The organism is Streptomyces himalayensis subsp. himalayensis (genome assembly GCF_013778455.1).
GTDB lineage: Bacteria > Actinomycetota > Actinomycetes > Streptomycetales > Streptomycetaceae > Streptomyces > Streptomyces himalayensis.
The window spans coordinates 1-57,671 of the sequence record NZ_JACEHE010000025.1 but is presented as its reverse complement, the minus strand read 5'-3'; the positions used below and the strand labels follow the sequence as shown (position 1 = coordinate 57,671).

The window sequence follows — 57,671 nt, the reverse complement described above, 5'->3', positions numbered from 1 at the left end:
GTCCGAGGCGAGCAGGGTGAACTCGCGGGTCTCGGCGGCCGGGTCGAAGTCCGCCTGGCTGGAGAAGACCCGTTCCAGCAGGTCGCACGCGGTGGCGCTGCGGTCGCGCAGGGCCACGCCGAGCGGGGTCAGCTCGTAGCTGTTGCCGGTGCGGGCGAGCAATTCGTCGTCGAAATGGCGGCGCAGGCGTGACAGCGCCGCACTCATCGCGGGCTGGCTCAGTCCGACGCGCTCGCCGGCCCGGGTGACGTTGCGCTCCTCCAGCAGCGCACGCAGGGCGACGACCAGATTGAGGTCGAGTCGGGACAGGTTCACCGGGCACCACCTAGTAAGCGAAAGCCATCCACACCATGGATTCATTACATCCACAGGATTGATTTCCGTGATTGGCCGATCGGAGCCAGAGTAGACCGCAACCCAGCAGGAGGAAATCTGATGGCAACGCTCGCGCAACCTGCCGGCCCGTTCGCGCTCGGCACGTTCTCCGCTCCGGACGGGGAGCCGTTCCCCGGTCTCCTGGCCAAGGACCGGGTGGCCGACCTTCGTACGGCTCTCGGCGAACCCGACCTGACGGCCCGCGGGATCTTCGAACGCTGGGCGGAGCTACTGCCCCTCCTGCACGCCCTCGCCACGGACACGACCGGCGACTGGCGGACACTCGACGGCCTGCGGGTCCACGCCCCCGTCGAGCCCCGCCAGATCTTCCAGTCCGGCGCCAACTACCGGCAGCACGTGATCGACCTCGAGGTCGCCCACCGCTCCCCCGACGACCCGCGCACCGTCGAGGAGGCGCGCGCGGAGATCGCCGCGATCATGGACCGGCGGGCCGCCGAGGACCTGCCGTACGTCTTCATCGGCCTGCCCAGCACCATCGCCGGCCCGTACGACGACGTCGTACTCCCTTCCTGGGCGGAGAAGCCGGACTGGGAGCTGGAGTTGGCGGCCGTGATGGCCAAGCCCGCCTACCGGATATCCGTAGAGGAGGCCCTGGAGTACGTCGCCGGCTACACGATCGCCAACGACCTCACCGACCGTGCCACCGTCTTCCGGCGGGACATGCCGGCCATCGGCACCGACTGGCTGCGCTGCAAGAACGCCCCCGGCTTCACTCCGCTCGGGCCCTGGATCGTCCCCGCCGAGTCCATCGCCGACCCGGCTGATCTGCGGGTCACCCTGAAGCTGAACGGTGAGACCATGCAGGACGAGTCCACCAAGGACATGCTCTTCGGCATCGCGCGCCTGGTGTCGTACATCTCCCAGACCTCCCGGCTCCTGCCCGGCGATCTGGTGCTGACCGGCAGCCCAGCCGGCAACGGGATCCACTGGGGGCGGCTTCTGCGGGACGGCGACGTCATGGAGGGTTCCATCACCGGTCTGGGCGTGCAGCGCACCCGCTGTGTGGCGGAGGGGGCCGCATGAGCCTGGACCGCCACGACCCGGAGGGCGCGATCGCCGAGGCCGCCAAGGCGTACTCGAACTGGGGGCGCTGGGGCGAGGACGACGTGCTCGGCACCCTGAACTTCCTCGACGAGGCCAAGCGGCGCGAAGGCGCGGCCCTCGTGCGACGGGGCGTCAGTTTCTCGCTCTCGCAGTCCTTCGACATGAACGGCCCGCAGAAGGGCTGGCGCCGACGCACCAACCCGGTGCACACCATGCTCGACACCGGCACCGACGCGGCCCTCGGCAACCAGGGCTTCCCGCACGGCATCGGCGGCGCGGACGACGTGATCGCGATGCCGTTGCAGTGCTCCACCCAGTGGGACGGCCTCGGGCACATCTTCGACCACGGCAAGGCCTGGAACGGACGCGACGCGGAGAAGGTCGTCACCTCCGACGGCGACCTGGTCACCGGCATCGAGCACATGGCTCCGTACGTGGCCGGGCGCGGCGTACTGCTGGACGTGGCCCGGGTCATCGGTGACGACGACGGTGAACCGGAGCTGCCCGACGGATTCGCGATCACCGCGGGGCACCTGACCGCGACCGCGGAGGCCCACGGCGTGACCGTCGGCCGCGGCGACATCGTCCTCGTCCGCACCGGACACCTCGCCCGCGCCCGGCGCGACGGCTGGGGCGACTACGCGGGCGGACCCGCACCCGGAATGTCGTTCACCACCGCCGGCTGGCTGCACGGTACCGAGATCGCCGCGATCGCCACCGACACCTGGGGTTTCGAGGTCCGGCCGAACGAGTTCGAGAACGCCTTCCAGCCGCTGCACCAGGTCGTCATCCCCAACATGGGCCTGTTGATCGGCGAGATGTGGGACCTCGACGCCCTCGCCGCGGACTGCGCCGACGACGGCGTCTACGAGTTCTGGCTCACCGCCGCTCCCCTCCCCATCACCGGAGCCGTCGGCTCCCCGGTCAATCCCATCGCGGTGAAGTAGCCCGCGCAGTCGCCGGGCCCCGCACCAAGCGGACCCGCCGAAGTCCGGCGCGGTACCCGGCGCCCCGAAGGGGCGCGGGGAACTGCGCGACCAGCCACAGACAGCCCGCAGCTTTCGTACCGCACTCTCAGCGGAGCGCTCGGCGGGCGAGCGCCGCACCCCCGCCGCCCGAAGCCGCGCGGCCCAACCCCGGAGGTATCCCCGACATGGCTGACAGCCTCACCCTCCCCCAGCCTCCGGCCGGGGGGACCCCCATCGTCCTGGTCATCGGCGGGGGCGCCTCAGGCAACGCCGTCACCATCCTGCTGCGCCGCGCCGGCATCGCCGTCGACCTGATCGAGGCCAAGCCCGACTGGAACGCCACCACCGGCTCCGGCATCACCCTCCAGGGCAACGCCCTGCGGGTCCTGCGCGAACTGGGCGTGTGGGAACAGGTGGAAGCCTCCGGATACCCCTTCGGCTCGCTGGGCGTAACCACCCCCGACGGCACCGTTCTGTTCGTCGCCGAGGACATCCAGACCGGCGGCGATGACCTGCCCGCCACCCTCGGCATGCAGCGCCCCCAACTGCAGCAGATCCTCATCGACGCGGTCCGCGCCTCCGGCGCCGGCGTTCGCCTGGGCACCACCGCCGAGGCGCTGGAACAGGACGCCGACGGCGTCTCGGTGCGCTTCAGCGACGGCAACGAAGGCCGCTACGACCTCGTGATCGCCGCCGACGGTCTCAACTCAGCCACCCGCGCCGCGATCGGCATCACCGACAAGCCCGAGCCCACCGGCATGGCCATCTGGCGCATCGCCGCCCCACGGCCCGAGAGCGTGACGCGCACCGACCTCGCCTACGGCGGCCCCGCCTACATCGCCGGCTACTGCCCCACCAGCGAGAACACCATCTACGCGTACGTCGTCGAAGGCTGCCGCGACCGCGCCTCCATCGACCCGGCCACCTACGCCGACGAGATGCGCCGCCTGGCGGGGGCCTACGGCGGGGTCTGGCCGGAGATCACCGAGCACATCACCGACCCGAAGAAGGTCAACTACACCTGGTTCGACCGCCTGCTGGTCGAGGGCTCCTGGCACCGGGGCCGGGTCGTGCTCATAGGCGACGCCGCCCACTGCTGCCCGCCCACCATGGCCCAGGGCGCGGCCATGTCCCTGGAGGACGCCTCCGTGCTCGCCGAGCTGCTCACCAGCGGACGGGACTGGGACGACGAGCTGCTCCAGGCCTACCACGGCCGCCGCATCCCCCGGGTGCGCACCGTCGTCGAGGCGTCCGTGCAGATCGGCCAGTGGCAGCTGGACGGCGTGCGCGACGCCGACATGGCCGGGCTGATCGGCCGCACCATGAACCTCCTCAAGGAGCGCCCGTGACCGCCGCCGCGGCCTCCGCGCCGACGATCGACGTCCACGCCCACCTCCTCCTGCCTGAGATCGAGGAGACCGTCGCCGGTCAGCCCGGCCTCGCCGAGGCCCGCAATCTCGACGCCCGCCGCAACGGCCCGGCGGCCCTCGCCGTGAACGGTCCCATGGTGGGCGCGCGGGTGCCGAAGCTGACGGACGTCGCCGTGCGCCTGGCGGCCATGGACGCGGCCGGTGTGGACGTGCAACTGGTGAGCCCCTCGCCGGGCCACTACCACTACTGGGCCGCACCCCAACTGGCCGAGCGGGTATGCCGGTTGGCTAACCAAGGGACCGCGGCGCACTGCGCGAAGGCCCCCGACCGGCTGCACGGCCTCGGCCTGGTCCCGCTCCAGCACCCCGACCTCGCGGTCGGGCTGCTCGACCACGCACTGGATCAGGGCTTGAGGGGCGTGGAGATCTCCTCGCACGCGCAGGGGCCGGGCGGGACACGGGACGTGGAGCTCTCCGACCCGCGGCTCGCGCCCTTCTGGGCGCGCGCGGAGGAGACCGGCGCCCTGGTCTTCCTGCACCCGTTCGGCTGCACGCTCGACGAGCGCCTGGACCAGTGGTACTTGTCCAACACGGTCGGCCAGCCCACCGAGAACGCCGTCGCCCTCTCCCACCTGATCTTCTCCGGCGTCTTGGACCGCCATCCGGGTCTGAAGCTGATCGCGGCGCACGGCGGCGGCTATCTGCCCACTCACATCGGCCGCTCCGACCACGCCTGGCGGGCCCGCCCCGACGCCCGGGACTGCGCCCGTGAGCCGAGCACCTACCTGAAGCAGCTGTACTTCGACTCCCTCGTCCACGACCCCCACGTACTGCGGGAGCTGCTCAGGGCCGCTGGTCCGCAACGGGTCCTGCTCGGCTCCGACTTCCCCTTCGACATGAGCACCGACGACCCGCTGGGCGCGCTGCGCGCCGCGGGCCTGCCCGACGCCGACTTCCACGCCGTGCGCGGCGCCAACGCCGCCGCCCTGCTCGACCTCGTCTGAGGAGGAATCCCCATGAGCAACCGCCTGCTCACCCACCTGCGGCACGTCGACCTCGCCGTGCCCGACTACGACAAGCAGCTCGACTTCTACGCCGGCGTCTGGGGCCTGACCAAGGTCGCCGAGGACTCCGGCATCTCCTTCCTCGCCGCCGAAGGCAGCCCAGAACAGTACGTCGTACGACTGCGCAAGGCCGACGAGAAGCGCCTCGACCTGGTCTCCTACGGGGCCGGGAGCGCGGCCGACGTGGACACCCTCGCCGAGCAACTCCTCGCCGGAGGCGTCCAGTTGATCTCCCAGCCCGGCAAGATCGACACCCCTGGCGGCGGCTACGGCTTCCGCTTCTTCGACGTCGACGGCCGCACCATCGAGGTCTCCGCCGACGTGGAGGCACGGCAGCACCGCCGCATCGAAGAGAAGGAGTCGATCCCGGTCCGCCTGTCGCACGTGGTCCTCAACTCCCCGGACCTGAACAAGACCCGCCAGTGGTACGAGCGCCACCTCGGCTTCCGCCTCTCCGACACCCTCAGCTCGCCGCACATGGGCGAGGTCATGCACTTCATGCGGATCAGCAACCAGCACCACTCCATGGCCATCGCGCAGTGCCCGCACACCTCACTGCACCACATCTCCTTCGAAATGCGCGGCCTGGACGAGTACATGCGCGGCTCCGGCCGCGTGATGCGGTCCGGGGCCCGCAAGATCTGGGGCCCGGGCCGGCACATGGCGGGCGACAACACCTTCACGTACTTCCTGGACCCGCACGGCAACACGGTCGAGTACACCACCGAGCTGGAGGAGCTGGACGAGGACACCTGGCACCCCCACGTCTACGACTTCTCCCAGCCCGAGGTCACCGACCAGTGGGGCACCGCGAACCCGATGAACGAACTGGTCGCCAAGGAGTCGTTCAACGACGTCGACCACGGCGTGTTCGTCGCCCCGCCGGTCTGATCCCGCTCAGCTCCGGGGGCGCGGCGACTCCCTGTCACTGCCCTGACTGCCCGCCGCGTCCCCGGGCGTCCGTGCCCGCCCGCCCCACGTCGACAGGACCTCTCCCATGCGTTTCGCCACGTACGAACACCGCAGCCGACACCATGTGGCCGTCGTCGAAGAGGATGGCACGCTCCGCCCCCTGCCCGGTGTCAGCTCCCTGACCGGACTGCTCGCCGAGGGAGGCGGCCTGCCCGAACTGCTCGACGCGGGCTCCGCGATGCTCGACGTCCCGGCCGGTCCCCATGTCTCCGAGGTACGGCTCCTGCCCCCGCTCCAGCCGCCCACCGTGCGGGACTTCGTCACCTTCGAGGAACACGTGGAGGGCGTACGGCGGTCGGTGGACGGGGCAGCCGGTGTGCCGGAGCGGTGGTACGCGGCCCCGACGTTCTACTTCACCAACCCCTACGCCGTGTACGGCCCGCACGACGACATCCCCATGCCCCCGGGGTCGATCGTGCTCGACTTCGAGCTCGAAGTCGCCGCCGTGATCGGCAAGGAGGGCCGCGACCTCACCCCGGAGCAGGCCCGCGACCACATCATCGGCTACACCGTCTTCAACGACTGGTCGGCCCGCGACCTGCAGTCCGCCGAGATGAAGGTCGGCCTCGGCCCCTGCAAGGGCAAGGACACCGCCACCACGCTGGGCCCGTACCTGGTCACCGCCGACGAGCTGGAGAAGTACCGCGACGCGGACGGCTTCCTGCGCCTGGCGCTGACGGCGGAGATCAACGGCGAGGTGGTCGGCAAGGACCTGCTGTCCAACATGAGCTGGACCTTCGAAGAGATGGTGGCCTACGCCTCGCGCGGAACGTGGGTGCGTCCAGGTGACGTGCTCGGTTCCGGGACGTGCGGCAACGGTGGCTGTCTCGCCGAACTGTGGGGCGTACGCGGCAGGCAGGACCCGGCGCCCCTGAAGCCCGGCGACACGGTCACGCTCACCGTGGAGGGCCTCGGCACGGTCTCCAACACAGTGGTCACCGGCGCCGATCCCGTCCCGCTCCCGGCCGCCCGCCGCCGTACCAGGGAGCGGCCGTGAGCGACGTGCATCCCAGGCGACTACTCGGCAAGGTCGTGGTCGTCACCGGCGCGGCCGGCGGCCAGGGCGCCGCGGAGGCCAAGGCACTGACCCGCGAGGGCGCCCGGGTGATCGCCACCGACGTGACGGAGACACCCGGCTGCCGCCGCCTCGACGTCACGAGCGAGAAGGACTGGGCGGAACTCGCCGCCGAACTGCGCGAGGCGTACGGGCAGGTGCACGGCCTGGTCAACAACGCGGGCGTCACCTGGCGCGCCCGTATCGACGACGTACGCCCCGAGGACATGGCCCGGGTCCACGCGGTCAACGTCACGGGTCCGCTCCTGGGCATCCAGAACCTGGTGCCGCTGATGCGCCCAGGAGCGTCGATCGTGAACGTCGGTTCGTCAGCGGCTCTGACCGCCCACTACCCAGTCGCGTACACAGCGAGCAAGTGGGCACTGCGCGGCCTGTCGAAGACCGCCGCCATGGAACTGGGTCCCCGCGGCATCCGCGTGAACACCATCCACCCCGGCTTCATCGAGACGGACATGACCGCCTCCGCCGCGCCCGCGTTCCGCGAGGCGAACCTCCGCGGGACACCGCTCGGCCGCACCGGGACCGTCGACGACATCACCCCGCTCGTGGTGTTCCTGTTGTCCGACGACGCGTCCTTCATCACCGGCGCCGAGATCCCGGTCGACGGCGGCCTCACCGCGCACGGCGGCGCCAAGCCGATCTCGGACGCCCTGCGCCCGAACGCCTGAACGCCTGAACCAGCAACAACGCACGACAGAAAGGCCCTCCCTCCATGGACAAGGTCTGCGCGAGCGCCGCGGAGGCGGTCGCGGACATCCCCGCCGGCGCGTCGCTGGCCGTCGGCGGCTTCGGCCTCAGCGGCATCCCGGACGTGCTCATCCAGGCCCTCCACGCCTGGGCACCGGCACAAGCCGGTACGGGCGGAAGTGACCGGATCGGGCGATCGGCGGTCAACATCAATTAACGCCGACTGTCCCGAAAGTCGCCGTTCACGGTTTGCTGCTTGCTTGAAGACCTCTGGTCAGGCGCGCGAGCGTCTCAGGCACCCTGCGCACGGTCATGCTCTGTTTCAGGAGTTCGAGGTCGGCGCCATGAGCGCCGAGGTGTGCCAGAAGCGGCTGGTACCGGTCGGGGCGATCACGGAGGAACTCGGTGGTCAGCCGGAGCTCCAGCCCCACGCAGTCGAGGCGGTGCCCGCCGGAGTCCACGGTAACGTAGTGCCGCCAAGGGCCGGGCCCCTGACACTCCCATCCATCCTCGTCGCACGGTACTTCCACCGTGCTGACTTCGAATCCAACGCCGTCCAGGCTGTAGCGGGCAAAGTACTGGCGGGCCGATGCGAGCCATTGCGGAGCGGTCACACACGGCAAGTCCGCCAGCGCTTCGGCAACGGCGTCGACGTCGCGGCGCCGGTCGACGAGGATGTCGACATCGCCCACCGGCAAGTCGACGCCCTGCAGGCAAGCCGCTGCCGTGCCGACGAGCCGGTACCGGAGCCCCGGAGCAACAGCCCGTATCAGGTCAAAGCAGGTGCGCAGCACCGCGTCCAGTTCGTGGCGGTCGCCCAGCGGCCGAGTTTCGATTCCATCCATGGTCGACAGGATGCCCGCCGGGTCTGACATTGCTCGATCTTGTCGTGGATCGCCGCCTACTGGCGCACCAACCTCACCCTGCGACAACTCACGCCGCTGTTCGGGGTGTCGAAGGCGGCTGCCGACCGCATCGTCGGCCACTCGGGCCCTCGCTCGCGTTCCAGCAACGCAAGCCGTTCCGCAAGGACACCGTGCTCATCGTGGACGGCATCTGGTCCCCACCGAACGACGGCTTTCCAACCCGCCAGGAGTGATGGGACACGGGAAGCCTGGCGCCCCGCGACCGATCCCCGGCCCGTGCTCGTGCACTGGGCCGGGGTGCAGTCGGGCCGCTTACCCGGTGGCGTTCAGGCGTGCCGTCGCGCGTAGGAGGGCCGGTGAGATGCGGCCGATGAGGCGTGCGGCCTTGGCCTCGAAGGTGACGGGCACGACCGGACGGCGGTGGAGTACGGCGTGGACGATCTGCTCGGCGACCTTTTCGGGCGGGTAGTTGCGCTTGGCGTACAGGCCGGAGAACTTGGCCTGTTTGGCGGCCTGTTGTTCGGGAGTCAGTCCGGAGAAGGTGGCGGTCCGGGTGATGTTGGTGTTGACGATGCCGGGGCAGATGGTGCTCACGCCGATGCCGGCGTCCACGAGTTCGGCGCGCAGGCAGTCCGACAGCATGGACACCGCCGCCTTGCTGGTGGCGTAGGCAGCCAGCACTTTGGAGGGCAGGTACGCGGCGGCGGAGGCGAGGTTGACGATGTGGCCGCCCTCGCCCCGCTCGGCCATGCGGGTACCGAAGGCGCGGCAACCGTGGATGACGCCCCAGAGGTTGACGTCGAGGACTCGCTGCCATTCCTTCTCGGTGGTCTCCAGGAAGGTTCCGGAGTGGCCGACCCCGGCGTTGTTCACGAGGATGTCGGGGACTCCGTGCCCGGCGGCGACCTCGGCTGCGAAGGCCTCCATGGCCGGCCCGTCGGAGACGTCGAGCCGGTAGGCGTGGGCGGCGGGGCCCAGCAGGCGGACGAGTTCGGCGGTGCGCTCGGCGGCATCCAGGTCGATGTCGCACACGACCACGTCCGCGCCACGTTCGGCGAAGGCGAGCGCGGTGGCTCGTCCGATGCCGCTGCCCGCTCCGGTGACGACGGCCAGCCGCCCGGCGAAGGGTCGGCCGCCGGCCTTGCCCGCGCGACGGGCGGTCTGCCGGATGCGGTGGGACCGGTCGAGGCCAGGAGGCGCGGCGGCACCCTCTGTGTGGGCGGCGAATTCACGGACCATGCGTGCCACGGTCGTTCCTTTCTCCAGCAGTGCCGACCAGTGGGTGGCGGGCAGGGTACGCAGCCACAGGTTCGGAGCCCACTGCTCCAGGCCCTCGGCCAGTGCGGGGCTGACGTAGTGGTCCTTGGTCAGGGTGACGAGTTGCACCGGAACCTCGGTCGGACGCTGCCGCGGGCGCAGCACTCTGGGCAGCATGTTGGCGCGGTACAGGCCGATGCCGCGCACCGCGTCGTCGCGGAGGGTCGGCTGCGGGTGGCCGGGCCGGGGCGTGACGTCCTCGATCCGGTGGAGTACCTGGTCCCAGCAGCGGGCGAGGCCGTGGCGCCAGACCGCGGGTGCGAGGAGTGGCAGGTGGAAGGCGGCGATGTACCAGGAGTGCGTACCCTGGGCGAGGAGTTGCCCGAGGTGCCTGGGGGTCGGGCGGGTGAGCCGGCGCCTGATCCAGTGCCCGACGTGGTCCAGGCAGGGGCCCGACATGGTGGTGTACGAGGCGATGCGGTCGGCCGCCCGGGGGTCGGTGACCGCTTCCCAGGACTGGATGGAGCCCCAGTCATGGGCGACGAGGTGAACGGGCCGATCCGGGCTGACCGCGTCGGCCACGGCGAACAGGTCGTCGGCGAGCTGCGGCAGTCGGTATCCGGCGCGCCGCGCGGGCGCTCCGGAGCGGCCGGCGCCGCGCACGTCGTAGCGGACGACGTGGTGGTCCTCGGCGAGTGCCGCACTGACGTCGTCCCACACACGGTGGGTGTCGGGATAACCGTGCACCAGCATCACGGTGGGCTTCGCGGGGTCGCCCTGCTCGTAGACGGCCAGGGCGACGCCACCGCAGATCACGGTGCGCCGGCGGGGCTCGGCTTCGGCGGGCGCCCTGGGGGTGGGGCCGCCGGCGGGTTCGGGAGTGGTGGTCATCGGGCCTGTTCCTTCGTCCAGCGGTGTACGTGGGGCAGGTCGTCGTCGAGCCAGTAGGCGTCGTCCTCGGTGACCACGAGGAGTTCCTCGAACTTCAGCCCCACGTCGTGGAATCCGACGTGCGGTTCGACGGCCCATAGTCCGGGGGTGGGGGCGTGCCGGGAGGAGCGGCCGTCGGCCCACAGGGGGGAGCGGCCGTGGAGGCGTTCGCTGATCAGCTCGCGGCCGAGGGTCTGCAGGGTGCGTACTCCGAAGCCGAAGACGGTGACCCCGGCCGGGCCCCGCGCCTTCATCCGGGTGACCTGGTGTCCGATGACCCTGCCCGGGTACACCTTGTGCCGGTTGTCGTAGCCGTGGTGGGCGATCAGGGCGTCGACCGCCTGGTAGATCTCGTTGAGCGGCTTGCGCGCCCGGACCTCCCGCAGGATCAGCTCCCGGTATTCACACAGGTCGAGGGCGATGCGGTCCCACACCGGGTTCTCTCCGACCTTGCCCGCGTAGCCGATGTCGGCGGTGTATCCGTCGACCACCGGGGCGCAGTCGAGGATGAAGGGCATGCCCTCCTCCAGGCGCCGGCGGCCGGCGAAGAACTGGATCGGGGTCTTGAAGTGCCGGAACGCGGTACGGTCGCCGAACCAGGCGAAAGGGACGTGGAAGAAGTCCTCCACGCCTTCCCGCGTCAGCTCGCGGCGCAGTCGGGCGGCGGCCTGTCTTTCGGTCACGCCCGGCTCCAGCCAGTCGGCGACCCGTCCGGCGCACCGGTAGGCCAGTTGCTGGAGCTCGCGGAAGCGGTCGAGGTCGGCGTCGTCGAACGGGAAGGCACGGGCGGCTCGGCGCCTCCCGCTCGAGGGCTGGATCGGTGTGGTGGTCATGGGAGGCTCATTTCCAGGTCGTCGGAGCTGCCGTGGAACGGGCGGGTTCCGTTGGCCGGACGGGTTGCTGTGACGAGACGGGTTCCGTGGTGCGGCCGAATCTCACAGGTCGAGGACGAGGCGCTCGCCCTCGGGTCCGCGGGAGACACAGACAAGCATCTCGCCGGCGGCCCGCTCCTCATCGGTGAGCCTGCGATCGCGGTGCTCGACGCTGCCGCTGACCACACGCTGGCGGCACACACCGCAGAAGCCCTGCCGGCACGAGTACGGCAGCGCCGGGAGGTTCTCGCGCAGCACGTCGAGCGCTGAGCGGTCTGCCGGTACGGGCAGCACCCGCTGGCTGCGTTTCAGCTCGACATCGAACGGCTTGCCGTCGGTGATCGGTGGCGGCGCGAACCGTTCGAAGTGCAGGCCGGAGAGCCTGCCGGGGCCCAGCCGGTCGAACGCCGCGCGGATGCCGTCGAGCATCGGGGCCGGGCCGCAGCAGTACACGGCGGCGCCGGCCGGCGCCCGGCGCAGCAGCTCGCCGCAGTCCGGCACGCCGTGCTCGTCGTCAGTGAGGATCTCCACCCGGGACGAGTCGAGGCGTGCCAGCTCCGTGGCGAGGGGCAGGGACGTCCTGGTGCGGCCGGTGTGGATGAGCCGCCAGTCCAGGCGTCGTTGGGCGGCCTCGCGGGCCATGGGCAGGATCGGGGTGATGCCGATGCCGCCCGCGATGAGCAGAACGGCCGGGTCGCCGGCGAAGGGGAAGGCGTTGCGCGGTCCGGTGACGGTGACGCTGCTGCCCGGGATGAGGGAGTCGTGGACCTCGACGGATCCGCCCCCACCGCCGTCGAGGCGGCGTACGGCGATGCGGTAGCCGTACCGGTCGGCGGGGTCCCCGCACAGCGAGTACTGCCGTCTGCGCCCCGACGGCAGGTGGAGGTCTATGTGGCTGCCGGCCTGCCACCGTGGCAGCCGCCCTCCGTCCCCGGCGGTGAGCCGCAGTGAGACGACGTCGCCGCTGTCCGTCGTCCGTTCGGCCACGACGAGGCGGAGGGTGCCGCCCGCCGGGCCGGTGGGACGGCGATCGCCGGAGCGTCGCTCGGCCGTCCTCGCGACGAGGGGTATGTAGGTGTCGCTGAAGGCGGTGAGGGCCCGCATCAGGCGGTCGCCGCGGTCACGGCCGTACAAGTCCGGCGGTGGTGCGGGGTACGTGGCGCTCGCATCCATGGATGGTCGTTGGTCCTTTGCGGCTCGGTTCGCTGTCCTTCGGGATCAGCGGATCAGTGGGCGGCGGCGCGAGCGGCCGGAGAAGAGCCGAGATAGGCGATCGCCTGCCGGGTCGATCCCTCCTGACTGGGGTGATAACCGCGGCGCAGGTAGCGCACCGCGGAGCAGGCCGTCTTCCCCAGCTCAGGCAGCAGTCCGCGGCGCGACGCCGCCATGTATGCGCGCCAGCCGGCCTTGACCGCGCCGCTCAACTCAGGGTCGGCGGCCATCAGAAAACGGGCGCCGCGGATCCACAGCCAGTACAGCACCGGCCCGGCGACGGCCATGGCCCGGATTCGCCGTGCGTAGCCGGGGTCGAGGTGGGTGAGCAGGTCGTAGGCGACACTGCGGTGTTCGACCTCCTCCGCGCCGTGCCAGCGCAGCAGGTCGAGCATCACGGGGTCGACGCCCGCCCGGTCCAGGCCGTCGGCGTTGAGTACCCAGTCCCCGAGGAATGCGGTGAAGTGCTCGATCGCCGCGATCAGCGCGACCCGCTCGATGACGTGTTCCCGCTGCTGAGACGGCGTCAGGCACTCGCGATCGCCCAGCACCCGGTGGAAGAGCCACTCCATGTGCCGGACGTACGGGGTGGGGTCGAGCCCCTTGGACAGGAAGTGGTCGAGCACACCCTGGTGCGCTTCGGCGTGGACGGCCTCCTGTCCGACGAAGCCGATTACGTCCTCCCGTAGCCGCTCGTCGGTGATCATCGGCAGGGCCTGCTTGAACGTGCGCACGAACCACCGCTCGCCCTCAGGCAGCAGCATGTGCAGCACATTGATCACATGACTGGCCAGCGGCTCGCCCGGAATCCAGTGCAAAGGGAGCCGCGCCCAGTCGAACTCCACGTCCCGCGGTTGCAGGACCAGATGGTCGTGCTCGTCCTCACGCGGGGTCGGAGGAGTGGGGATTCGTGCTGACTTCTTGAGCATGGTAGGCCTCTCGGTCGCACACGGGGGCGGTGGCGGGCAGCGCTTCAGCAGCCGGGCGCGGGACGGGAGTTGCGGCGCACCTGTGACCCCTATGACGCCTGCCGCACCCCGGACCGCAGGGCCGCTATTGAGTGTTACTCAACAGTAGAGCTTGTTGACTTGAAGTCAATAGGATGTGCACATGGCACGCTCCGACTCGTCCGCACGACGGCTTCCCCCCGATGACCGCCGGCAGCAGATCCTCGCCACGGCCCGACGTCTGCTGGACACCCGGACCATCGACGACATCTCGGTCGAAGCCGTGGCCGAAGAGGCCGGGGTCTCCCCCGGGCTGCTCTTCCACTACTTCGGCTCGCAGCGCAAGTTCCGCCATGCGATCGTCCAGATGGCGGCGGAGGAGCTTCTCGGCAAGCTCGCACCGGACCCCGTGCTCAGCCCCGCGGAGCAACTGCGCTCCGGCATCGAGACCTTCGTCTCCTACGTCGCCCGCCACCCGGTCATGTACCTCGCCGTGGTCCGCTTCTCCAAGAGCGGCAACGACCTGGGCACCCTGCACCGCACCGTGCGCGCCACCCTCGCGGAATGGATCCTCACCGGGCTCGCAGGGGCAGGGATGCCCACGACACCGGCCGTGACCCTTTCCGTCAGCGGCTGGCTGGCCTTCATGGAAGAGGCCGTACTCAGCTGGCTCGACCAGCCCCGAATGACCCGTACGGAACTGGTCGGCCTGTGCGAACGCGCCGTCTACCAGCTCCTGGCCGGCGCCGTGAACGACCCACAGCACTGGGACGAGATCAGGACCGCCATCGAGCAGCGTCAATGACCAGTCACCTTCTGGGCGTGAAAACGGCCGGGCTTGTGTACGTCGCCGGTCACGCCTCGTCGCGCTCCCGACCCCCTACGGCAGGACGGTCACGGGTCGCACCCAGCCCTACCCCTCAGCTCAGGGGGAGGCGCCGGCACCCTCGCCGCGGCACAGGCCGCCTGCCACAGGTTCACCGCCTCCACCCCGGTGCCCGGCAAGCTCGCGAGCCTTGCTGAAGGCGGGAAGGATGGACGTAACCACTGACCCCCAGACGCCCAGCACGCTCAGCACGCTCAGCGAGCGGCCGGGCCGGAAGGACCGGCATGAGACAGCGCAGACTGGTCACCTTGAGCGCGGCGCTGTGCACAGCCGCATCACTGGGTGCGGCTGTGCCACAGGTCGCCGCAGCCATCCCCAGCGAGTGTTCCTACGTCTCGTCGACGTATCGGCCGACCCTTACGCAGGGTCACATCAGCACAGCGGTCAAGCAGGCACAATGCCTGAGCAACATGTGGGGAGGCCAGCCGCCCAAGCTCACCCTCGACGGGGTCTTCGACTCCGTGATGCTGAAGAAGGTCAAGTGGATCCAGGGCTGCCACGGCCTGCCCGAGAGCGGCGTCATCGATCCGAACACCTGGCGGGTGCTCTATCACCCGGCCCTGGACTGCTACCTTCCCTACCCGCCCTGAGCAGCGGGTCCGTTCCCAAGCAGGAACATCGCGGATCCGGTGGACGCACTGCGGCCGGTCCAGTCAGGCTTCAACCTGCGAGATCTGCGCCTGCCGCCAGGCGATATACGTCGGCCTGTCCACGCCGGTCCAGCGCCCACTGGTCATGGGTGGCCTTGGTGATACTGCCCGCCCAGCGCGATGACGACCGACCGGTCAACTCCCGCTTGCGCACCGCCCACGCGGCGGCATCGCGTTCCAGGCCCTGCCGACAGCGGTCGGCGAGATCGCCGGCGGCCAGCGAGCCGAGAAATCCGCCGACCTCACGCAGCACGTACACGGGCAGCAGTCCCAACCCCTCGTAGCGTTTCGCCAAGCAACGCACCAAAGGTCCGGACGCGGGCGAAGACCCGAATCTTCGCGGCGACTTGGAAGACATGGCCACTCCTTGGCTGCCGCCGCGACCTACAAGATCCCCGCATCGCTCCCGTCCCGTCATCCGCCGGACGCTGCACCACTCTTGACGGGGCGCCGAGCAGGTCCATAGGTTCGGCAGACCCGCCCACTGAACCTGGTTCACGAACATGAACCGGACCGACTTCCCTTCTGAAACGTTACAAACCCCCTGCTCGCACAGCCCTGTGTCCCCCCATGCACCCGCCCCAGGGAGACCCCCACCGTATGAGCCTCGCCGAACTGCAACATCTGACTGCCGACAGGCGCGGGAAACCACGCCTCCGCAGCGAAGAACGCAAGGAGCAACGCAAGCTCCGACGGGTTTCCGAGCGCGACAACAAGGCCGCCGCGATCTTCCTCCTGCCCTGGCTCATCGGGCTGGCCGGGCTGACCGTCGGACCGATGCTGGTCTCGCTCTACCTGGCCTTCACCGACTACAACCTGCTCCAGGACGCCAACTTCACGGGCTTCGACAACATCGTGAAGATGATCAACGACGAGCGGCTGCACCAGTCCCTCGGGGTCACCTTCGCCTACGTCCTGATCGGCGTACCGCTCCAGCTCGTGGTCGCCCTGGTGCTCGCGATGCTCCTCGACCGCGGGATGCGCGGCCTGTCGTTCTACCGCTCGGCCCTCTATCTGCCGTCCCTGCTCGGCGGCAGCGTCGCCATCGCCGTCCTGTGGCGCGTCATCTTCGGCGACGACGGTCTGTTCAACGGGCTGCTCGCGTTCTTCGGCGTCACCGGCCAGAACTGGATCTCCAATCCGGACACCGCGCTCAGCACCATCATCCTGCTGCACATCTGGCAGTTCGGGTCTCCGATGGTGATCTTCCTGGCCGGCCTGCGGCAGATACCCCGCCAGTACTACGAGGCCGCGTCCATCGACGGGGCGAGCGCCTGGCGGCAGTTCCGCTCGGTGACGCTGCCGCTCCTGAGCCCGATCGTCTTCTTCAACCTGGTGCTCGGGATCATCAACGCCTTCCAGTCGTTCACGCAGGCGTTCATCGTCTCCGGCGGCACCGGCGGGCCCGCCGACTCGACGCTCTTCTACACGCTCTACCTCTACCAGGAAGGCTTCGGTTCCTTCCTGATGGGTTACGCCTCCTCGCTGGCCTGGCTGCTCCTGGTCATCATCGGGGCCTTCACCGCCGTCAACTTCTGGGCCGCAAAGTACTGGGTGTTCTATGACGACTGAAACGGCCGACCAGCCGTCCCTGTCCCCCGCACCGGCCCCGGCATCGTCCCGCACGGCGCCCCCGGTGACCGGGAAGCCCGCCCGCACCTCCCTCGCCCGGGCCGGGAAACACGTCCTCATGGTCGCGATGGTGGTGATCGCGCTCTATCCCGTGGTGTGGATGGCCGTCAGCTCGCTGCGGCCCGAAGGCCGGATATTCACGGACACCGGCATCTTGCTCGACACTTTCAACCCGGAGAACTACACCAACGGCTGGAACGCGCTCTCCCACCCCTTCGGCACCTATCTGCTCAACTCCGCGATCGTCACGCTCGGCTCGATCATCGGCAATCTGGTGAGCTGCTCGATGGCGGCGTACGCCTTCGCGCGCCTCTCGTTCCGCTTCCGCCGTACGACCTTCGCGATCATGCTGATGTCGATCATGCTGCCGATCCATGTCGTGATCGTCCCGCAGTACGTGATCTTCGCTCAGCTCGGCTGGATCAACACCTTCCTGCCGCTGATCGTGCCGAAGTTCCTCGCCGTGGACGGGTTCTTCGTCTTCCTGATGGTGCAGTTCATCCGGGGTCTGCCGCGTGAGCTGGACGAGGCCGCGCGAATCGACGGCGCGGGCCACGCGCGAATCTTCCTGCAGATCATCCTGCCGCTGATGAAGCCCGCCCTGGCCACCGCCGCGATCTTCACGTTCATCTGGACCTGGGGCGACTTCTTCACCCAGCTGGTGTTCGTGACCGACCCGGCGCTGTACACCGTCCCGGTCGCGCTGCGTTCCTTCGTCGACGCCCAGTCCCAGTCCTCGTACGGCGCGATGTTCGCGATGAACGTGGTGTCGCTGCTGCCGGTGCTGCTCGCCTTCGCCGTCGGCCAGCGCTACCTGATCCGCGGTATCGCCACCACCGGCATGAAGTGAGGCCCGAAGACATGCCACAGCACACCTCACCGTCCCGTCCGTCCGAGCCGTCCAAGGCGTCCGGTCCGTCCAAGGTGTCCGGCCCGTCCCGCCGTACGACGGTCCGGGCGCTGGCCGCACTGGCCGGCGGGACCGCGCTCACCGCCGCCACGACGAGCTGCGCCGTCGGCGGGCCGACCGGTCCCGACCGGCTCTCCGACGGGCCGGTCACCCTGCGCATGACCTGGTGGGGCGGAGACGCCCGGCACCAGGCCACCCACAAGGCGATCGCGCTGTTCGAGAAGAAGTACCCGAGGATCACGGTCGAGGCGGAGTTCGCCGACTGGAACGGCTACTGGGACCGGCTCGCCACCTCCGCCGCGGGCGGCAACGCCCCCGACGTCATCCAGAACGACATCGCCTACCTCGCCTCGTACGCGGAGCGCGGCGGCCTGTTCGACCTCGGCCGGTCGAAGCACTTCGACGCCTCCCTGTTCACCGAGGAGACCCTGGACACCGGACGGCACAACGGCGGTCTGTACGGTGTCCCCGCCTCGGTCACCTCCATGGCCATGCTCGTCAACCGCACCCTCGTCGACGAGCTCGGCCTGCGGCTGCCCGACACCCGCTCCTGGACCTGGGACGACCTGGAGAAGTTCAGCCGCGAGGTGACCCGCGCCTCCGGCGGCAAGGTGCACGGTTCGATCCCGCTCGGCGGCCCCGGCATCCCGATCCTGTGGGCACGCCAGCACCGGCAGGAACTCTTCGGCCGGGACGCGAGCGTCGCGGTGGACCCGGACGTCCTCGGCGGCCTGTGGGAGATGACCCGGGACTGGTCGGACAACGGGGCGGCGCCCGGTGCCGGCGTCATCGTCGACAGCCAGGTGCTGCCCCTGGACCAGTCGCCGATCGCCACCGGCAAGGTCGTGATCTCGCCGGCCTGGTGCAACCAGCTCATCGCGTACAAGGCCGCGGCCGGTGGTGACGAGCTCGAGCTCGTGGACCTGCCCAGGCAGCCCGGCAGTCCACGCCGCCACCAGTTCGTGAAGCCCGGCATGTACTGGTCGATCTCATCCCAGACCCAGCACCCGGCCGAGGCCGCGCTCCTGGTCAACTTCCTGGTCGGCGACGAACAGTGCACCAAGGTGCTCGGCGCGGAGCGCGGCATCCCGGCCGCCACCCGCACCCGCGAGAACATCGCGCCTTCCCTCGCCCCCGACGACACCGCCGCCCTGCGCTACGTCGAACGCATGGAGAAGAATCTGGCCGGTGCCCCGCTGCCCCTCTTCCCCAACGGCGCGAGCGCGGTCGAGGACATCCTGCAGCGCTACGTGGAGGAGGTGCTCTTCGGCCGGAGCAGCGGACCGGAGGCCGGCGCGGGCTTCGTGGACGAGCTCAGCGGACTGATCGAGTCGGCCTCGTAGAGACCACACGACGCCGCACCACGTACAGACGCCGCACCACATACCTACGGAAACATCGATCCGGAGGAATTTTGCCCACCCTCACCACCCCCCGCCGGTACGCCGTGTACGGCACCGGCCACCGCGCACGGATGTACGTCCACGCGCTGCTCGACACCTACGCGTCCGACGCCGTCCCGGTCGCCTGGTGCGACACCAACGAGGCCCGGATGCGCCACTACGACACCCTGGTCGCTGACGCCGGGCACCGGCCCCGCCACTACCACCCGGACGACCTGGAGCGGATGCTCGCCGAGGAGAGGGTGGACGTCCTGGTCGTCTGCTCCCCCGACCGTACGCACGCCGACGCCGTGTCCACGGCGCTGCGGGCGGGCGTCGACGTCGTCTGTGAGAAGCCGCTGACGGTGGACGAGGACGGGCTGCGGGCGATCCAGGCCGCGGTCGACGCGTCCACCGCACGTCTCACCGTGACGTTCAACTACCGCTACTCGCCGAGGAATTCGGCCCTGCGGCAGGTGATCGCGGACGGCACGGTCGGCAAGGTGCTCTCCGTACATTTCGAGTGGCTGCTCGACACCGTGCACGGCGCGGACTACTTCCGCCGCTGGCACCGCGACAAGACCGTCTCGGGCGGACTCGCCGTACACAAGGCGACCCACCACTTCGACCTGGTCAACTGGTGGCTGGACGACATACCCGAGACGGTCTTCGCTCTCGGCGGCCTCCGCTTCTACGGCGACACGGGCGCGGGGCGGCCGCCGGGCGAGCGGCCCTCGCTCGGCCGTGACTCCGCGGCCGAGGACCCGTTCGGCTTCGACATGGCCACGGACCCGCATCTGCGCGCCCTCTACCTCGACGCCGAGCACGTGGACGGATATCTGCGCGACCGCGACGTCTTCGACCCGGGCATCACCACCGAGGACACCCTGAACGTCCTGGTCGGCTACCGGGGCGGCGCGTCCATGTCGTACGCGCTGACCGCGCACAGCCCATGGGAGGGCTACCGGGTGTGCGTCAACGGCTCGGAGGGCCGGGCCGAACTGGAGGTCGTCGAGCGGGCCCATGTCACGGCGGGCGACACGGCCCGCACTCTGCACTCCAAGCACGCACCCGTACGCCCGGCGGTCGACCCGAGCGCCACGCCCGAAGCCGCCGGGCCAGGCGCCGGCGAGGGCGGCGCGGTCCGGGTCAACGGCACCCGGCTGGTGGTGCAGCGGCACTGGGAGGAGGCCCAGGAGGTCGAGGTCAAGGAGGGCGAGGGCGGCCACGGCGGCGGCGACGCACTCCTTCTCCACGACGTCTTCGTCGGCTCCGGAGACGACCCTCTGCGCCGCCGCGCGGGCTACCCGGACGGACTCCGCAGCGTCGCGGTCGGCATCGGCATCAACCGCAGCCTGGCCACGGGCGCTCCGGTGCACCTGACGGACCTGGGACTGCGGCTGTCCTGAGCTCCGTGGAGGCCGGGGCGCGCGGACGTGCCCCGGCCTCGCCGCGACGACCGCACGGAGCGACTGCGGAGCTACGGAGATCCTCAGGGATCCTCAGGAGTAGAAGGCGGGCCGGTCCTTCATTCCGACCGTGACGATCCGGCCGCACTCGAGGGCTTCGACCGTCGCATCTTTGACGCCCCGTGGCGGTGGACCCTGTGAACGACAGGGGCACCCACCAGTAGTCCCGGGCGAGGGCACTGCCGGCGACCGGACCGTGGCCGGGCAACACCGTCAGCACCCCATCCGGCAGACCCGCTCCAGCGGCGAGACCTGCCATGTCCGAGCGCGGGGTCGCCTCGGTCGGCTTGAGCAGCAGGAAGTTGCCCGCAGCGAGCGGGTCCGACCGTCTAGGCGGCCAATCGCCAGCGGGTAGTTCCACGGCAGGATGCCCGCGCCCGGAGGGTGCCGTGGCGCTCATGACCGCTCACACGTAGGTCGGGGGCGCTGCGGTCGAATCTCTGACGATGAGCTTTGTGGCGAGCTCGGTCCGTTTGGCGTCGAAGGGTTCGCCGTCGATCTGCCGGAGCAGGGAGTCCAGCGCGGTTCGGGCTATCGCGTTCAGGGGCTGGTTGACGGTCGTCAGCCGGGGGACGGACTCCTCGGCCGGGTAGGACCCGTCGAACCCGACGACGCTGAGGTCCCAGGGGATGGTGAGGCCGCGACGGCGTGCCTCGGCGAGGATGCCGGAGGCGATGAGGTCGTTGGCCGCGAAGACCGCTGTGGGGGGAGCGCTGAGGGAGAGCAGGGCGGTGAGGCCACGGACTCCGTGTTCGGCCAGGAATTGGCCGTGGATGATGTACGGCTCGTCGGCAGGGATGCCGGCGGCCATGAGGGCCGCCATATAGCCGTGCAGGCGGGCGAGGTTGCAGTCGAGGGTCACGGCACCGCCGACGAACGCGATGCGGCGGTGGCCGAGTTCGATGAGGTGTTCGGTCGCCGACTTGCCGCCGGCCCAGTCGGTCGCCCCGACGCTCACCACGTTCGACGGTGTGTTGTGCGGGTCGATGACCACCACGGGGATCTTCCGGCGGAGGAATGCGTTGAGTTGTGAGTCCCGTGCGGTGGCGGCGACCACGAGGAGACCCCGGCGCCCCTCCTCGACCATGCGCCGAGCCCGGCCTTCCGCTGTCGGACGCCGGGCGGACAACCCACTCGTCTTGCTCACGACCGTCTCGATGCCGAGCTCGGCTGCATAGTCGAGCAGTCCGCCAAGGACCTCGGTCATGTAGCCGGCGCCGAGCGAGCCGATCAAAATCTCGATCACCGGGGGGCCGTTGCCGACGGCTCCCGCTGCTCGGCGTTGCCGGGGAGACTCGTATCCGGCCTCTTCGAGCGCCCTGACCACCCGGGCTCTGGTCTCCGCAGACACGTCGGTCCGGCCGTTGAGCACCTTCGACACCGTCGGCGCCGACACGCCTGCTCGCCTGGCCACGACCGCGAGGGTCGGCTTGGGTGTCTTCTGCACCGCATCACGCATGAGCCGCCTCCCCACAGGACGAAATAATTTCGAGCCTGTTCAGCCTGGCGGCCATCGGGCGCCGAGTCAAGCAGCGTCTCTGATCAGCGAAAAGAACGAATTCCGCCCCGGGTATCACCGCCCGATCCAGCGACTTGTCGGGCGATTGCCGAGATCGGGCATCCTTGACGCCGCCTGAGCTGCTTCTTATGGTCACTCCGGTTTCGGGTTCTCCCGAAATTATTTCGAAGCCCGGCGGGGGAACCGCGTCCGGGATTGTTCGCCCAACGATCACCTGGAGTGGAGAAGGCATGGAGATGCTCGCGTCGCGCCGCTCCTCCTCCGCAGGCAGAGGTTTCGCTTCCGCGCCCTCGCCGACTGTTGAGCGGCGCCGCACGATTCCACCGAAGGAGAACGTTCGCCAATGCACCGCAGACAAGCCCTTGTCGTGCGCGGCGGCTGGGACGGCCATCAACCGGTCGAGGCGACCGAGTTGTTCATTCCCCATCTGCAGAACCACGGGTACGAGGTACGCGTCGAGGAGTCTCCTCGGGTCTACGCGGACGCCTCTTTCATGGCCCGCGTAGACCTGGTCGTGCAGTGCATGACCATGTCGTCCATCGAGGAAGCGGAGGTGCAGGGCCTGCGCGCCGCGGTCGAGGCAGGCACCGGCCTCGCCGGATGGCACGGCGGCATAGCCGACTCCTACCGCAACAGCTCCGACTACCTCCACCTGATCGGCGGTCAGTTCGCGTGCCATCCCGGGGTGCGTCCTGCGGAACGCACCGGCGAGCAGTCCGACAACTACGTCCCCTACACCGTCAACATGCTGCCGGCGGCCGCTGACCATCCCATCACCCGCGGCATCGGCGACTTCGAACTCGTCACCGAGCAGTACTGGGTGCTCTGTGACGACTACATCGATGTGCTGGCCACGACCACGCAGAAAGTACGGGACTGGGACCCGTGGCACCGGCCAGTCGTGTCCCCCGCCATCTGGACCAGGCAGTGGGGCCAGGGCCGGGTGTTCGTCGCCACTCCCGGTCACCACATGCCGGTGCTGAAGGACCCCAATGTGAGGACCATCATCGAAAGAGGACTGCTGTGGGCAAGCCGCTGAACATCGGCATGATCGGCTGCGGTGTCATCAGCGGCCAGTATCTTGCGAGTTTCGACAGGCTGGAGGCGGTCAACCTGGTCGCCGTCGCCGACCTCGCCCCCGACCGCGCCGCGGCAGCCGCCGAGGGCCGCACCGGCGTGAGAGCCTGCACGGTCACAGAGCTGCTGTCCGCCGCCGATGTGGAACTGCTGGTCAATCTGACCGTCCCCGACGCACACGCGGAGATAGCCCTTCAGGCGATCGCGGCCGGGAAGAGCGTCTACGGGGAGAAGCCGCTCGCCGCGACCACCGCCCAGGCGCGAGCCGTTCTCCAAGCAGCGGCGAAGGCGGGGGTCACCGTCGGCTGCGCTCCCGACACGGTCCTGGGAACCGGCGTCCAGACCGCTCGTGCAGCGATCGACGCAGGGCTGATCGGCGCACCCATCGCAGCGACAGCCACCATGGTCGTCCCCGGCCACGAACTGTGGCACCCCAACCCGGACTTCTACTACAGACCCGGCGGAGGCCCCCTGCTGGACATGGGCCCCTACTACGTGTCCGCCCTGGTCACGCTACTCGGCCCGGTCACCTCGGTGCTCGGGACCGCCAGCCGCACCCGGCCCACCAGGGTCATCGCGTCCGGCCCACGCAACGGGGAAGTGATACCGGTCAGCACCGACACCCACGTCACCGGCATCCTCACGCATGCGTCCGGGGTGCTGTCCACCCTCCTCATGAGCTTCGACGCCGTCGCCACGAAGTCGGCGAACATCGAGATCCACGGCGAAGCCGGCAGCCTCGCGGTCCCGGACCCGAACCACTTCGACGGAGAGGTGCAGCTGCGCCGCCTCCACAGCGACGCATGGGAAACCCTGCCCGTGTCCGCGGGGTACCGCGACGCCGGCCGGGGGTACGGAGTCGCGGACCTGGCGTTGACACCGCCCGGTGAGGAACCGAGAGCCGGGGGCGCCCTCGCGTATCACGTGCTGGACATCCTGGAATCCGTCCTCACCTCCGCCGTCGACGACCGAAGAGTGCGCGTGACGAGCAGGGCAGAGCGACCCGCCCCCGTTCGCCTCCAGTCGCTCGACCGTGAACCGCCTCCGTGAGGTGTGCTGCGGTCGGCAGCCGAGCAGTCACGGCGAGACTTGGCCGTACTCGCCGTCGGTGCGGGAGGGCGCGAGGAAGCCGCGGGCCCCAATAGGGGTTCCTCGCGTTGGTCCGCCAGTTCTCCAACTGCCCGAGGATCAGGTCGAAGTAGGAAGCGTGCATGTTCCCGGATTCCGAAGTGGGCAATGCGCTGAACCCGTACGCCGGAACGCGAGATCGCAGTCAGGCGTACGGGTTCTTTGATGGATAGAGCTAGTTGCTGTCGGCAGGTGGTTGGTTCCGCCGAGGCTCAGGGGTGATGAGGACCTTGAGAGTGTCGCGTTGATCCAACCGACCGCGTGTAGCGGCCATCATGGGAATCCATCTATCAGGGGCGGGCTCTTCCGGTCGGTCGTCAGCTTTCCGCGGGGCGTTCGAGCGCCACCTTGGGCAGCCGCCGAGCGAGTGGGGCGGGCATCCACCAGGCCCACCGGCCGAACAGCTGCATGACGGCCGGGACGATAAGGCAGCGGATGACCAGGGCGTCCATCAGGATCGCCACGGCGAGGCCGAGCCCGAATTGCTGGAGCATCCGGTCGGCGCTCAGCATGAAGGCGCCGAACACCACGATCATGATGGCCCCGGCCGCCGTGATCACCTTGCCGGTGGAGGCCAGTCCTTCCCGTACCGCGAGGGAGTGGTCCTTCGTGCGCTCCCATTCCTCGTGGATCCGCGAGACCAGGAACACTTCGTAGTCCATGGACAGCCCGAACACGATGGCGAAGATCAGTACGGGGAGGAAGGCTTCGATCGGCCCCGGCTGCACCCCGAGCCAGCCGTGCTGGAACACCAGGGTCATGGCGCCGAGCGCGGCGGAGATCGAGAGCAGATTCAGCACGGCTGCCTTGATGGGGATCAGCACCGACCGGAAGACCAGCATGAGCAGGAGCGACGACAGCCCGACGACGACGGCGACGAACATCGGCAGCCGCTTCGAGACCGTATCCGCGAAGTCCTGGGAGGCGGCGGTGGAGCCGCCGACCAGGATCTGGGCGCCGGTGTCGCGCTCCAGCCCCGGGGCCACGTCATCGCGCAGGTGATGCACGAGATCAGTGGTGCCCTCGTCCTGCGGTGCTGTCTTCGGGTAGACGATCACGGTGGACAGGGCGCCGTCGTCGGAGGGCAGCGCGGGGCTGGCCGCGGCCACGCCTTCGACCTTGGTCAGCTCGGACTGGACGGCCCGGCCGGCGGCCTCGTCACCTTGTGCCAAGACGACCAGCGGACCGTTGAAGCCCGGGCCGAAGCCCTCGGCGAGCAGGTCGTACGCCTTCCTGGAGGTCAAGGTCGTCGGGTCGTTGCCCGCGTCGGCGAAGCCCAGACGCATGCCCAGCGTCGGTGCGGACAGGGCCAGCATGGCGAAGACGGCGACCAGCAGCGCCGGCAGCGGACGGCGCTGAACGGCTTGGGCCAGGGCCCGCCAGCGGCGGCCTTCGACCTTGCCCTTGGCCGCGGCTTTGGCCGCGTGCTGCAGCACGTGAAGCTGGATGCGGTTGCCGAAGAACGCCAGCAGTGCGGGCAGCAGGACCAGAGAGGCGGCCATGGTGGTCAGCACGGTCACTGCCAGGGCGAGGGCCACGCCCTGCAGCGAGCCGAGGCCGAGCGCGACCAGGCCCAGCAGGGCGATGATCACGGTGCAGCCGGCGAAGAAGACCGTGCGACCGGCGGCGTCCAGGGCCTTACGGGTGGCTTCGGCCGGCTCGGCGCCGTCGGTGAGTTCCTGCCGGTAGCGGTAGAAGATCAGCAAGGCGTAGTCGACGCCGACGCCGAGTCCGACGAGCATCGTGATGGGCGGCGTGAAGTCGGCGATGGTGAAGACGTGCGAGGCGAGACCGATCAGGCCGATGGCGGCACCGACCGCGAAGAGGGCGGTGATCAGCGGCACGGCGGCCGCCACCACGGAGCCGAAGAGCAGCCCGAGGATGAGCACGGCGGCCACGATGCCGGCGAGTTCCGCAGTCGGGCTTCCCTTCTCCTCGGCGCCGCGCACGGCATCGCCGCCGACCTCGACCCGAAGCCCGTCCGCCTCGGCACTCTTGGCGGTGTCGATGATCGCAGTGACGTCCTCCTTGGGCACGGCCTCGGCCTTGCCGTCGAGAGTCACAGTGGCGTAGCCGATCGTGCCGTCCTTGGACACGGCGGAGGCATCGGCGTACGGGCTGCGTACATCGGCGACGCTCGGCAGCCCCTTCACCTCGGCCAGCATCTCCTCGACGGCGGCCTTGCGGCCAGCGATGCCCTGGCCGTCCTTCAGCACAATCTCGACGCTGTCGCCGGCCTGGGCGGAACCGTGCTTTGTGTACAGGTCGGTGGCGGCTTGGGAATCGGTGCCCGGCAGGGAGAAGTCGTTCTTGTACGCGGAGCCTGCCGCTTGCGAACCCAAAGTGACGGCGGCCAGGACGGCCACCCAGAGCAGCAGGGCGGCCCAGCGGTGACGCTGCGCCCAGCCGGCGAGGGCGCCGAACCGGCCGACACGCGGCTTATCTGGCCGGCCCGGTGTGGGCGGGGCAAGGGACGCGGCTACGCCGCGGGTTGGAGACATGGTGACTACCTCGGATGGAAGCGGGGGTGGCCTGGCGGTAGAAGCACGCCCACCACGGCGCCGCACAGCGTGAGCGCGCCGATCGCCAGGGCGGTAAGCACGCCGCCGATCTCCAAGGCCAGGGCCTCGAAGGCCGCGACCAGCAGAATTCCGGCGGCAGCCCCGACGAGCGCGAAGACGAACGCGGCACTGGCCCGTGCGAGGAAGGTGGGTGCGTTCATGCCAGTGATCGTGCACGCGCGAGGGGGTCGGAATCGTCAGTCTCCGGACGACACCCGACGTACCTCAGCGGATGTACGCTGCCGGGACGTCGTACCTCAGGGGTGCCGCGGCCGACGGTTCGCCGGGGTGGGCCGGCGGCCCCGCCGCGGTCAGGGCCTAGTCCGCCAGCCAGCCCGGGCTGACCATTCCGGACTCGTACGCCAGCACCACAACCTGCGACCTGTCCCGCGCCCCCAGTTTCGTCATGATCCGGCTGACGTGCGTCTTCGCCGTCGACAGTGACAGCACCAGCCGCTCCGCGATCTCATGGTTCGTGCGCCCTGCCGCCACCAGCTGCATGACCTCGCGCTCCCGGTCGGTGAGGACATCGAGCCGGGGATCCGGCTCCGGGCCCGTCACCCGGCCCGCGAACTCGGCGATGAGCCGCCGTGTGACCGACGGGCTGATCAGAGCATCACCCCGAGCGGCCACCCGCACCGCTTGGAGCAACTCCTCCGGCCCCGAGTCCTTCACCAAGAAACCCGTCGCCCCGGCGCGCAGAGCCCCGTACACGTAGTCGTCCAGATCGAAGGTCGTAAGGATGACCACCTTCACCGACGCCAGCTGCTCATCCCCGGTGATCACCTGGCAGGCTTCCAGACCGTCCATATCCGGCATCCGGATGTCCATCAAGACCACGTCCGGCCCCAGCTCGCGGCAGGCCGACACCGCAGCTTGTCCGTCCCCGGCCTCCCCCACCACCTCGATGTCGTCCTCGTCCTCCAGGACCGACCGGAACCCGGCCCGGACCAGCCAATGGTCATCCGCCAGCAGGACCCTGATCATCGGTCACTCCACTCCATCGCCTCTCCTGTGCTCCCGTACGGCAGCCGGGCCCGCACCGCGAATCCGCCCTCCGGCCGCGGGCCCGCGGTCAGCTCGCCACCCAGTGCCCGCGCCCGCTCCGTCATGCCGGCGATCCCGCTGCCGCCACCCGACCCGGCCGGGCGGGGCGCCGCGCCCCGGCCATCGTCCTCGACGGCCACGGTCAGCTCCCGGTCCCCATAAGCGATCCGGATCGTGACCCCACTGGCGCGGCTGTGCCTGGCGGCGTTGGTCAGCGACTCCTGCACGATCCGGTACGCGGCCAGGTCGACCGGGGCGGGCAGCGAGCGCTCAGCCCCAGTCCGCTCGATCCGCACCGCGAGCCCCGCCAGCTTGGCAGAGACCACCAGCTCATCCGCCCGGCCCAACCCCGGCGCGGGTGCCCTGGGCGCGTCCTCATCGACCCGGCGGAGCACGTCGAGGGTGGCCCTGAGCTCCCGCAGGACCTCCCGGCTGCCCACCTCGATCGCGCTGAGCGCCGCCTCTGCCTGGGGAGCAGGATCCTTCTTCAGCCGGTGGCGTGCCGCGCCTGCCTGCACGTTGATCATCGAAATGTTGTGCCCGATCACATCGTGCAGCTCCCGAGCAATGCGCAGCCGCTCCTCGGTCGCCCGCAGCCGCGCCTCCTCCTCGGCGTAGGCCACCCGGCTATGCCGCCCGTTACCGAGAGCCACGACGGCGACCAGCCAGCCGGTAAGCATGAACACCGCCGTGCCGTTGATATCGCTGTTGCCCGCGAGGGTGCCCGCGGACACGCCGATCACCATAGCCGCCGCCATGGCGACGGCCGGCTGCAGCCGGCCCTGGGCCGCGATGGCGTACAACACCACGATCGGAACGATGACCAGCGGGCCGTCGATGTCGCTCAGCAGATAGTAGGCACCCGTGACCAGCACCGTGAACCAGCCCACCGCCACCGGATACCGGCGCCGGAACAACAGCGCTCCACACACCGCCATGATCAGCAGCCAGGACACGACCAGCGAGGGCATCGAGTCGCCGCCGTGGCTCAGCCGCTGCCCCTCAGCGACGAGCGCCACCAACACGAACACCCCGATGGCCAGCGCGGCATCAGCGGGGGCGCCACGAGGCAGCCGGAAGCGGGTCTGATCGAAAGACGGCATGGCTCCATCTTCTCCGCAGTGCCGATCAAAGCAGGAGGTCCTGCGGGAGACACACCCCACCGATACTTGCGTGCCTGCCTGCAGTCGCCTGCCCCGGTCTGGACCTCGTCCCGCACGAGGCCGCGCTGACAGGCTGTTGGGCACATCATCCCCGAGCGGGCCGACCAGATCAGCAACGGCCTCCGCGCGGTCGCCGCGGCGCAGCCCGCCGGCCTTCGACAATGGCCTTGAAGGCGCTCGGGTCACACCTTGACCGCCGTGAGCTTTTCCGGGTTGCGGACGCAGTAGATGGCCGTCACGACACCGCCGCGGATCTCGACTGAGGTCACCTGATCGAGTTCGCCGTCGATGAGCACCACGACGGAGTGCATCCCGTTGTAGGCGCCGATGCGGACGTCGAGTTCGCCCATGCGGGCGCCCTTGGCCAGGAGCCCGAGAAGCAGCCGGGCCACCTTGTCGGGCCCGATCACGGGGCGCCGCACCGCGTTAACGACCCCGCCGCCGTCAGCCAGGAACACCACATCGGGTGCGAGCAGGTCCATGAGGCCTTGGACGTCACCGGTCGCGGCCGCCGTCAGGAACCGTTCGGCGACCGGCTGTGCCTCAGCAGGGGTGGCGACTGCGGTGTGTCGCCTCGCGCGCACGCTGTTGCGGGCGCGCTGGTTCAACTGCCGCACCGCGGCCTCGGACTTGCCCACCGCGGCGGCGATCTCCGCGTAGTCGAAGCCGAACACCTCGCGCAACACGAACACCGCGCGCTGAGTAGGGGTCAGAGCCTCCAGAACCAGCAGCATCGCGGTGGTCACGGCCTCGCCGGTGAGCACGTGGTCGATGCCGTCGGGTGCGTCGCCGGCAGCGTCGGTCACCAGCGGCTCGGGCAGCCACGGCCCCACGTACTGCTCCCGGCGGCGGACGGCCGACCGCAGTACGCCGAGCGCCTGACGGGTGACGATCTGTGCCAGATAGGCCCGCGCGTTCTCCACCGAGGTGTGGTTCACCGACCGCCACCGCAAGTAGCTGTCCTGCAGGACATCTTCGGCGTCGGCCACCGACCCGAGGATCTCGTAGGCGATCGAGAACAGCAGAGCTCTGTGCGTGGTGAACTCGTCCGCAGGATCCGGCTGCTCGGTCACTTCGAGCCCCGCAGCCAGGCGTAGGTGGCGGTGCGGGCACCGAACTTCGCGTAGCGACAGACTCGTTCCTTGACCACAGCCGCGGTGCGCCCGGCGAAGTAGAGCCGCCGCACGGTGTCGTTCCTGCGGCCGACCTGCAGCAGCCCGTCGCGCCGGCCCAGGCTCAACGCCTGTCCGGTGTACCCCATGGAGTACGGCTTGGGCTTACGGCCTTGGATCATCCGCGCCAGCGTATCCGCTGCGTGTGCGCCCTGAGGCATGGCCGTCGCGCAGGCCGCTCGAGAGCCGGGAACCGCCGCGCAGTCGCCGACGACGAAGATCCGCGGGTCGGTCACGCTGCGCAGATGCTCGTCGACCACCGCACGCGCGTCGGCATCCACCTCAAGTCCACTGCGGGCAGCCAGGTCGGGCACGCTCCCGATGATCGCCCACAGCGTGAGGTCGGAGGTGAACTGCGGGCGCGAGTGGAGACGCACCATGTCGCCTCCACCTTCCCCGGCGCCAGGGTCAATCTGCTCGACGGAGTCCTCCACGATCTCCACGTTCAAGCGGTCCAGGGCGGTCCGCACACGCTTCTGCGCTCCTGCCGACAGGCTTGCGGCGATCGTCTGTCCCACGATCCGCACGCGGAGGTCGGGTCGGCCGAAGGCGATCTCGGATGCCGTCTCGATGCCCGTCAGGCCGCCACCGATGACGGTGACCGCCTTCCCGCGGGGCAGTCCGGCCAGCGCGGCCCGCGCCTCCTCCGCGCCCTCCCAGGTCCCCACCGGAACGGTGCCCGGCAGCGGTGCGACCGTGCTGCCCACCGCGAGGAACAGGTAGTCGAAGTCGAGACTCGCCCCGTCGCCGAGAGTGACCTGACCGTCGCCGATCTTGTCGACGGCGCCCACCCGCGTTGCGACCCCTTCGCTCAGCATCGACGTCAGCGGGGTCGCCGCGGCTCCGGTCCCGGCGATCTGCTCGTGCAGCCGCACCCGCTCGACGAAGTCAGGACGGGGGTTGATCACCGTAATCTCCGCTGCCTTCACCCGCTTGGCCAGCCGGTTCGCCGCGATCGTCCCCGCGTAGCCGGCTCCCACCACCACGACCCTCATGTGTGCCTCCTGTTGTGGAATCAGTTCACACACGGGATGCAGCCCACCTCGCGTTTGTGACGGGCAAGCCGAGTGACCTGTATCACTCACGGTGAAGCCGTCGATGCTGGCTTTCAGCGTGGCGGCGTGGGACTCGCGTTCGTGCGGCACCACATCAACATGCTCGGCCGGTACTCCTTCCAGCACCCGGAGCCGGCGGCCTGCGGCCCGTACGCGACAAGGACGCCGCCGACGGGGCATGACAGCGAGAACGGGGGAGGAAGTAGGGCGGGCCGCTGCCCGACTACCGTTGCTCCGCATGACCCACACCGAGATCGAGATCACAGCGGAGTTGGTCCGGGACCTGCTGCGCGACCAGCACCCTGACCTGGCCGAGCACCCCTTGAAGCTCGGCGCGCGTGGTTGGGACAACCAGCTGTGGCGGCTCGGCGACGACCTCGCCGTCCGATTGCCCTGGGCGACACAGTCCGCGGACGCGCTACTACGCAAGGAGCACGCCTGGCTGCCCGTTCTCGCCCCGCACCTTCCGCTGCAGATCCCCGTCCCGCAGCGCCTCGGTGAGCCCTCCGAGCGGTTTCCGCGGCCCTGGCTCGTCACCACCTGGGTGCCGGGCGAGCCCGCCGACCGCGCCCCCGCCACGCGCGCCGCGGAGGCGGCCGACACCTTGGCCGCATTCCTGACAGCTCTGCACCAACCCGCCCCCGACCGGGCACCCGCCGACGAGTACGGCCGCGGGGGGCCACTGGCCGACCGCGCCGAGCAGTTCGAGAGGCAGCTCGCCTCGGTCACCGAGCTGGGGCTGATCCCCGACTCGGACGCCGTCCGCGCGGTCTGGGAAGACGCCGTCGCCGCGCCCGACTGGGCGGGCCCGGCGCTGCGGCTCCACGGCGACCTGCATCCGGCCAACGTCCTCACCGAAGGCGGCACCTTCTGCGGCGTGATCGATTTCGGCACCCTCTGCGCGGGCGATCCGGCCATCGACCTCGCCGCTCCTTGGATACTGCTGCCGGACGGCGCCGCCGTCCGCCTCGTCACCGCGCCGCGAAGATCCGGGCGGCGGGACCGGCTGGCACCTCGACGACCGGCACGCCCCCGGCCGTGCGGATCTTCCACTCCGGCAAGGCGACCGGATAGACCTGCTCGACGGTCCGCCCGCGCAGCCCTGGCAGCCAGATCTCCGCGGCCTCGCCGCGCGACCACAGCGCCAGCAGCGACTCGGAACCGGCGTCCAGTTGCAGCGCTATCACTTCGTCGTCCCAGCCCGGGAGGCCGAGCGGCCACACCGGATGCGCCTCGGCGATGCGGTGCCGCCAGTCCTTGTGGAGCGCAACGGCTTCGCGCACCAGCGCGAACCGCTCGGAGTCGAGCTCGCCCAGGAACCCGGAGAGGTAGAGCCGGCCCATGACGCCCGCCGTCATCGCGAACGCCGTCTCCTCAGGGCTCATCGACGCGGCCGGATAGGCCCAGTTCCCGGCCTGCTCGGGGAGGACGCTCGCGGGCGCGGCGGCGGCGATCGGCGCGTACCGCCGGAAATCCTGCTGGTCGCTGGTGGACTGCAGGTGCGCCACGGACAGCAGGTTGTAGTCCATGCGCATCCCGCCCGAGGAGCAGCTCTCGAACAGGACTTCCGGGTGCCGCGCCTGGGCATCGCTCAGCCAGTCGCGGAAGGCCCGGGTGTGCCCCAGGAGCCCGGCCCCGGGCCCGTCGGCGTCCACGTCGGTCCCGACGCCCGAGTTCACGTTGTAGTCGAGCTTGAAGAACGAGAGCCCGAATTCGTTCACGAGCCGGTCCACGGCCTCGTCCAGATGGGCGCGCGCCGCCGGGTGCCGGAAGTCGAGCTGAAAATGCCCGGTCTCGCTGACACGCCGGCCGAACCGCTGGAAGAACGCCTCCTCGGGCAGCTGCTGCCCCAGCGCCGCATTGGCGCCGACCGCTTCGGGTTCGAGCCAGATCCCCGGGCGCATCCCTTTGGCGCGGATCGCGTCGATGACCGAGATCAGGCCGCCGTTGAACTGCCCGGGGGCCTCGTGCCAGTCGCCCGAGTCCGTCCACCAGTTGCCGGTGCCGTACCACCCGGCGTCGATGCAGTAGTACTCCGCGCCCGCTTTCGCCGCCGCCTCGATGAGCGGCAGCTCCTTCTCCGTCGACGGACCGGCCATGAGCGTGTTCATGAAGTCGTTGTAGACCAACGGAAGCCCTGCATCGACCGGGCGCAGTTCGCGGATCGCGCGCCGGTAATCGGTGAGCGCCGCGAAGGCCGCGTCCCGTCCGCCGTCCGCGACGCAGAACCCGGCGGGCACCGTCGTGAACTCGCCTCCGGGAGCCAGGCGCTCGGCGAACTGGTGGTACAGGTCGGTCGGGCCGTACACGCCGACGGTGACCGTGCCCTCGTTCTGCGTCGCTTCCCAGTGCCAGCCCGCGCTGGTCTCGACCTGCCACGCGATCGAAGGCCCGTCATTGATCGCGAGGACCCCGGTCGGCAGGAACTCGCCGCTCGAGAAGGACCCGTGACTGGTCACCGAGAAGTTCCCGCGCGGGCGCCGGCCGTGGAACGCCGGGTTGACATCCGGCAGCAGCTCCGAGATCGGACGCTGATGCCAGCGCCCTTCGGCGAGCCATTCGCTTTCGCCCCACAGCACGTCGTGCGCCCCCTCCGGGACGGCCACGAGCGCGGAGCTCACCGAGAGGAGCATGAGGTCGTCCTCGGTGCCGTTGCGAACGGTGTGCCGGATCTGGACTCCCGGCCCTGCCGCCCGGAAGACGCTGGTCACTTCGAGGCCGCTCTCCGGATCGTGCTGGCGAATCCGCAGCTCGTCGCCGTGCGCTTCGTGACCGGTGTAGCGGAGCCGCAGCCCGGCCCCCCAGAGCAGGAGGCTCTGGTTGTGGCGCGCGCGGTGTTCCCCGGCGGTGCTCACGTCGACGATCGCCGAGGGCGCGGCCACAGACGGGGCGTCAGGGCCGGTCGCCCAGTGGACGAGCCGGACGGGGTGGTCGTCGCCGTGGTCGAACCGCAGGTGCAGTCCGGAGTGGGCCCACTCGATGGCGGGTTCGCGGTCGCGATGCTGCGGCTCGGTCGATGTCACTGTCTTACTCCACTTTGGATTACTGCGTACTGACGAGTCGGGACGGCTGGACGCGGTCTTCTCTGCCGCCCTTCACGCGGCCTGTCGGCGCCCGGCGCGGCTGGCGGCGGACCGTTCCAGCCGCTCCGGGCGCCTGGAGACTCATTGGGCGGCGGCCTCCTCGGTGGTGAGGAAGCGGAGGTTGCGGACGTGGTCGTTGACGAACATGGGCACGCCGTCCGAGGCCAGGTACCAGGCGGGCTTGCCCCCGCTGTCGCGGATGACGCGGCCGTTGATGCGGAGGTTCTCGAAGGTGATGTCCTTGATGAGGTGGTCGGCGTCGAGGCCGATGAGCATCGAGATTTCGGCGTTGGTGCCGTTGTAGGTGAGGTCCTTGATGTAGACGTTCTCGATGCCGCGGCCGGCAACCTGGTTCCACTTCGGGTTGAAGGAGACCTGCATGTGGACGAGGTGGCCCCAGCGGAAGTCCTCGACGCGGATGTCGTCGAACCTGACGTCCCGGACGAGGTTGCCGTCGCCGGCGTTGATGGCGAGGCAGCCCTGGGCGATCACCTGTGGTTCGCGGTGGTCGAGGATGTCGATGTTGGTGAAGTTCAGGTTCTCCAGCACCTCGTGGTTGGCGGGGTCGTCGTTGCCGTGCACGGCCATGTTGATCGGGTGGGCGACATCGGCCCACAGGGTGGAGTTCTTGACGGTGATGTTGCGGGTGTCGCCGTAGAACTCCCAGCGGTGGGTGTAGAGGGCGATGCAGTCGTCGGACGTGCGCAGGAAGCAGCCGTCGATCGTGACGTTCTCGGAGCAGTAGAGCTGGATGCCGTCGCCCCAGGCCAAGTGGGTGAAGGCGCGCAGGTTCGTGATGGAGACGTTCTCCGACTCGGCGATTTGGACGTTGTACCGGGAGTTGAGGAGGGTGACGCCGTCGACGTGGATGTTCTCGGAGTCGCGGATGCCGATCGAGCCGCCGGTGTCGTTGCGGAGGACGCCGTGGCCGGTCAGCCGGCAGTTCTCCACCCCCTCGAAGATCACCTCGGAGACGAGGACCGCACCGGCGGCCAGATAGACGGTGGTGCCGCTGGGCACCTTCAGCATCCGGTCGGGAGGGGTGTGCAGGCCGGGGCCGAAGTACATGACCTTCGGGTCGCCCTCGGCGGGCGGGTTCTCCTCGATGGGGTTGGAGAACAGGTGCAGGCAGTCGAAGATCTTGTCGTCGACCTGGACGACGACGTTCCGGGGCCGGTCCAGAGTGAAGCGGGCGGTGCTGCCGAGCACCTCGGGCTTGATGCCGTACGAGTCGGGACGGACACGGACCTTCTCGAAACCGCCCGGGTTGTAGGTGACCTCGACCTCGACGGTGCCGGAGAAGTCGAACATGGCCACGGAGGAGTTCTGGGCCCGGCGGCCGCCGGTCAGGGCGTCGATCAGGTCCAGCTTGACCAGGTAGACGTCGAGTCTCTGCCAGGTGCCGCCGGCCGGGCGGACCTTGACGGTGAAGGCGGTGTTGAGGGGGACGCTCGGGAGGGTCGGGTGGATCACGACGCTGTCGCCGGTGGTGTCCGACTCCGCCGCCGGGGTGGCGCCGCGGGCAACGCCCACGAAGCCGGTGGCGGAAGCGGCGACGGCACCGGCGGCCGTCAGGGCGCTGCGCCGGGACAGGGACGAATTCATCATGTCGGCTCCTGTAGAACGAGTGGATGAAGCGGCCGCGGCGGTACACGCCGCGGCCGACGCGGAAGCTGCTCTTGCGAGGGCGGGATCTCGGCGTTTGCGGCTCCTGTTCCGCGGGGTTGGGTGGGGCACTCGGTTGTGATGCGGCCGCGGGGCGGAGACGGTCTCGTAGGACCCGCGAACGAGACGACGAGGCCCCGAGAGGCGTACGGGATCTCGCCGGGCCGAGTGCCGGCACGGCCGCCGCCGGCGCGAAGCGGCTCAGGCCCAGGGTGTGACGGCCCGGAAGGAGCTGTCGTCGCGGAAGAGCTGGGTGGCGTCGTAGGAGTCGAGCCACAGCTCGTAGTTGCGGTGGCGCAGGAAGCGGCCGGGGAAGTTGGACGACTCCAGCCGGACGCTGCCGCTGGCGGTGCCGGGGCGTGGGATGAAGGTGGCGTCCGAGCGGAAGGCGGCCGTGCCGTCGTCGGCGGCGAGGCGGATGCGGAAGTTGTTGTGGCGCAGGTACTGGCCGTTGGCGGCGCGGAGGGAGTAGCCGTTGGGGGCCGCGAGGCCGGGGACGATCGTGAACGTGGCGTCCTGCTTGACCTGGGTGGTGCTGGCGGCGGTCACCTCGTGGAGGTAGCCGAGGTAGTTCTGGTGGCGGATGTAGCGGGTGGGGAGGTTCACCGACTGGAGCGAGCGGGCGCCGGTCGGCAGGGTGGCCGTGCCGGACTCCCGGGCGTAGGCCAGCGTGCCGAAGCCGAGTTCGTCGAAGCCGCCGCTGGTCGTGCCGTAGTCGCCGCCGCCTCCCTCGGGCCTGACGCGGGCCACCATGTCGCCGGTGTTCGGCATGGCCATGCCGCGCCTGATGGCGTAGTGGTGGTAGACCCGCTCCCAGACCGGGCGCCACTGGCCACGGCCGCTTTCGGAGATGACGGTCTGCGCCGTTTCCACGCAGTGCGGGCCGTTTCTCCAGATGTAGGTGGTGTACGGCACGTCGTAGCCGAGGTTGTACCGCGCGACGTACTCGCATGCCTTGCGGAACCTGGAGTCGTCCGCGGCGTAGAGGTCGACGCCCTGGTTCCAGGCCATCTCGCAGATGGTGCCCATCAGGCCGATGCCCATGATGCTGTGGGCCTGGTCGCGTCCGCTCTCCTGCCACTGGGCCAGGCCCACGTCGTTGTAGACGTAGGGGATCGCGTTGGCCAGCGAGCCGTTGCCTGCGCCGTTGTAGAAGTAGTCCACCGTCTCGTCGAACTTGGCCGGGTCGTCGCAGAGGATCCCGATGGCCATGAGCGAGGCCATGGAGCACAGGTCCCAGTTCGCCCAGTAATGGCCCCAGCAATTGGTGGTGCGGTTCAGGAAGTCGTGGTTCGCCGGATAGAAGTAGGTGAGCATCATGGCCTTGAAACGGGCCAGGTCGAAGCCGGGGTAGCCGCGCATGATCTCGCCGACGTTGGCGAACTGGTACCCGTAGATGCCCGCCAGGAGCACGACTTCGGAGCCTCCGCCGATGCCCTCCAGCGTCCCCGACCAGGCGTTGCAGATGTCCCGCGCGGTGTCGGCGTGTGCGGTGTTGCCGGTGACCTTCCAGCGCAGCGCGTTCTGGTACGCGGCGTGGATGTCGTTGTAGAGGATCGGGTAGTTCTGCGGGTCCGAGCCGCCGCGGAAGACCATCTTCTGCGGTCGGGGGGTCCAGCCGGCGGCCGAGTGGCCGTTGGCGACCAGCCGGTCCCAGCCCGCCTTCCAGGGCTGATAGCCCGCGTTCACCATCGCGCGCATGCGGTCGAAGTCGGCCTGGGTGTGGAGCATGCCGGGGTGGGTGAAGGTGGCCGGGGCGGCGCTGGCCGTGCCGCCGAGGAGGGTTGCGGCGCCGGTGCCCGCCGCTGAGGCGAGGGCGAGCCCGCCGGCGGCCTTCAGCATCCCGCGCCGGCTGATTCCGTCGGCAGACTGCGCTTTGTGCGTATTTGTGCGGCTCACGGTGTCTCTCCTGTCTGGTAGGGAGTCGGACCTTCGGAGACGTCGTGCCGTGCGGGCCACCCGGGTGCTGTCGTCCCACGATCACACCGGGGTGGTCCGGTCCTTGCTGTGCGCTGCGGCCGCGGGCGATCACGGCAGGCGTGCCACGTGGCGGAGTCCGCCGAGGAGATGGGCGCGGAAGTCCGGATCGTCGTAGGCCTCGGCGGTGTGGCCGAGCGCGGTGTGTGCAGGCTGAGCGGTCGGCTCGCCGACCGCTCCCCCGCGCTAGTCGCGTGTCACCTCGGCGGGCTCCTCGGCGCCCGGATTGGACAGTGAGGGGCCGGCCGCTCCGGGCGCCTGGAGACTCATTGCGCGGCGGCCTCCTCGGTGGTGAGGAACCGGAGGTTCTGCACGTGCTCGTTGACGAACATCGGCACGCCGTCCGAGGCCAGGTACCACGCGGGCTTGCCCCCGCTGTCGCGGATCACCCTGCCGTTGATACGGAGGTTCTCGAAGGTGACGTCCTTGATGACGTGGTCCGCGTCGAGGCCGACGATGATCGACAGGTCGGCGTGGGTGCCGTTGTAGCTGAGGTCCTTGATGTAGACGTTCTCGATGCCGCGGCCGGGTGCGGTGTTCCACTTCGGCATGTAGGTGACCCGCATCTGGACGAGCTGGCCCCAGCGGATATCCTCGACGCGGATGTTGTCGCACCTGACATCGCGGATGAGGTTGCCGTCGCCGGGGTTGAGGGCGATGCAGCCCTGGGCGCTCACCTGCGGCTCGCGGTGGTCGAGGATGTCGATGTTCTCGAAGCGCAGGTTCTCCAACACCTCGGGGGCGTTGGGGTCGGGGTTGCCGTGGATGCCGACGTTGATGGGGTGGGCGACGTCGGCCCAGAGGGTGCAGTTCTTGACGGTGATGTTGCGGGTGTCGCCGTACCAGTCGTTGCGGTGCGTGTAGATGGCGATGCAGTCGTCGGAGTTGCGCAGGAAGCAGCCGTCGATGGTGACGTTCTCGGAGCAGTAGATGTCGATGCCGTCGCCCCAGCCGTCGGCGCTGAAGGAGCGCAGGTTGGTGATGGTGACGTTGTTGGACTCGGCGACGTTGGCCGAGTTGTACCGAGGGTTGAGGACCGTGATGCCGTCGATGTGGACGTTCTGGGAGTCGTGGACGGAGATCGCGCCGCCGGTGCGGGTGTAGATGACGCCGCGGCCGATCAGGCGGCCACTCTCCACCCCCTCGAAGATCACGTTCGCGGTGAGGACGGCGCCGGCGGCCAGGTAGACGGTGGTGCCATCGGGCACGGTCAGCTTGCCGTCGGGGCGGGTGTGGTAACCGGGCCCGAAGTACATGACCTTCTTGTCGCCCTGCTGGGGCGGGTCCTGCTCGATGGGGTTGGCGAGCAGGTGCAGGCAGTCGAAGATCTTGTCGTCGACCTGGATGACGAGGTTGCGGGGGCGGTCGAGGGTGAAGCGGGCGGTGCTGCCGAGCACCTCGGGCTTGATGCCGTAGGAGTCCGGGCGGATGCGGACCTTTTCGAAACCGCCGGGGTTGTAGGTGACCTCGACCTCGACGGTGCCGGAGAAGTCGAAGGCCGCCATCGATGAAAGCGGGGCCTCGTTGCGGGCGGTGATCGGGTTGATGAGCGCGAGCCTGACCCGGTAAACGTCCAGCGTCTGCCAGGTGCCGCCGGCCGGGCGGACCTTGACGGTGAAGGCGGTGTTGAGGGGGACCTGCGGGAGGGTCGGGTGGACAACCACTCTGTCGCCCGCGGCGTCGGACGCCTCCGCCGCCGGGGTGGCGCCGCGGGCAACGCCCACGAGGCCGGTGGCGGAAGCTGCGACGGCACCGGCGGCCGTCAGGGCGCTGCGCCGGGACAGGGACGAGTTCATCATGTCGGCTCCTGGAGTACGAGTGACAAGTAACGATTTCTGGAAGGGTGATTCGTGCAAGGCGGCAGCCGTGTGGGAACACGGGTTGCCTGATGTGCGGCCCCACGTCATCGGTCGCTGTCGTCGAACGCCCGTAGCGTCGCGCCGAAGCACATGGTGAGGTCGCCTGATCTGGGTGGAGTCGGTTGCCTCGGCCCGTGCGTGTCTGCTCGGGCCGCTGTCAGGCGTCAAGCTGGCGGACTGAAGTACTGGGCGAGCCGGATCATGTTCCAGGACAGCGGTTCGAGCTCGGCGCTGAGGGTGCCGTTGCTCAGGGTGGTCCCGGAGACCTGGTGCGGTGTCACGCGTGCCGGATCCGTGAGGGTGTTGCGGGCGTCGGGGTCGGCGTCGGCGAGTGCGCTGTGTTCGACGACCGACGTCAACGCGAGGCCGTTCAGGGTGACTTGCAGGGGAAGGGATTCTGTGCGGCTGCGGTTGACGGCGAAGACGGTGACCGAACCGTCCTCAGCGCCCACGGCGGTGGCGTGCAGCAGGTCGGCCTCGCCGTATTTCTCCGTCTCGTACGTCGGTGAGTCCACACGCACGTCCAGGACCTGGCCGCGGCCGTATTTCGAGGCCTGCGCGAAGGGGAAGAACGTCGTCTGCCGCCAGGCCGGGCCGCCCGGCTCGGTCAGGATCGGGGCGATGACGTTGACGAGCTGGGCGAGGCAGGCGACGGTCACCCGGTCCGCGTGGCGGAGCAGGGCGATCAGGAGGGAGCCGAAGACCACGGCGTCCAGGACGCTGTAGTGGTTCTCCAGCAGACGGGGTGCCTCGGCCCAGTCCCGCGAGGCGGAGTTCTCGATCGCGAGCCACTCCGCGGTGTACCAGACGTTCCACTCGTCGAAGGAGAGGTTGATCTGCTTCTTCGACTTGAGCCTCGCGCCTACGTGGTCGCAGGTGGCGACCACGTTCTCGATGAAGGACTCCATGTCGACGGCGGAGGCGAGGAAGGAGTCGACGTCGCCGTCCCTGGGCTCGTAGTAGGCGTGCAGGGAGATGTAGTCGACGAGGTCGTACGTCTCCTGCAGGACCGTCGCCTCCCACTTGGCGAAGGTGGGCATGCCCTGGTAGGAGGAGCCGCAGGCGACCAGTTCCACGGACGGGTCGATCTGGCGCATGGCGCGGGCCGTCTCGGCGGCGATGCGGCCGTACTCCTCGGCGGTCTTGTGGCCGGTCTGCCAGGGGCCGTCCATCTCGTTACCGAGGCACCACAGCCGGATGCCGAAGGGTTCCTTGTCGCCGTGGGAGACGCGGAGGTCGGACAGGGCCGTGCCGACCGGGTGGTTGGCGTACTCCTGGAGTTCCAGGGCCTCGGCGACGCCGCGCGTGCCGAGGTTCAGCGCCATCATCGGCTCGCTCTGCGGGCCGATCTTCTTCAGGAAGGCGATGTACTCGGACAGGCCGAAGCGGTTGGTCTCGGTCGACCTCCAGGCGAGGTCGAGGCGGCGCGGACGCGACTCCACCGTGCCGACCGAGTCCTCCCACTTGTAGCCGGAGACGAAGTTACCGCCGGGGTAACGGATCGTGGTGACGCCGAGCTCGCGGATCAGGTCCAGTACGTCCGTGCGCATGCCCGCCTCGTCGGCCGAGGGGTGGTCCGGCTCGAAGATTCCGGTGTAAACGCAGCGGCCGAGGTGTTCGACGAAGGAGCCGAAGAGGCGGGGGTTGACCTCGCCGACGGTGAAAGCGGGGTCGAGGGTGAAGCGGGCCGGGCGGGTGGGAACAGCCTCGGCAGTACGGGTGCTCATGGGGTCCTTTCCGCAGAGCTGCTTGAGCGTGGGCCAGCCGTCGCGCATCGGTTCCTGGCGGTTCAGGCCGGCGTCCCTTCCGTGTCACCGATGTGGAAGCGGACGGTGAGGGTCGCCGAGTGGGGGTGAAGACGGTGCTGCGGAAAGGCGTCCGGGCCGCATGAGGCACTGCCGAGCCCGTGGTGGGCCAGGTCGAGGGTGAGCCAGAGGGTGCCGTCCGGGACGAGGTCGCTGGTGTGCTGTGCCGCTTCCATCGCCTCGGCCGTCCACGGCCGCAGGGACAGGTCGATGCCGGTGGGTGCGGAGAGGTCCAGCACCTGGCCGTCAGCCCAGCGGATCGCCGCTTCGCGCACGCCGCTGCGGTTGCCGTTCTCCTGAGGCCGCACATAGGGGGTCTGCAGTTCCTCCACGGTGGCGTGGAACCTGCCGAGGCGCGCGGCCCGCCCGCTGTCGCGGTAGGACTCGCCGGGCCCGTACCCGTACCAGTCGAGGCCTGCCGCGCCGCCCGGCAGACCGAGCCGGATCCCGAGTTTCGGCAGAGTGGCCGGCTGCGGCAGCACCTCCCCGTGGCGCGCATCCCCACGGCCGGTGTCGAGTTGGCCGGTCGGGGTGAGGTCCAGCTTCAGCTCGAGGGCTCCGGAGTCGTATGCGGTCCACGTCCAGCGGCCCACCATGCCTCCGTCCTGGCCGGCGGCCCGGCTGACGGTGTCGACGACCAACTGCTCACCGTGGACGGCGCAGTCGACGGTGCGGTGCACGAGCCGGTGCAGGCCCAGTTCCCTCCACACCCGTACGTGTCCTTCTCCGCCGCGGTCGTTGTCCGTGGGGGCTCGCCAGAGGTCGAGTCGGGGAGCGACCAGCGCCAGGTCGCCGAGCCGGACGAGTTCGCCGTGGGCGGTGAACTCAGCCTCACCCAATGTCCATCCCCCTGCCGTGCGCTGCGGGGGGACGGGGACCGGGTTGCGGCACGGCTTTCCGGGCATCGGCAGCACCAGCTGCGTGAAGGCGATCTCGTGTCCGGCCGGGACCCCGTTGTGGTCCTTGGCCAGCACGGCACGCACGGTCAGGACCTGTTCGCCGCCGGCCGACGGAACCGTGGTGACCACTTCGTCGAGGGCCGCCTCATGGCTCGCACGGGCCGGAATCGGCGGCAGGTCCAGGACGCCGTCCGCCAGCAGGCTCCCGTCGGCTTCCAGGCGCCAGCCGAAGGCGAGGAGGGATGTGTCGAGGAAGTCGAAGCCGTTGCGGATCAGCAGCGCCAGCCGGTTCGGCGCGTGCTCCAGTCGCATACGTACGGGGGCGATGACGGCCTTGTACTCGACGAGGCCTGGCGAGGGCGTGCGGTCGGGGAAGACCAGTCCGTCAGCGATGAAGTTGCCGTCGTGGACCACCTCACCGAAGTCGCCCCCATAGGCGTAGAAGGGCCGGCCGACGTCCGGGCCCTCGGTGGTCTTCTGGAGGATGCCGTGGTCGATCCACTCCCACACGAAGCCGCCGTGCAGCCGGGGATACCGGTCGAACAGCTCCTCGTACTCGGACAGGCCGCCCGGGCCGTTGCCCATCGCGTGCGCGTACTCGCAGAGGATGAACGGCAGCCGTCGGCGGTGTGAGTCGGCCGCGGCGTCGACGGTGCGGGGCTCGGCGTGCATCCCGATGAGGGCGACCTCGTCGAGGGGGGCGTACATCCTGCTGTAGACATCCACGTAGGGGCTGTCGTAGTCGCCCTCGTAGTGGACGAGGCGGTCCGGGTCGCGGCGGCGGGTCCACTCGGCCATCGCCCGGATGTTGTCACCCTCGCCGGCTTCGTTGCCCATCGACCACATGACGACGCTGGGGTGGTTCTTGTCGCGTTCGACCATCCGCTGGACCCGGTCCATGAGGGCGTCGCGCCAGCGGGTGTCGGCGGACGGGTTGTTCTTCCAGCCGAGCATGCCGAACCCGTGTGTCTCCAGGTCGCATTCGTCGATCACCCACAGGCCGTACTCGTCGCACAGGTCGAGGAATCGGGAGTCGGGCGGGTAGTGGCTGGTGCGGACCGCGTTGATGTTGTGCTGTTTCATCAGCAGAACGTCGGCGCGCATGGTCTCCAGATCGAGGGTGCGGCCGGTCTCCGGGTGCCATTCATGCCGGTTGACGCCCCTGAAGCGGATGGGCGAGCCGTTGACGGTGATGGTCCCGTCGACGATCTTCACGGTGCGGAAGCCCACGGAGAGGGTGAGCGTCTCCCCCTCGGACCGGAGTGTGCCCGCGTACAGCCGGGGCGTCTCGGCCGTCCAAGGTTCGACGTGCGCGATCCTGTGCGGCTCGCCCGCGGGCAGGCCGGTGACGCCGAGTTCGGGGATGTCCATCACGGCGGGGACGTCGCACTCGACGAGCAGCAGTCCCTCGCCGGTGCGGTGGTCGAAGTCCGCGTGCACGAAGTGGTCGCCGATGGCACCCGCGGGCCGCTCGATCAGGTGGACGGAGCGGAAGATACCGGAGAGCCACCACATGTCCTGGTCTTCGAGGTAGCTCCCGGCGGACCACTGATGGACCCGGACGGCCACTACATTGCGGCCCTCCCGCAGCGCGGGGGTGGCATCGAACTCGGCGGGCAGCCGGCTGCCCGTCGCCCAGCCGAGCTCCGTGCCGTTCAGCCAGACCGTGAAGTGCGAGTCCACACCCTCGAAACGCAGCACCCAGCGCGCGCCGGGAGCGACGGAGTCGAGAGTGAACTCCCGGCGGTACTCGCCGGTGGGGTTGTCCTCCGGCGGGTGCGGCGGATCCACCGGGAAGGGGTAGACGATGTTGGTGTAGGCGGGCAGACCGAAGCGGCCCTGCCCCGCGTCCAGGAGGTCTCCGTTCTCGTCACGCAGGCCTTCCATCTGCCACATGCCGGGAACGCGCAGGTGGTCCCATGCCGAGTCGTCGAACCCGGCCTCCTGAAACCCTTCGGTCATCTCCCGGACCGAAGGCCTGAGCCGGAACCGCCACCGACCGTCCAGATCGAGCCTCCGGACGTCGCTGCGGGCGCTCGCCCTCGGCGCCAGACGCCCCTCGCCGGGGCTGAACGAAGCAAGCCGTTGGCTCGTCGGGGTGTGCAGGGTCATGGAACGCCCTCCGTGGCGGGGTCGAATGGTTGGTGTGGCCTTCGGGCCTGGTACTCGGCCGGTGGCCCTGAGACGAGTGCGACTACTCGACGACTGCGACTACTTGACGACTGCGACTACTTGACGACTGCGACTACTTGAGAAAGCGCTTGCCGCACCGGCATACGCGGTGTCGAGCACGCCGGCGACAGGCGCTGTCCTTGCGACTCGCGCTCGGAAGACCTACGGCATGGCGGTCAGATCGAGTCGGACGGGCTCATCGCGGTCGCAGTGCAGTCTGCCGTCGACGACTCGTGCGGCGGCGACCTGGAGCGAGGAGCGGCGGGTGGCCAGGGTGCCGTCGTCATCGTTGGTGTATGCGGGGCGGCCGGGATGTGTGAAGTAGAAGATGTAGGCCGTCTCTCCCTGGACGACCACGTCGGCATGGAGGCCGATGTTGCCGTCGTCGGGACGGCTGCCCGGAGAGTCCAGGATCAGCCCCTGGTGTTCCCAGGTCGTCAGGTCGTCCGACCGCAGCACTCCCTGTCCGCGCCACTCGTCGACGATCATCCAGTAGTGGCCGCCCAACTCGAAGACGTTGGGGCCCTCGTGCCCGCGGTGATCGAGCACCACGCCGGTGGGCCGCCAGTGGTAGAGGTCGGGGCTGTCGGCGGCGCAGGTGATCGAGCCCCGGGAACCGTCCTTGAACCACATCCGCCAGCCACCGCCCGGCAGTGGGTACACGCATGCGTCGATGACCTGGTCGGAGTCGAGGTCGAGCTCCCCGAGATACGTCCACTCCAGCATGTCGGGGCTGGTGTAGTGGCGGATGTGGGCGGCTCCGGTCCAGGAGTCGGGTACGCCGCGGATGTAGCTGACGTACATGTGGTACAGGCCGTCGTGCCAGATGATCTCCGGTGCCCAGAAGGTGTTTCTCCCCCACTCGGTTTCCAAGCCGGTGAGAGTGCCCCGGCATGTCCAGGTGCGGCCGCCGTCTGCGGAGGCGGCCACGCCCAAGTCGGTACCGTGCACCCAGGCGAAGCCAGGGCCTGGGGCTGTGGCGCGGCGGTTGGTGTAGACGAGCCACCATTCGCCGCTTTGGCGGTGGTGGACGGCGACGGGGTCTGCCGCCCCGTCATATACGGGGTCGCGGAACAGGGGGGCGTCGGCTACGGCGTTCACCGGTGGTCTCCCTTGTCTGTGGAGTGGTCTGAAGAACCGGGGCGGTGCGGCGGCGGCACTCGCTTCCCGGTCGGCGGCCAGGCGAGGCGAGGCGTGAGGGTGGGCACGGAGGAACAGGGAAGGGCCTGCCTGTGGCAACGGCGGTCAGCGCCGCGGGGACCTCGGGGAGGCTGGACCGACGGGGCTCGGCAGGGCCGGCGATCGTACGCCTTGCCCAAGTGCGCGACCCTGGACGGCCACGCCCGGACGGCCCGCTCAGCCGCCTGTCGACTCCCGGATCACCAGGGAGAAGGAGCTGACGAACTCTTCGTGCTCCGCTCCGGGCTCGGTCGCCTCGATGCGCCTGATCAGGAGGTCGACCGCCCGTTCGGCCATCGCGTCGTGGTCGGGGTCGACGGTGGACAGCGAAGGGACGAGGAACTCGCTCTCCTTGACGTTGTCGAAGCCGATGACCTTGACCTGCTCCGGCACCCGCACCCCGGCACTTGCCAGGCCCCGCAGCGCACCCATGGCCACGGAGTCGTTCTCGCAGAACAAGCCGTCGAAGTCGAGTCCGCTCTCGACCATCTTCCGGGCCCGTTCGGCACCCTCGGCCATGTCCGGCTTGTCCACCGTCTGTGTCAGGGCCGGATCCGCAGGCAGGCCGGCCTTTTCAAGCGCCTGCCGGTAGCCCCTGAGCCGGAGGCCGGAGGTGTCGACTTCGTCGATGCCCCCGCAGAGGATCGCGATACGTCGACAGCCCCGCTCGATCAGGTGGCCGGTGGCCGCCTCGGCGGCGTCGACATTGGGCATGGCGACATGGTCCACGGGACCGCCGAAGCTCCGCTCGCCCAGGATGACCACCGGGTGATCCACCTTGAGCCGCTCGGCATCGGCCGGCCCCAGTCCTGCGGCGCAGAGGATGAGCCCGTCGTAGAGACGGTTACGTGACAGCGACAGCGCGGCGAGTTCGTTCTCCCGCGACGCGCCGGTCTGCTCGATGCTCACCCTCAGGTTGTGACGCTCGGCCGCGGTGATGACGGTGGTGGCGAGCCGGCTGTAATAGGGGCTGTTCACCTGGGGGACGGCGAGTCCGATGGTGCCGGTGCGGCCCTTGCTGAGATTGCGGGCCGCGACGTTGACGCGGTAGTCGAGCCGCGCCATTGCCTCGAGGACCTTCTCCCGCGTTGCCGGGCGCACGTTCGGGTGATCGTTGATGACGTTCGAGACGGTCATCGCCGAGACTCCGGCCGCCTTAGCGACATCCCGAATCGTTGCCACGTTCGCCCCCGGTCTGCGGTCTTGGGTCTCACCCGGATACTGCGTCCGGCATTTGCCTGTGCCGTGCCCCGGTGAAAAAGAATTCTTTCTCCGGCACGGAAAGACAGCGCACAGAATCCTATACGTCTTTCTGCCCTGTGTCGGCATGAGCGATTCAGGGTCCCGTCTCGGCTCACATCTCGCGAGCCGTGCGGCGGCGTGCGCTCGTTCATGAAGGCCCCGTGAGCGACGACCTCGCCCTCGGTCACGGGGGTGCCGTCTCGGCCGCTCGCCTGGCGGACCGGTTCCGTCCCTCCGGCCGCGGGCGTCGGCGAAACAGCCCTCCGGCCGACGCGAGTTGGGGATGTCCGAGATGCGCAGGGGCCACACGAAGCCCAGGCGGATGCCGCTCCTGCTGAACATCGGCGAGTCCTGCTCGCCCCGTAGGCCGCCCTGGCCGCAGCGGCCCAGCTGCTCGGTGACGTGGCCTTTCAGGTTGCGGCTGATCTTCGGTCGCTCGATGCCGACGGTGATGACCACGGTGGGAGTTGGCACGGACGTACTCCAGCGGTGATGTGGTGGCGTGTTCAGACCTCGGGCCGTCGGGCCGTCGGGTTGCGAGCAGGTGCAGCACGGCACGGCCGGCCACGCGGCTCTGGCGGGTCAGTAATGACCCACTGTGCGGGGCTTGCTTGTACCGGTAAAAAAATCTGCCACCGTGATGCCCCAGGCGTCAAGAGCCGTGCACCGACTTGCTCAGCCGTAGGATCGTCAGCCCTCGCCGGCGGGGTAATCCAACCCTCTTGACACCCTCGAATGGACGCACCTAACGTTCGCCGAAGTCCCTTCAGTGACCGGTTTCGCGGTGCGGCCTTTGCCGGACCTATATTTCCGCCGAGCCGACGATCCGGGACTATCTCCCCCAACACTCAGAACTGCCGCGCCGGCGGAAGCCGACGGTGGGAGAGGTGCGCGATGAAGCGATCCTGAAAATGCCCGGCAGCCGCCGGGACACCCGTGCCACTGCCCGTGTTCCCGATGAAGCGCCGGATGCAGGACCAGCCTGGTCCTTCCTCCGTCCTCGGGCATGCCGTTCAGCTACGGCGTTCACTGCCTCGCTCGACACTGGGAAGCCTGCCCACGCATGGGCAGCGCTGCCGACCGCCCCTGGGACGGGGCGGCGTCTGATCCCGTCGACGTACCGAGGCGCAGACCGCATGGTGCAAGAGGCCCCGCACCACGGCTGAGTGCAGACCGCGCGCTCCCGCCCGCTCTCCTCATGCCTTCCTGCGCGCAGCACTCGTCTGTCCGCATCCCCTGTATGCATCCGCACGAAAGGTTTCACAGGCATGCCTATTTCGTCCTCAGTCTCTCTCGACAGACGGCGTTTCCTCGCCGTCTCCGCCGGTGCCGCGCTCGGCGCGTCCGCGCTGTCCGCCTGTGCCGCTTCCGTCGACAACGGGAGTGGTTCCGACGGCAGCGGTTCGGGCGGGGGTGGCGGTAAGACGACACTCACCGTCATGAGTAACGACAGTGAGCTGGGCAGTAAGGAGGTCATCGCGTACGCGGCGCAGACGCTGGGTGTGAAGATCAGCCTCATCGCCTATGACCCGACGAAGCTGAACGCCATGCTGGCCAGCAAGAACCCGCCGGCCCTGGTCCGTGGCTACGGGGCGCTGGACACGCCGTACTTCGCCGCTCGCGGGCTGATGACTGATCTGGACCCATACTTCGCCAAGAGCTCGGTGCTCAAGGCCTCCGACCTGGACCCGGTCAATGATCTGTGGCGTTTCGACGGCAAGAAGCAGGGGTCGGGCCCGCGCTATGGCTTCACGAAGGACTGGAGCCAGGACGCGATGTTCTGGTATCGCACCGACATGTTCGACGCCGCGAACCTGGACCACCCCAGCGCCAGCAAGCCGCTGTCGTACGACGAGTGGCTGGATCTGGGCAAGCAGCTGGTCAAGCGGCGGCTGGGCAAGGTGAAGGTCTACGGCATGAATGCCGGGGGCGGCAACATCCAGATGTTCCAGCAGATGACGGCCTCGGCGGGCGGCAGCCTGTTCGCCGATGACCTGGCTTCTGTCGACTTCTCCTCGCCCGAGGCGCTGAAGGCGCTGAGCTGGTATCTGGAGTATGCCAAGGCCAACATCGGCCCGAGCCCGGTCAACCCGAACCCGGACGGCTGGGACTGGCCCACCTTCCAGGCCAACCGGATGGCGATGGCCAGCGACGGCTACTGGTTCGGCGGGTCCATCGGCGCTGACGCCAAACTCGCCAAGGTCACCCGTTTCGCGCCCGCGCCGCTGCTGGGCGGCCACCGCATCAGCCCCTGCTTCGGCGCGACCGGCTACTGGATGCCCAAGGAGGCCAAGAACAAGGACGTCGCCTGGAAGCTCTTCGAGTGGTACATGGGCGGCAAGCCGGCCAAGGAGCGGGCCGGCGGCGGCTGGGGTATCCCGGCGCTGAAGTCGATGCGCTCGATGATGCCGCAGGCCACGCCCTTCCAGAAGCAGGCCTTTGCGGTGCAGGAGCAGGAGCTGCCGTATCTGCAGGTGATGTCGATGACTCCGTACGTGCAGTCGACCGCCCTGGATGCGGTGATCAACAAGGTGCTGCCGGGTGCGGTCAAGTCAGGCACCTCGGCCGGGAAGGTCGCGGACACGCTGAACAAGCAGATGAACGCCGCGATCTCCCAGGGCAAGGAGCTGGTGGGGTGAGCAGCGGACAGCTCCTGAAGGACTCCGCCCGGGTCGTGCCGTCCCCGTCTTCGGGGGCGGCCGCCCGCCCGCGCCGCAAGCGGCTCTCCCTCAGGCAGCGCAGGCAGGGCGCGTTCTACGCGTTCACCGGCCCCTGGGTGCTGGGCTTCCTGGGCCTGACGGCCTACCCGCTCGGCTACGCGCTGTGGCTGAGCTTCACCAACTCCGACGGCCTGTCCAACCGCAGCCGCTTCGTCGGCCTGGCCAACTACCGTGAGGTCTTCACCGACCCGGACACGCTGGCCTCCCTGGGCCGTACCGCGGTGTTCACCGGAATCACCGTGCCGCTGTCGATCCTTGCCGGACTGATCCTGGCGGTGCTGGTCAACCAGCCCATCCGCGCCCGCGGCCTGTTCCGCACCCTGCTCTACCTGCCCGCCGTCGTCCCGCCGGTCGGCGCGGCACTCACCTTCAAGCTCATCTTCGACCGCGACTCGGGCGCGGCCAACGGCGTGCTGGACCTCCTCGGCATCAACGGCATCTCCTGGCTGACCGATCCCTACGCCCGCTGGGTGCTGATCGTGCTGACGATGTGGGGCGTCGGCAACGTCATGATCGTCTCGCTGGCCGGCCTGCAGGACATCCCCAGAGAACTCCTCGAGGCGGCACGGGTCGACGGCGCCAGCTCCTTTCAGTCCTTCACCCGCATCACCCTGCCGCTGCTCAGCCCGGTGATCTTCTTCCAGGTCGTCACCGGAATCATCGCAACGCTGCAGAGCTTCGCGCCGCTGCTGATCGCCCTCAACCCCACCCCGGCAGGGGTGACGTCCGTCCCCCAGAGCAACTACTTCTACATGATCGACGTCTTCGCCCAGTTCTTCGCCAACGGACGCTACGGCTACGCCTCGGCGATGCTGTGGGTCCTCTTCGCCATCATCATCCTCGTCACCCTCCTGCTCTTCAAAATCAGCAAGAGCGCCGTCTTCTACTCCGTGGAGCCGGAATCGGCGAAGAACAAGCCCCGCACGATAGGAGACGCGTGATGGTCTTCGCCCGCCGCAGTGCCATCTACATGCTCCTGGTGGCGCTGCTCGCGCTCTTCCTCAGTCCCTTCGGCTGGCTGGCGGTCACCGCACTCAAGGACGCCTCCGAGCTGCGGGTTCTGCCCATCCACTGGTGGCCCCACGACCCGAACCCGGACAACTTCGCCGGGGCACTGACCACGTTCGACTACCTCGGCTACGCCCGCAACTCCTTGACCATCGCCACGCTCTACGCCGTGCTGGTCACCCTCGCCTCGGCCTGGGCCGGATTCGGCTTCGCCCGGCTCAACGCCCCCGGCAAGCGGGCCATCTTCGGCGTCCTGATGTCGACGATGATGATGCCGACGATCATCACCCTGATCCCGACCTACCTGATGTTCTCCAAACTCCATCTGGTCAACACCTACATGCCGTGGGTGCTGTGGGGACTGTGCGGCGCACCGTATCTGATCTTCCTGTTCCGGCAGTTCTTCAGCAACATGCCCAAGGAACTGGAGGAAGCGGCAATCGTCGACGGCTGCGGCACCTTCCGGATCTTCCTGCGGATCTTCCTGCCGCAGTCGTGGCCGGTCATCGCCACCAGCATGATCCTTTCCTTCAGCTGGACATGGGGCGACTACATCGGCCCCGCGCTGTTCCTGGACGACGCGCACACCACACTCGCGGTGAAGCTCGCCGGCGGCTACGTCAACGCGCACGGCGAACCAATGCCCAACCTCGTCGCCTCGGGCGCCGTGATGTACGTCGTGCCCGTGCTCGTACTGTTCCTGATCATGCAACGCGGCTTCGTCTCCGGAATCGCCACCTCGGGACTGAAATGACGGGCGCCTGGGCAGCACGGTGCAGACGCACGTGCACGCACAGGCGGAGCACAGCGGCCACGCAAAGTTACGTGTAGATCCAAGCTTTGGGTTCAAGGCCGCACAAGCTTGTTCAGCGGCCCTTGAGAAGAACAGAGGAATCCCTTGTCCTACAACATCCGCGCGGGGGGCCTGGAACGCCACACCGCCGAAGAGATCCTCCGCATCGAGCCATGGGGACCCCACGGCGTCCGGGTGCGGGCCTCCTCGGGGACCGTCGATCCCGCGGCCCCCGGCGCGCTGGAGAGCCTCCCGCCCTCCCCCGACGCCGAGTTGTCCGTATCCGACGACGGCTCCGCCCGCCTGGTCAACGGCCGCCTCGCCGTCGAGGCCTCGGCCCACGGCCGGCTGAGGTTCCTGCACGCCGACTCGGGCCGTGAACTGCTCGCCGACAAGACCCCGTACCACCACCACGACGGTCCCCGCATCCACGCGGCGGGCGGCCGTACGGAACAGCACTTCGAGGGGTACGACGGTGAGCGGCTGCACGGCCTCGGGCAGCATCTGCACGGGCTCCTGGACCAGAAGGGCTGTGTGATCGACCTCGTCCAGGGCAACACCGTGGCCAGCATCCCCTTCCTGCATTCCTCGCGCGGCTACGGACTGCTGTGGAACAACCCCGCCACAGGCCGCGTCGAACTCGGCGCCGACACCACCCGGTGGGTCGCCGACGGCGGCGGGCGCGTCGACTACTGGGTCACCGCGGGCGACACCCCGGCCCAGATCATCGACGCGTACACCCTGGTCACCGGACGCCCACCCCTCCTCCCCGAGTGGGCGTCCGGTTTCTGGCAGTCGAAGCTGCGCTACCGCACCCAGGACGAACTCCTCGCGGTGGCACGGCAGTACAAGGAGCGTGGGCTGCCGCTGTCCGTCATCGTCTGCGACTTCTTCCACTGGCCGAAGATGGGTGACTGGCGCTTCGAGGAGAGCGAGTGGCCCGACCCCGCCGCCATGGTCAAGGAGCTGACCGAACTCGGGGTGCGGCTCGCGGTCTCGGTGTGGCCGACCGTCGAGCCCGGCAGTGACACGTTCGACGAACTGCGCGCGTCCGGACACCTCGTACAGGACGCGGACGGCGGCCTCCTCACCTTCCCATGGCCGTCGCGCAGCGCCGAGGAGCCGATGCGCCCCATGGCGTACTACGACGCCACCCACCCTGGAGCACGCGCCGCGCTGTGGCAGCGGCTGCACGACAACTACTACGCGCTGGGCGTGAGTTGCTTCTGGCTGGACGCCTGCGAGCCCGACCTGACCCGGGAGGTCGCCGAGCGCGCCGTCTACGCGGCCGGGCCGGCCGCCGAGGCCGCGCACCTCTACCCCGTGCTGCACACCCGTACGGTCGCCGAGGGCCTGGCCGAGGCGGGCGACGACCGGCCGCTGTCCCTGGTCCGGTCCGCGTGGGCCGGCAGCCAGAAGTACGGGTCCGCGCTGTGGTCCGGCGACATCCCCACCACCTTCGACTCCCTGTCGCGCCAGATCAGGGCCGGGCTGAACGTCGCGATGAGCGGCATCCCCTGGTGGAACACCGACATCGGCGGCTTCGGCGGCGGCAACCCGGACGACCCCGCCTATCGCGAGGTGCTGATCCGGTGGTTCCAGTACGGCACCTTCAGCCCCGTCATGCGCCTGCACGGCGACCGTGAGCCCAACCACCCCACGTTCTCCGCGGACATGACCGGCGGGCCGAACGAGGTCTGGTCCTACGGCGAAGAGGCGTACGGCATCCTCCGGGAGCACCTGCTGCTCCGCGAGCGGCTGCGCCCGTACCTGAGGGAGCTGTCCGAGGAGGCACACCGCACCGGCGCCCCGCCGATGCGCCCGCTGTTCTTCGACTTCCCCGACGACGAGCGCGCCTGGGACGTGGACGACCAGTTCCTGCTCGGGCCCGATGTGCTGGTGGCGCCCGTGTACGAGGCGGGCGCGCGGACCCGCCGGGTGTACCTGCCGTCCGGAGCGCGCTGGCTCGACCCGGTCACCGGACGTGTGGTGGACGGCGGTACGACGCTCGACGCGGACGCCCCGCTGGAGCGCATCCCCGTCTTCGTACGCGAGGGGGCAGCCGTCGCCGCGCGGTTGAGCTGACCGAACCCCGGTGGCCTCCTCGGACTTCTCGGCACCGTGGAGGCCACCGCCACCCGGCCCGAGGGGACTTCGCCCCTCGGGCCCAGTGCCGGGAATCGCCGCGGGCCCCGACCGGGCCGGGGGCGCCCCACGCCTACCCCTCCCACGAAGTCCGGCCGCGTCCCGGCACCCCTGTGTCCTCGCCGAACCGTGACGCTCCTCCGCACGAAAGACAGGAAAGCCATGCACTCCGTACGCCCTTCCGGGGGCGACACGATCTCGCCCACGCCGGGCCTGGTCGCGCTCCCCGACCGCGGGATCCATGACACCGCTCCCGCCGATTCGTGGACCGACGGCTTCCTCACCGGCAACGGCGAATACGGGGCCGTGGTGTACGGGGACACGGCGCTGGAGAAGATCGTCTTCGACCACCACCGCCTCGTCCTGCCGAACGGCACCCGCGACGTCACCCCGCCGGTGCTCGCCGACCGGCTGGAAGCGGTGCGGGACAAGGCGCTGGCCGGGGACTACGCCGGAGCCTCCCGGGACTTCGCCGCCGGGTGGGAGCTGCGCTGGACACAGACCTACCACCCCGCGTACGAGCTGCGGATCGCCACCGCAGAGGACCCCGTCGCCGACGAATACGTCCGGGTCACCGATTTCCGCACGGGCCAGGTCACCTCCGCCTGGACGGACGCGCACGGCACCTGGTCCCGCCGGGTCTTCGTCTCCCGCGCTGACCGGGTCGTCGTCCACGAACTGGTGCCGGCCCCGGGCCGTACCGTCGACGTCACCCTGGGCGTGCACACCGCGCTCGACGACACCGCGACCATCCACAGCGGGGGCGACACCCTGCACACCCGCATGACGTTCACCACCCTGGTCGACGTGGGTGAGGGCTCCGGGTGGCTGAACCTGCGCGGCACCTACCCCGAGGGATTGGGCGCCTACGGCTACGAGGGCGTCACCCGCGTCGCGCCCACCGGCGGCACGGTCGCCGTCAGCGGCTCGACCGTCGTCGTGACAGGGGCGGCAAGGCTCACCCTCCTGACCCGACTGGACAGGTACGAGACGCCCACCGCCTGGGACGCCCGACCCCTGCACGCGGGGCTGGCCGCCCTGGAAGCCGACTACGAGGTACTGCTCGCCCGGCACACGAAGATCCACTCACAGCTGTACGACCGCTCCCGCCTCGACCTGAACGTCCCCGAGGCCGACCGCCGCCTGTCGACCACCGAGCTGATCACCCGTCAGAACGCCGACCGCGGCGTCATCGACCCCGCCCTGCTGGAACGGCTCTACGACTGCGGCCGCTACCTCTTCCTCAGCTCCAGCGGCATCCTGCCGCCCCGCCTGACCGGCATCTGGACGGGCGCGTGGACCGCCGCCTGGGCCGGTGACTTCACCACCGACGCCAACGTCAACCTCCAGGTGGCCGGCGGCAACATCCTCGACCTGACCGAGCTCATGGAGGGCTACTTCGACCTGATCCTCGGCCAGCTCGACCACTGGCGCACCAACGCCAGGAACCTTTACGGCGCCCGCGGCTTCCTCGCCCCCTCCCGTACCGACGGCGAGTACGGCCACATGCTGCACTTCAACGGCGGCGACTTCCCCGGCCACTGCTGGACAGGCGGCGCCGACTGGCTGCTCCACCCGCTCCTGGAGTACTACGAGGTCACCGGCGACCAGGCGTTCCTGCGTGACAAGCTCGGCCCCGCCCTGATGGAACTGGCCCTGTTCTACGAGGACTTCCTCACCCGCACGGACACGAACGGCAAGGCGGTCTTCGTGCCGTCCTTCTCCATGGAGAACGCCCCGGGCAACACGGGCGAGCACCTGTCCGTCAACGCCACCGGCGACATCACGGCCGGCAGACACGCCCTCCAGGCCGCCATCGACGCCGCGGGCGCCCTCGGCGTCGAACAGGGCAGCGGCGAGGGCGTCGAACGCTGGACGGCACTGCTCGACAGCATCCCCGACTACCGGATCAACGAGGACGGCGCGCTCGCCGAATGGTCCTGGCCCGGCCTGACCGACCACTACGACCACCGCCACATCCAGCACCTGTACGCCGCCTGGCCCCTCCACGAGATCAACCCGGAGGAACGCCCCGACCTCGTGCCCCCGGCACTCAAAGCGCTCGAACCGCGCGGAGACCAGAACCTCTCCGCACACGGCAGCCTGCACCGCGCCCTGGCGGCCGCCCGACTCAAGGACGGCGCCCAGGTGTACGACAACCTCCGGAAGATCATCGGCAGTGACATGCTCTTCCGGTCGCTGATGACCTCCCACAATCCCGGGCGGGACATCTACAACGCCGACGCGGCGAACGCCCTGCCCGCCGTACTGGCCGAGGCGCTGCTCTACACGAGGCCGGGTGTTCTGGAACTCCTTCCCGCTCTGCCCGAGCAGTGGGACAAGGGCACGATCACCGGCATCCGGGGCCGGGGCGGAATCCGCGTGCACAGCCTGGACTGGGATCTGTCCGGCGGCACCACGACGGTGACCGTCACCTCGGACCGGACCCAGGACGTCACGCTGATCAGCCGCCGCGGCATCACGGCCGTCACCACCCCCGCACAGGTCGGTCCCTCCATGCTGGGCCCACATGCCCGGAACGTCTCCCTCACCACCGGGCAACGCACACAGATCACGATCTCCCTGCCGACGGGTACGTCGGCCCAGGCGCACCGCAGGCCGGAGCAGAGCGGACACGACCAGGGCGGCTGAAGCCGCTGACCAGTGAGGACACCGCGCAGGGCGCTTCGCCGCGTGCGCCGGTGTCCTTCGCGAGGCCCGCGGATCGCCGCTCCCTCCGGACCTGCCCCCCACCACACTCAGGAGTGTTTGTGCATCAGCCGAAACCGGTCTACGTCGGCTATCTGCTCGTCTATTTCGTCGGTAACCCGTCAGTCGACGACGAACGGATCCGGATGGCACTCAGCCACGGCAACGACCCGTTGCACTACCGGGAACTGAACGACGGAGAACCCATCCTGACCTCCAGCCTCGGCACCCGGGGAGTACGCGACCCCTTCGTGATCCGCTCCCCCGACGGCGACAGGTTCCACCTGATCGCAACGGATCTGCGGACATCCGGCGACGCCGAGGACCAGGTGCAGCTCACCTGGGACAGAGCCGAGCGCGCCGGCAGCAAGTCGATCGTGGTGTGGGACTCCTCCGACCTGGTGAACTGGACCGGTCAGCGCCTCGTCAAGGTGTCCCCCGACACCGCCGGCAACACCTGGGCGCCGAAGGCCTGCTACGCGGACGAACTCGGCACATACGTCGTCTTCTGGGCCTCGAAGCTCTACGCCCAGGACGACCCGGACCACACCGGAACGAGCTACCAGAGGATGCTGTACGCCACCACCACGGACTTCCGCACCTTCAGCGAGCCCACCCTCTGGCACGATCCGGGGCACGCCGTGATCGACTCAGCGGTGATCAAGCACAACGGGGTGTACTACCGCTACACGAAGGACGAGCGGGACCAGACACCTTCCGCGCCCAGCGGGAAGCTCATCATCGCCGAGAAGTCCCGCGAACTGACCTCCACCACATACGATTTCGTGGCCGACCGCATCGGCGAGGGGGCTGTCAGCCGTGGTGAGGGCCCGGCCGTGTTCAAGTCGAACACGGAGGAGAAGTGGTACATGTTCATCGACGAGTTCGGGGGCCGCAACTACGTCCCGTTCGAGACGACCGATCTCGACTCCGGGAAGTGGATCCCGTCGACGAGCTACCGACTGCCCCCTGAGGCCAAGCACGGCTCGGTACTCCCCCTTACCCAGGCGGAGTACGACCGGCTGCTGAGTGCCTACGGCGGTCAAGAGAGCGATTCCTGATCACAAACGATCAGTCGCGATACTCTCCGCCGCAGGCCCGCAG

General features: G+C 69.3%; 43 protein-coding genes and 5 pseudogenes (1 of these 48 running past the window's edge). 25 read left to right on the top strand and 23 right to left on the bottom strand.

All coding sequences use genetic code 11. The features are described 5' to 3' along the window. Positions 1-315, bottom strand: the 5' end (the start) of a protein-coding gene (locus tag H1D24_RS31325; RefSeq protein WP_181661097.1) for a LysR family transcriptional regulator. 651 nt of this gene lie to the left of the window's left edge; only the first 315 of its 966 coding nucleotides appear in the window; it begins with the start codon at positions 313-315; the stop codon falls past the left edge of the window. Positions 316-435: 120 nt separating this feature from the next. Here H1D24_RS31325 and H1D24_RS31320 point away from each other — a divergent pair, with 120 nt between their 5' ends. The 8 genes and pseudogenes from H1D24_RS31320 to H1D24_RS31285 all read left to right on the top strand — a co-directional run. Continuing rightward, the gene (locus H1D24_RS31320; protein ID WP_181661096.1) at positions 436-1,419 is read left to right on the top strand and encodes a fumarylacetoacetate hydrolase family protein; all 984 of its coding nucleotides are present in this window, start codon (positions 436-438) and stop codon (positions 1,417-1,419) included. Continuing rightward, positions 1,416-2,387 (top strand): cyclase family protein, encoded by a 972-nt coding sequence (locus H1D24_RS31315; RefSeq protein ID WP_181661095.1) that lies wholly within the window; start codon positions 1,416-1,418, stop codon positions 2,385-2,387. Before H1D24_RS31320 ends, H1D24_RS31315 begins: the two co-directional genes overlap by 4 nt. Before the next feature lie 206 nt (positions 2,388-2,593). After that, a complete protein-coding gene (locus H1D24_RS31310) occupies positions 2,594-3,757 on the top strand; it encodes an FAD-dependent oxidoreductase (protein WP_181661094.1) in 1,164 nt (387 codons plus the stop codon). Then, complete coding sequence (locus tag H1D24_RS31305) at positions 3,754-4,782, top strand: amidohydrolase family protein (protein WP_181661093.1); 1,029 nt, start codon at positions 3,754-3,756, stop codon at positions 4,780-4,782. The genes H1D24_RS31310 and H1D24_RS31305 overlap by 4 nt, the downstream gene beginning before the upstream one ends. A 12-nt stretch (positions 4,783-4,794) precedes the next feature. Further along, positions 4,795-5,733 (top strand): VOC family protein, encoded by a 939-nt coding sequence (locus H1D24_RS31300; RefSeq protein ID WP_181661092.1) that lies wholly within the window; start codon positions 4,795-4,797, stop codon positions 5,731-5,733. A 106-nt stretch (positions 5,734-5,839) separates the two neighbouring features. After that, complete coding sequence (locus tag H1D24_RS31295; RefSeq protein WP_181661091.1) at positions 5,840-6,811, top strand: fumarylacetoacetate hydrolase family protein; 972 nt, start codon at positions 5,840-5,842, stop codon at positions 6,809-6,811. Continuing rightward, positions 6,808-7,557, top strand: a complete 750-nt coding sequence (locus tag H1D24_RS31290; RefSeq protein ID WP_181661090.1) for an SDR family NAD(P)-dependent oxidoreductase — start codon at positions 6,808-6,810, stop codon at positions 7,555-7,557. Before H1D24_RS31295 ends, H1D24_RS31290 begins: the two co-directional genes overlap by 4 nt. 44 nt (positions 7,558-7,601) lie before the next feature. Further along, a pseudogene (locus H1D24_RS31285) lies at positions 7,602-7,754 on the top strand (CoA-transferase); the annotation flags it as partial. A gap of 64 nt (positions 7,755-7,818) precedes the next feature. On the opposite strand, the gene H1D24_RS31280 reads toward H1D24_RS31285, so the two are convergent. After that, positions 7,819-8,451 carry a hypothetical protein gene (locus H1D24_RS31280; RefSeq protein WP_181661089.1) on the bottom strand — a complete coding sequence of 211 codons (633 nt, stop codon included), beginning with the start codon at positions 8,449-8,451 and terminating at the stop codon, positions 7,819-7,821. A gap of 18 nt (positions 8,452-8,469) precedes the next feature. Here H1D24_RS31280 and H1D24_RS31275 point away from each other — a divergent pair. Further along, positions 8,470-8,651 (top strand): annotated as a pseudogene (locus tag H1D24_RS31275) (transposase family protein); the annotation flags it as partial. 103 nt (positions 8,652-8,754) lie between these two features. Here H1D24_RS31275 and H1D24_RS31270 read toward each other — a convergent pair. The 4 genes from H1D24_RS31270 to H1D24_RS31255 all read right to left on the bottom strand — a co-directional run bounded on the left by H1D24_RS31270 (position 8,755) and on the right by H1D24_RS31255 (position 13,642). After that, positions 8,755-10,590, bottom strand: coding sequence for an SDR family oxidoreductase (locus tag H1D24_RS31270; RefSeq protein WP_181661088.1), 1,836 nt, complete (start codon positions 10,588-10,590; stop codon positions 8,755-8,757). After that, on the bottom strand, positions 10,587-11,462 hold the full coding sequence (locus H1D24_RS31265) for a M24 family metallopeptidase (RefSeq protein ID WP_181661087.1): 876 nt from the start codon (positions 11,460-11,462) through the stop codon (positions 10,587-10,589). Before H1D24_RS31265 ends, H1D24_RS31270 begins: the two co-directional genes overlap by 4 nt. 102 nt (positions 11,463-11,564) lie before the next feature. Beyond that, entirely contained in the window at positions 11,565-12,674 is a 1,110-nt protein-coding gene (locus H1D24_RS31260; RefSeq protein ID WP_181661086.1) for a PDR/VanB family oxidoreductase, read from the bottom strand. 53 nt (positions 12,675-12,727) lie between these two features. Further along, on the bottom strand, positions 12,728-13,642 hold the full coding sequence (locus H1D24_RS31255) for a metal-dependent hydrolase (RefSeq protein ID WP_181661085.1): 915 nt from the start codon (positions 13,640-13,642) through the stop codon (positions 12,728-12,730). 181 nt (positions 13,643-13,823) lie between these two features. Here H1D24_RS31255 and H1D24_RS31250 point away from each other — a divergent pair, with 181 nt between their 5' ends. Then, positions 13,824-14,465, top strand: a complete 642-nt coding sequence (locus H1D24_RS31250) for a TetR/AcrR family transcriptional regulator (protein ID WP_181661084.1) — start codon at positions 13,824-13,826, stop codon at positions 14,463-14,465. A gap of 305 nt (positions 14,466-14,770) precedes the next feature. Beyond that, positions 14,771-15,136, top strand: coding sequence for a peptidoglycan-binding domain-containing protein (locus tag H1D24_RS31245; RefSeq protein WP_181661083.1), 366 nt, complete (start codon positions 14,771-14,773; stop codon positions 15,134-15,136). Between the two features lie 112 nt (positions 15,137-15,248). Here the strand turns inward: H1D24_RS31245 and H1D24_RS31240 are convergent. Further along, positions 15,249-15,554 (bottom strand): annotated as a pseudogene (locus H1D24_RS31240) (hypothetical protein); the annotation flags it as partial. Between the two features lie 242 nt (positions 15,555-15,796). Here H1D24_RS31240 and H1D24_RS31235 point away from each other — a divergent pair. From H1D24_RS31235 to H1D24_RS31220, 4 genes are all read left to right on the top strand, one after another. After that, the gene (locus H1D24_RS31235; RefSeq protein WP_181661082.1) at positions 15,797-16,768 is read left to right on the top strand and encodes a carbohydrate ABC transporter permease; all 972 of its coding nucleotides are present in this window, start codon (positions 15,797-15,799) and stop codon (positions 16,766-16,768) included. After that, entirely contained in the window at positions 16,758-17,678 is a 921-nt protein-coding gene (locus tag H1D24_RS31230) for a carbohydrate ABC transporter permease (RefSeq protein ID WP_181661081.1), read from the top strand. Before H1D24_RS31235 ends, H1D24_RS31230 begins: the two co-directional genes overlap by 11 nt. 11 nt (positions 17,679-17,689) lie before the next feature. Continuing rightward, on the top strand, positions 17,690-19,081 hold the full coding sequence (locus H1D24_RS31225; RefSeq protein WP_181661080.1) for an ABC transporter substrate-binding protein: 1,392 nt from the start codon (positions 17,690-17,692) through the stop codon (positions 19,079-19,081). 71 nt (positions 19,082-19,152) lie between these two features. Continuing rightward, on the top strand, positions 19,153-20,529 hold the full coding sequence (locus H1D24_RS31220) for a Gfo/Idh/MocA family protein (protein WP_258564439.1): 1,377 nt from the start codon (positions 19,153-19,155) through the stop codon (positions 20,527-20,529). Here H1D24_RS31220 and H1D24_RS31215 read toward each other — a convergent pair. Next, positions 20,465-20,848, bottom strand: a complete 384-nt coding sequence (locus H1D24_RS31215; protein ID WP_258564443.1) for an aldehyde dehydrogenase family protein — start codon at positions 20,846-20,848, stop codon at positions 20,465-20,467. The genes H1D24_RS31220 and H1D24_RS31215 overlap by 65 nt on opposite strands. Positions 20,849-20,995: 147 nt before the next feature. Then, entirely contained in the window at positions 20,996-22,048 is a 1,053-nt protein-coding gene (locus H1D24_RS31210) for a LacI family DNA-binding transcriptional regulator (protein ID WP_181661079.1), read from the bottom strand. 403 nt (positions 22,049-22,451) lie between these two features. Here H1D24_RS31210 and H1D24_RS31205 point away from each other — a divergent pair, with 403 nt between their 5' ends. Both H1D24_RS31205 and H1D24_RS31200 read left to right on the top strand, forming a co-directional pair. Then, positions 22,452-23,147, top strand: a complete 696-nt coding sequence (locus tag H1D24_RS31205; RefSeq protein WP_181661078.1) for a ThuA domain-containing protein — start codon at positions 22,452-22,454, stop codon at positions 23,145-23,147. Then, complete coding sequence (locus H1D24_RS31200; protein WP_374064452.1) at positions 23,132-24,235, top strand: Gfo/Idh/MocA family protein; 1,104 nt, start codon at positions 23,132-23,134, stop codon at positions 24,233-24,235. The genes H1D24_RS31205 and H1D24_RS31200 overlap by 16 nt, the downstream gene beginning before the upstream one ends. Positions 24,236-24,630: 395 nt before the next feature. On the opposite strand, the gene H1D24_RS31195 is transcribed toward H1D24_RS31200, so the two are convergent. From H1D24_RS31195 to H1D24_RS31170, 6 genes are all read right to left on the bottom strand, one after another. Continuing rightward, entirely contained in the window at positions 24,631-26,814 is a 2,184-nt protein-coding gene (locus H1D24_RS31195; RefSeq protein WP_181661077.1) for an MMPL family transporter, read from the bottom strand. 5 nt (positions 26,815-26,819) lie between these two features. Beyond that, positions 26,820-27,035: a hypothetical protein gene (locus H1D24_RS31190; RefSeq protein WP_181661076.1), complete on the bottom strand. Its 216-nt coding sequence runs from the start codon at positions 27,033-27,035 to the stop codon at positions 26,820-26,822. Positions 27,036-27,192: 157 nt separating this feature from the next. Beyond that, positions 27,193-27,861: a response regulator gene (locus H1D24_RS31185; protein ID WP_181661075.1), complete on the bottom strand. Its 669-nt coding sequence runs from the start codon at positions 27,859-27,861 to the stop codon at positions 27,193-27,195. Next, positions 27,858-29,024, bottom strand: a complete 1,167-nt coding sequence (locus H1D24_RS31180) for a sensor histidine kinase (RefSeq protein ID WP_181661074.1) — start codon at positions 29,022-29,024, stop codon at positions 27,858-27,860. Before H1D24_RS31180 ends, H1D24_RS31185 begins: the two co-directional genes overlap by 4 nt. 242 nt (positions 29,025-29,266) lie before the next feature. Further along, positions 29,267-30,157 carry an RNA polymerase sigma-70 factor gene (locus tag H1D24_RS31175; RefSeq protein WP_181661073.1) on the bottom strand — a complete coding sequence of 297 codons (891 nt, stop codon included), beginning with the start codon at positions 30,155-30,157 and terminating at the stop codon, positions 29,267-29,269. Then, positions 30,154-31,251, bottom strand: coding sequence for an NAD(P)/FAD-dependent oxidoreductase (locus H1D24_RS31170; RefSeq protein ID WP_181661072.1), 1,098 nt, complete (start codon positions 31,249-31,251; stop codon positions 30,154-30,156). The genes H1D24_RS31175 and H1D24_RS31170 overlap by 4 nt, the downstream gene beginning before the upstream one ends. A gap of 298 nt (positions 31,252-31,549) precedes the next feature. On the opposite strand from H1D24_RS31170, the pseudogene H1D24_RS31165 reads away from it, so the two are divergent. Then, a pseudogene (locus H1D24_RS31165) lies at positions 31,550-32,296 on the top strand (aminoglycoside phosphotransferase family protein); the annotation flags it as partial. Here the strand turns inward: H1D24_RS31165 and H1D24_RS31160 are convergent. The 3 genes from H1D24_RS31160 to H1D24_RS31150 form a co-directional block, all read right to left on the bottom strand. Continuing rightward, positions 32,283-34,334 carry a glycoside hydrolase family 36 protein gene (locus H1D24_RS31160; protein ID WP_309484501.1) on the bottom strand — a complete coding sequence of 684 codons (2,052 nt, stop codon included), beginning with the start codon at positions 34,332-34,334 and terminating at the stop codon, positions 32,283-32,285. The pseudogene H1D24_RS31165 and the gene H1D24_RS31160 sit on opposite strands and share 14 nt — an antisense overlap. A gap of 141 nt (positions 34,335-34,475) precedes the next feature. Next, positions 34,476-35,999 (bottom strand): glycosyl hydrolase family 28 protein, encoded by a 1,524-nt coding sequence (locus H1D24_RS31155; protein ID WP_181661135.1) that lies wholly within the window; start codon positions 35,997-35,999, stop codon positions 34,476-34,478. A 261-nt stretch (positions 36,000-36,260) separates the two neighbouring features. Then, positions 36,261-37,958: an AbfB domain-containing protein gene (locus H1D24_RS31150; RefSeq protein WP_181661071.1), complete on the bottom strand. Its 1,698-nt coding sequence runs from the start codon at positions 37,956-37,958 to the stop codon at positions 36,261-36,263. A gap of 147 nt (positions 37,959-38,105) precedes the next feature. Between H1D24_RS31150 and H1D24_RS44415 the strand changes: the two genes are divergently transcribed. Beyond that, positions 38,106-38,273 carry a hypothetical protein gene (locus H1D24_RS44415; protein WP_181661070.1) on the top strand — a complete coding sequence of 56 codons (168 nt, stop codon included), beginning with the start codon at positions 38,106-38,108 and terminating at the stop codon, positions 38,271-38,273. Between the two features lie 29 nt (positions 38,274-38,302). On the opposite strand, the gene H1D24_RS31140 is transcribed toward H1D24_RS44415, so the two are convergent. The 5 genes from H1D24_RS31140 to H1D24_RS31120 form a co-directional block, all read right to left on the bottom strand. After that, complete coding sequence (locus tag H1D24_RS31140; protein ID WP_181661134.1) at positions 38,303-39,832, bottom strand: glycosyl hydrolase family 28 protein; 1,530 nt, start codon at positions 39,830-39,832, stop codon at positions 38,303-38,305. A 227-nt stretch (positions 39,833-40,059) separates the two neighbouring features. Then, positions 40,060-41,622 (bottom strand): arabinosylfuranosidase ArfA, encoded by a 1,563-nt coding sequence (gene arfA, locus H1D24_RS31135; RefSeq protein ID WP_181661069.1) that lies wholly within the window; start codon positions 41,620-41,622, stop codon positions 40,060-40,062. A gap of 62 nt (positions 41,623-41,684) precedes the next feature. Next, the gene (locus tag H1D24_RS31130) at positions 41,685-44,561 is read right to left on the bottom strand and encodes a glycoside hydrolase family 2 TIM barrel-domain containing protein (RefSeq protein WP_374064451.1); all 2,877 of its coding nucleotides are present in this window, start codon (positions 44,559-44,561) and stop codon (positions 41,685-41,687) included. Positions 44,562-44,933: 372 nt separating this feature from the next. Beyond that, a complete protein-coding gene (locus tag H1D24_RS31125) occupies positions 44,934-45,872 on the bottom strand; it encodes a family 43 glycosylhydrolase (protein ID WP_181661067.1) in 939 nt (312 codons plus the stop codon). 255 nt (positions 45,873-46,127) lie between these two features. Beyond that, positions 46,128-47,132: a LacI family DNA-binding transcriptional regulator gene (locus tag H1D24_RS31120; RefSeq protein ID WP_181661066.1), complete on the bottom strand. Its 1,005-nt coding sequence runs from the start codon at positions 47,130-47,132 to the stop codon at positions 46,128-46,130. 1,328 nt (positions 47,133-48,460) lie between these two features. Between H1D24_RS31120 and H1D24_RS31115 the strand changes: the two genes are divergently transcribed. The 6 genes and pseudogenes from H1D24_RS31115 to H1D24_RS31090 all read left to right on the top strand — a co-directional run. Then, the gene (locus tag H1D24_RS31115) at positions 48,461-49,831 is read left to right on the top strand and encodes an extracellular solute-binding protein (RefSeq protein WP_181661065.1); all 1,371 of its coding nucleotides are present in this window, start codon (positions 48,461-48,463) and stop codon (positions 49,829-49,831) included. After that, positions 49,828-50,853: a carbohydrate ABC transporter permease gene (locus H1D24_RS31110; protein ID WP_181661064.1), complete on the top strand. Its 1,026-nt coding sequence runs from the start codon at positions 49,828-49,830 to the stop codon at positions 50,851-50,853. Before H1D24_RS31115 ends, H1D24_RS31110 begins: the two co-directional genes overlap by 4 nt. Next, on the top strand, positions 50,853-51,674 hold the full coding sequence (locus H1D24_RS31105) for a carbohydrate ABC transporter permease (RefSeq protein WP_181661063.1): 822 nt from the start codon (positions 50,853-50,855) through the stop codon (positions 51,672-51,674). Before H1D24_RS31110 ends, H1D24_RS31105 begins: the two co-directional genes overlap by 1 nt. A 144-nt stretch (positions 51,675-51,818) precedes the next feature. Beyond that, on the top strand, positions 51,819-53,798 hold the full coding sequence (locus H1D24_RS31100) for a glycoside hydrolase family 31 protein (protein ID WP_181661062.1): 1,980 nt from the start codon (positions 51,819-51,821) through the stop codon (positions 53,796-53,798). Between the two features lie 222 nt (positions 53,799-54,020). Further along, a complete protein-coding gene (locus H1D24_RS31095; RefSeq protein WP_181661061.1) occupies positions 54,021-56,510 on the top strand; it encodes a glycosyl hydrolase family 95 catalytic domain-containing protein in 2,490 nt (829 codons plus the stop codon). A 50-nt stretch (positions 56,511-56,560) separates the two neighbouring features. Then, positions 56,561-57,604: pseudogene (locus H1D24_RS31090) on the top strand (glycoside hydrolase family 43 protein); the annotation flags it as partial. Positions 57,605-57,671 lie beyond the last annotated feature (67 nt).

Excerpts from the sequence above, each read along its gene's own strand:
- H1D24_RS31320 (WP_181661096.1), top strand. The coding sequence starts at position 436 with ATGGCAACGCTCGCGCAACCTGCCGGCCCGTTCGCGCTCGGCACGTTC.
- H1D24_RS31315 (WP_181661095.1), top strand. The coding sequence starts at position 1,416 with ATGAGCCTGGACCGCCACGACCCGGAGGGCGCGATCGCCGAGGCCGCC.
- H1D24_RS31310 (WP_181661094.1), top strand. The coding sequence starts at position 2,594 with ATGGCTGACAGCCTCACCCTCCCCCAGCCTCCGGCCGGGGGGACCCCC.
- H1D24_RS31300 (WP_181661092.1), top strand. The coding sequence starts at position 4,795 with ATGAGCAACCGCCTGCTCACCCACCTGCGGCACGTCGACCTCGCCGTG.
- H1D24_RS31295 (WP_181661091.1), top strand. The coding sequence starts at position 5,840 with ATGCGTTTCGCCACGTACGAACACCGCAGCCGACACCATGTGGCCGTC.
- H1D24_RS31280 (WP_181661089.1), bottom strand. The coding sequence starts at position 8,451 with ATGTCAGACCCGGCGGGCATCCTGTCGACCATGGATGGAATCGAAACT.
- H1D24_RS31270 (WP_181661088.1), bottom strand. The coding sequence starts at position 10,590 with ATGACCACCACTCCCGAACCCGCCGGCGGCCCCACCCCCAGGGCGCCC.
- H1D24_RS31265 (WP_181661087.1), bottom strand. The coding sequence starts at position 11,462 with ATGACCACCACACCGATCCAGCCCTCGAGCGGGAGGCGCCGAGCCGCC.
- H1D24_RS31260 (WP_181661086.1), bottom strand. The coding sequence starts at position 12,674 with ATGGATGCGAGCGCCACGTACCCCGCACCACCGCCGGACTTGTACGGC.
- H1D24_RS31255 (WP_181661085.1), bottom strand. The coding sequence starts at position 13,642 with ATGCTCAAGAAGTCAGCACGAATCCCCACTCCTCCGACCCCGCGTGAG.
- H1D24_RS31250 (WP_181661084.1), top strand. The coding sequence starts at position 13,824 with ATGGCACGCTCCGACTCGTCCGCACGACGGCTTCCCCCCGATGACCGC.
- H1D24_RS31245 (WP_181661083.1), top strand. The coding sequence starts at position 14,771 with ATGAGACAGCGCAGACTGGTCACCTTGAGCGCGGCGCTGTGCACAGCC.
- H1D24_RS31235 (WP_181661082.1), top strand. The coding sequence starts at position 15,797 with ATGAGCCTCGCCGAACTGCAACATCTGACTGCCGACAGGCGCGGGAAA.
- H1D24_RS31230 (WP_181661081.1), top strand. The coding sequence starts at position 16,758 with ATGACGACTGAAACGGCCGACCAGCCGTCCCTGTCCCCCGCACCGGCC.
- H1D24_RS31225 (WP_181661080.1), top strand. The coding sequence starts at position 17,690 with ATGCCACAGCACACCTCACCGTCCCGTCCGTCCGAGCCGTCCAAGGCG.
- H1D24_RS31215 (WP_258564443.1), bottom strand. The coding sequence starts at position 20,848 with ATGGCAGGTCTCGCCGCTGGAGCGGGTCTGCCGGATGGGGTGCTGACG.
- H1D24_RS31210 (WP_181661079.1), bottom strand. The coding sequence starts at position 22,048 with ATGCGTGATGCGGTGCAGAAGACACCCAAGCCGACCCTCGCGGTCGTG.
- H1D24_RS31205 (WP_181661078.1), top strand. The coding sequence starts at position 22,452 with ATGCACCGCAGACAAGCCCTTGTCGTGCGCGGCGGCTGGGACGGCCAT.
- H1D24_RS31195 (WP_181661077.1), bottom strand. The coding sequence starts at position 26,814 with ATGTCTCCAACCCGCGGCGTAGCCGCGTCCCTTGCCCCGCCCACACCG.
- H1D24_RS31190 (WP_181661076.1), bottom strand. The coding sequence starts at position 27,035 with ATGAACGCACCCACCTTCCTCGCACGGGCCAGTGCCGCGTTCGTCTTC.
- H1D24_RS31185 (WP_181661075.1), bottom strand. The coding sequence starts at position 27,861 with ATGATCAGGGTCCTGCTGGCGGATGACCATTGGCTGGTCCGGGCCGGG.
- H1D24_RS31180 (WP_181661074.1), bottom strand. The coding sequence starts at position 29,024 with ATGCCGTCTTTCGATCAGACCCGCTTCCGGCTGCCTCGTGGCGCCCCC.
- H1D24_RS31170 (WP_181661072.1), bottom strand. The coding sequence starts at position 31,251 with ATGAGGGTCGTGGTGGTGGGAGCCGGCTACGCGGGGACGATCGCGGCG.
- H1D24_RS31155 (WP_181661135.1), bottom strand. The coding sequence starts at position 35,999 with ATGAATTCGTCCCTGTCCCGGCGCAGCGCCCTGACGGCCGCCGGTGCC.
- H1D24_RS31140 (WP_181661134.1), bottom strand. The coding sequence starts at position 39,832 with ATGAACTCGTCCCTGTCCCGGCGCAGCGCCCTGACGGCCGCCGGTGCC.
- arfA (WP_181661069.1), bottom strand. The coding sequence starts at position 41,622 with ATGAGCACCCGTACTGCCGAGGCTGTTCCCACCCGCCCGGCCCGCTTC.
- H1D24_RS31130 (WP_374064451.1), bottom strand. The coding sequence starts at position 44,561 with ATGACCGAAGGGTTTCAGGAGGCCGGGTTCGACGACTCGGCATGGGAC.
- H1D24_RS31115 (WP_181661065.1), top strand. The coding sequence starts at position 48,461 with ATGCCTATTTCGTCCTCAGTCTCTCTCGACAGACGGCGTTTCCTCGCC.
- H1D24_RS31105 (WP_181661063.1), top strand. The coding sequence starts at position 50,853 with ATGGTCTTCGCCCGCCGCAGTGCCATCTACATGCTCCTGGTGGCGCTG.
- H1D24_RS31095 (WP_181661061.1), top strand. The coding sequence starts at position 54,021 with ATGCACTCCGTACGCCCTTCCGGGGGCGACACGATCTCGCCCACGCCG.